The following is a 57671-nucleotide window of genomic DNA, read 5'->3' on the forward strand; positions in this document are numbered from 1 at the left end:
AAAATGAACGAGAAATGGGTAACAGACGTGACAGAGTTCCATCTATTTGGTGAGAAACGCTATTTATCACCCGTCCTTGATCTATGTAATGGCGAAATCATTGCATACTCGGTTATGAAGCGTCCAGTGTATAAACTAGTCCATAATATGTTAGAACAAGCATTGGAGCGCCTTGAATCAAGTGATCAAGTTATTCTTCATTCAGATCAAGGTTGGCATTATCAAATGAAAAAGTATCAACAAACATTAAAGCAACATGGTATTACGCAGAGTATGTCCCGTAAGGGTAATTGTTTGGACAACGCAGTCATCGAAAATTTCTTTGGCTTATTAAAATCTGAACTCCTGTATCTACAAGAATTTGAATCTATGGCACATTTTGAACAGGAGCTCAATGACTATATTCACTACTACAATCACAAACGAATGAAAGAAAAATTAAAAGACCTAAGCCCGGTGGAGTACCGAACTCAGGTCTTAGCAGTTGCTTAACTAAATATGTCTAACTTTTTTGGGTCAGATCACAATTGATGTGTTCGGCTTTTTTTCGTTATATAATAAGGAAAGATAAAAATGATTCATTGAGGGGAATCTTACGTAGGGGGCAGGTAGGTAATGAACGATTTAATCAAGCGTAAACTGGATATTCTACCAGACCAGCCTGGCTGCTATTTGATGAAAGATCGACAGGGGACAATTATATATGTCGGTAAAGCGAAGGTACTGAAAAATCGTGTTCGTTCTTATTTTACAGGAACACATGAAGGTAAAACGCAAAGACTTGTAAGCGAAATAGAAGATTTTGAGTATATCGTGACATCATCGAATATTGAAGCACTCATTTTAGAGCTGAATCTCATCAAACTGCATGATCCAAAATACAATGTCATGTTAACAGATGATAAGACGTATCCATATTTAAAAATTACGAATGAAAAACATCCTCGTCTAATTACGACACGTAAAGTAAAAAAGGATAAGGCTAAATATTTTGGACCGTATCCCAATGCCTATGCGGCAAGTGAAACAAAGAAGCTGTTGGACCGTTTATATCCACTACGAAAATGTGTGCAGCTACCTTCAAAAGTTTGTTTGTATTATCATATGGGTCAATGTATAGCACCTTGTGTGAAACAAATTGATGGTCATGTTTACCAGGAAATGATTGAGGATATGACGAAGTTTCTTAACGGCGGTGTGGAGGCAGTCAAAAAGGAGCTTGAAATAAAAATGCTTGCGGCTGCCCAAAACTTAGAGTTTGAACGAGCTAAGGAGTTTCGTGATCAAATCGCCCATATTGATACAGTTATGCAGAAACAAAAAATAGTATCAAGTGACACTACTAACCGTGATATCTTTGGCTATGCTGTGGAAAAAGGATGGATGTGTGTTCAGGTTTTCTTCGTTCGGCAAGGTAAACTGATCGAGCGAGATGTTTCTATTTTCCCGATCTATCAAGACGCAGAGGAAGAGTTCCTAACATTTGTGGGACGGTTTTATGAAAAACCAGAACATATTAAGCCAAAAGAAGTTTTTATTCCACAAGCAATTGATGGTGCCATTTTAACGGAATTGTTAGGTATCAAAGTTCTTACGCCAAAACGAGGTCAAAAAAAGGAGTTGGTAGATTTAGCGACGAAAAATGCTGAAATTGCAGTGTCCGCTAAATTCCAACTTATTGAACGACAGGAAGAACGTACTATTGGTGCATGCGAGGCACTTGGTGATGCAATGGGCATAACGACACCATTACGAATTGAAGCTTTTGATAATAGTCATATGCATGGAACAGACGCCGTATCTGCAATGGTTGTTTTTATTGATGGCAAACCCGCCAAAAAGGAATATCGCAAATATAAAACCCGTACAGCAGCCAAGCATGATGATTATGGTGCTATGCAAGAGGTAATCCGTCGACGCTATATTCGTGTTTTGAAGGAAGGTCTTCCATTACCAGATTTAGTGCTAATTGATGGTGGTAAAGGTCAAATGGAAGTTGCGCGTGAAGTATTAGAGGATGAATTAGGACTAGTTATACCTATTGCTGGTTTAGCAAAGGATGACAAGCATAATACATCCCAGCTATTGTTTGGTGATCCGCCAGAGGTCATTGCCTTAAAACGTACAAGTGACGGTTTTTATTTATTACAACGAATACAAGATGAAGTCCATCGTTTTGCGATTACCTTCTTGCGTCAACAGCATGAAAAGCATGCTATACAGTCTGTTCTGGATCAAATCGAAGGTGTCGGTCCAAAACGAAAACAGCAGTTACTGAAACACTTTGGTTCCGTGAAGAAAATACGGGAGGCTAGTGAGCTAGCTTTACAGGAAGCTGGGATGCCAGCTAATTTAGCAAATCATATTTATGCCTATTTTCAGCAGGAGACATTGTCAAAGGAATAGACATATGCTAAGGTTGTAAATAACATTGTGATCCAATGTTATTAGCCCACTTGCTATATGAGGGCGGAAAAATTTAATATAATCACTTTTAAGGTGATGATAGAGGTGCAAGATTCAAAAGTAGCGCAAAAGAGGATGAACAAATCCTAAGACATTGCGTGAAAGGGGACCTTGCCGAAGTACAGCATTGTTGTTTCCGCTGTTGTACTGGTTTTGCATTTAAAAAATGTAAGACTGTCGATTCTAAACGTTTCGGAGAGCTATCACACATGCGCAAGTTTCGTTATTGTACATGTTATAGGCAGCTTTCACGTTTTGTGAAGGCTGCCTTTTTAGTTTTCTAGAGGCTGTTTTACACCTCATTTTAGGTGAATTACATGACTGGAAAGGAGAACAAAAGAAATGTCTAGAATAGTAATGAAATTTGGAGGGGCTGCTTTAGCATCGCCCGAACAAATTCAAGAGGCTGCACGAAAAGCAATTGCTGAAAGAGATAGAGGATTCGATGTGGTAGTAGTAGTTGGTGCGATGAGACAAACGATACAGGATGTGAAAATGAGCGTACTTCATTTCACGGATGATGTGTCAAAACGTGAATTAGATGCAGTTGTATCTTCATGCTCTCAGTTATCAAGCTCCGTATTTGCCATTGCAATACAAGAAGCTGGCTATAATGCGGTGTCACTAACAGGCTGGCAGGCTGGCATTTCCACGGATCATATGCATAGTCATGCAAGGATCAATCATATCGATGTTAGCCGTATTGATGAACATTTGCTGCAAGGACAAATCGTCGTTATTGCTGGAGATCAAGGCATTGACAATGACCAAAATATAACAACGCTTGGGAAAGGTGGAACCGAAACGACAGCCGTTGCACTTGCTGTTGCATTAGATGCTGAACGGATAGACATTTACACGAATGTTGATGGTGTGTATACAGCAGATCCACGCTTTGTTGTAAAAGCACAAAAACTACAGGAAATTTCCTATGATGAAATGTTAGAGATAGCACATTTAGGATCACACATCATTCATCCACGTGCAGTGGAGTTAGCTAAAAAGTTCCAAATGCCAGTGATCATACGCTCTAGTTTAGTGGAGTCAGTAGGTACTTTATTGAAGGAGGAAGTAGAGATGGAGAAAAATTTAGTTGTGCGTGGTGTTGCCTTTGAATCAGATGTTATTCGTTTAACAATTGGGTATGATGCTTATTCACATGCTTCATTAGCGGATATATTTTCAACTCTTGCTGAAAATCGCATCAACGTGGATATCATTGTTCAAGCAATCATTGATGGATTAAAACCAACTGTGTCCTTTTCGATTTTGAAAGAAGAATTTGCAGAAGCTTTACGTGTTTTAGAGGATAGTAAAGTATCACTTGGCTTTAGCTTTGCTGATTTCGAAATTGGATTGGCGAAAGTTTCGATAGTTGGCTCCGGTATGGTCTCGAATCCAGGTGTCGCTGCTCGCATGTTCGATCGTTTACGTCGTGAGAATATCCCTGTGAAGATGGTGAGCACCTCAGAAATTAAAGTGTCTGTTGTAGTACCACAGGATGAAATGATTCGTGCAGCAAATGCATTGCATGATGAATTTAATTTAGAGCAGGCTCTTTACATATAATAATAGAAGAAACAGCATTTTCTGTAATTGTCCGAAATAAAAGGAAGGATTGTCACCCCGTTTATGGAATGGGGAGACAATCCTTTTTTGTTACTCTGTTGGAATCGTATGCATAATTCGTTCCTTCACGTCCCATTTGACTGTAAACATAACGTAATGTTGCTTTTCACGTTTTTCATCATAACATTCTGTTAAATAGCCTTTAGCTAGCTGAATCTGTTCAGCTATAAATCCTGCTTCAAGTCTGAAGCTGCGTTGTTTGATTTGCAAGATTTCAGGGTCGTTTGTCAACTGGAAAATACGTCCGTCCTTCGATTCTTTCATTAGCTCTAATGTACCCCAACAGGCATCTGCGAAAAATGCGATTAGTTCGTCTTGACTTTTACATGGAAACTTGCGCGCAAGCTCTTTACCTGCCCAATAAAGGACATCATCCTCATGTTTACCGAGTATAGAAGATAGAATATGATCGCGAATGATCTCATAACCAAAGGATGAGATTGTAGGAGATGGAGTGTTTAACATTGTTATCCTTCTTTCTTAGAATTTTCTTATAATTTAACGTTAATAAAGTAATGGTAGATTTTTCGAGAAAAAACGACGCATTATGCACTAGATTAGTTCTTTAATAAGCTCTATGAAAAACTCCGAGTTGCCTTGACGCTCGTAGCTCTTGAGAGTACAATAAACATGTCATAATATTGTACCATGATGAAATACACAGTCAATGAAGTATCATTTACAAAATGATGACTTCTTTTGTTGTGCTATTTTAAGTACTAAGGGGGGTAACAGTCTTGTCGAAAGATCGAGAGTTTTTATGGCGTCGCTTACATTCTCTACTTGGGATCATTCCAGTAGGTCTGTTTTTAACGATGCACCTGTTCATTAACTTTACAGCAACAGGCGGGGCAGATAGTTATAACGATGCTACCGCAGTAATGGAAAAGATTCCATTCCTTATCCTAGTTGAATGGATTGTCATCTATATTCCATTGATGTTCCATGCATTTTATGGAGTGTTCATTGCATTCACTGCTTCACCAAACACAGGACGTTTCAGCACATACCGTAACTGGATGTTCTCATTACAACGTTTCACTGGTGTATTCCTAGTGATTTTCATTGCATGGCATATTTTCCAAACTCGTATTCAAAAAGCACTTGGAACACACGTTGATTACGACATGATGGCGAATATTGTTGCTAATCCATTCATGCTTGGGTTCTACATTGTTGGTATTTTATCAGCAACTTTCCACTTATCTAACGGTTTATGGGCATTCCTAGTAAGCTGGGGTATTGTACAATCTCCTCAGTCTCAAAAGATTGCTACTTACGTAACAAACATCATTTTCGTAATTCTAAGTGTAGTTGGTGTGGCTGCTATTTTAGCTTTCGTATAATTCAATAGAGCTACGATAGAGCACATGCAATCATTGCAATTTTTTAAGAGGAGTGAGAAATAATCATGGCGAAAAGCAAAGTAATTGTTGTCGGCGGTGGTCTTGCCGGTCTGATGGCAACGATTAAAGCAGCTGAAGTTGGTACTGAAGTTGATTTATTCTCATTAGTTCCTGTAAAACGCTCACACTCTGTTTGTGCGCAGGGCGGAATTAATGGTGCAGTAAATACAAAAGGTGAAGGGGATTCTCCATGGATCCACTTTGATGATACAGTATATGGTGGGGACTTCTTAGCGAACCAACCACCAGTTAAGGGTATGTGTGATGCAGCACCTGGCATTATCCATTTAATGGACCGTATGGGTGTTATGTTCAACCGTACACCAGAAGGATTATTAGATTTCCGTCGTTTTGGCGGTACTTTAATGCACCGTACAGCTTTCTCTGGTGCAACAACTGGTCAACAATTACTATATGCGCTTGATGAGCAAGTTCGTTCTCATGAAGTAGCTGGTTTAGTAAATAAATATGAGCACTGGGAATTCCTTGGTGTTATTATCGATGAAGACGGCGTGTGCCGTGGTATCGTAGCGCAAGATATGCGTACAGAAGAAATTAAATCATTCCGTGCAGACGCTGTTATTATGGCGACTGGTGGCCCTGGTATTATTTTCGGTAAAACAACAAACTCTGTTATTAACACAGGTTCTGCTGCTTCTATCGTTTACCAACAAGGTGCTTCATATGCGAATGGTGAGTTCATCCAAATTCACCCTACAGCGATTCCTGGAGATGACAAAAACCGTCTAATGTCAGAATCAGCTCGTGGTGAAGGTGGTCGTATTTGGACTTATAAAGACGGTAAACCTTGGTACTTCTTAGAAGAAAAATACCCAGCTTACGGTAACTTAGTGCCACGTGATATTGCAACACGTGAAATTTTCGACGTTTGTGTAAACCAAAAACTTGGTATCAATGGCGAGAACATGGTATACCTAGATCTTTCTCATAAAGATCCACATGAGTTGGACGTTAAACTTGGTGGAATCATCGAAATCTACGAAAAATTCGTAGGAGATGACCCACGTAAATTACCTATGAAAATTTTCCCAGCAGTTCACTATTCAATGGGTGGATTATGGGTTGACTACAACCAAATGACTGAAATTCCTGGTCTATTTGCAGCAGGTGAATGTGATTACTCTCAACACGGCGCAAACCGTCTTGGTGCGAACTCATTATTATCTGCTATCTATGGCGGTATGGTTGCAGGACCAAACGCAGTAGATTATGTAAAACATCTTAAAAAGCATGCAGAAGATATTCCACAAGAGATTTACGATGCTCGCGTAACAGAAGAACAAGCAAAATGGGATGCTATCATGAAAATGGAAGGCACAGAAAACGCTTACTTACTGCATAAAGAGCTTGGTGAAATGATGACTGCTACAATGACTGTAGTACGTTACAATGATCAGCTTGAAGATACATTGAAAAAACTTGATGACCTTACTGAGCGTTGGAACAACATCAACATCAACGATACGCAAAAATGGAGTAATCAAGGCGCTCACTTTACACGTCAGCTTAAAAATATGTTAGTACTTGCGAAAGTAATGACAAAAGGTGCATTATTACGTAATGAATCTCGTGGTGCGCACTATAAACCTGATTTCCCTAACCGTGATGACGAGCAATTCTTGAAAACAACAATGGCGAAGTTTGACCCAACTACTGGTAATCCAATCATCACGTACCAAGAAGTCGACGTTTCTTTAATCCCACCACGTAAACGCGACTACTCTGCGAAAGGAGACTAAAAGTAATGCAAATCGCAGCTAATACTGGAAGAATGGTTAAAGTTGAAATCTTACGTCAAGATACACAGGGCGGAAATAGCTACTGGCAAAAATTCCAAGTGCCTTACCGTCATGGTATGAACGTAATTTCTATTTTAATGGAAATTCAAAAAAATCCTGTTACAGAAAATGGTGAAAATACTTCGCCAGTATCATGGGATATGAACTGTTTAGAAGAAGTTTGTGGTGCATGTTCAATGGTTATTAATGGCCGTCCACGTCAATCATGTTCAACACTTGTTGACCAATTGACTGAGCCAATTAAATTAGAGCCAATGAAAACATTCCCTGTTATTCGTGACTTACAAGTTGACCGTGAACGTATGTTCAACGCGCTTAAAAAAGTGAAAGCATGGGTACCGATCGATGGTACTTATGATTTAGGTGAAGGTCCACGTATGCCAGAAGGTAAACGTCAATGGGCTTATGAATTATCTAAATGTATGACTTGTGGTGTATGTATGGAAGCATGTCCAAACGTGTCTGAAAAAGCTTCATTCATCGGGCCAGCTCCATTATCACAAGTACGTCTTTTCAACACTCACCCAACTGGTGCAATGATTAAAGATGAACGTTTAAATGCTATTATGGGCGATGGTGGCCTTGCAAACTGTGGTAACTCTCAAAACTGTGTTGCTGCATGTCCAAAAGGTATTCCTTTAACAACATCAATCGCTTCATTAAACCGTGCTACTACAGTGCAAATGTTCCGTAACTTCTTCGGTTCCGACCACTTCGTAGACTAATCGGACAAGCTGACTCCCTTACACTTAGTGTGAGGGAGTTTTTTATTGTGATATAAACATAGTTAGCATAGTTCAAGGAAAAACCATACTATAGAAAGAAAAGAGATGTAGCAATAAAATAAGGGAATTTTGGTTTTTCCTATGATAATATAGCATTTTCTTTTATAATGAATATGTATTCATTATTTATGGGCTGTCTGAACCAAACTAAAAAAGATGGCCAATTAATTAAAGGGGGATGGTGCTAATATGAAAGCAAGTTATATTGAAGACTTCCAAGAGTGGGAAAAGGGTTTTTCCTTTTATAGTGAGGCACGAGTACGATTTTCAGAAACAGATATGTATGGACATATGAATAATACGGTAAGCTTTACATATTTTGAACAGGCAAGAATTGATTATTTCCGACATGTAGGTATTTTAATGCCATCTGTAGCTGATGAGAATGTAAAGAGTATACCGATTGTAGCAGATTTACAATGTGATTATGTAAAGCAGGTTTTCTTTGATGACGTGCTACGAATTTACACTAAAATAGCGAAAGTTGGAAGTTCATCAATGGATATTCATTATTTAGCAAAAAATCAAAGGGATGAAGTGTGCTTCACAGGTCGAGGAACAATTGTGCAAATGGACCCTCGAACAGGTAAAAGTGTACCGATTTCTAAAGAAGAAAGAGCACACTTGATTAGTTTGGAAATTATCCCTCATTAAGTGAGTAGGGCTATTGCATAAATAATTATGAGAATAGTAGGAATTATGTTTTACATAAAATTTATGAAAATGTCGAAGCAATTTCCGAAATTTTTAAGGAAACATGTAATAATCATGCAAATAGCCGTCACCGCTTCAAGCCCCTTAACATAAGTTACAATACGTGCGGGGGAGGAGGGTGTAACTGAATGAATGGCTCTCATCATCGTTCTCTATTAACGAACCGAGAACGTGAAATATTTGCGCTTTTATTAGCTGAAAAAACAACGAGAGATATTGCAGAGCAGCTTGGTATTAGTGAAAAAACAGTGCGAAATCACATTTCCAATACAATTCAAAAGCTAGGTGTAACAAATCGATCTCAGGCGTTAATTGAGCTGTTACGCTTAGAAGAATTTAAATTAGACTAATGGACACTTGCTATTTCGTGAAAAAAACGACAAAATAGAACTATTCAACGTATTTTTAGGAGTGAAATAGTTATATGTCGGATGAAGTAACAAAACACTCACCTGAAACCGTTGCAACGGTTGAAAAGGAATTACGCTATATAGCGGCCATCGTGAAGCAAAAGGGAAGAGAAATTGTTTCCGACTATGCGATTACGCCGCCACAATTTGTTGCATTACAGTGGTTAGAAGAGCTTGGTGATATTACAATTGGCGAATTATCAAACCGTTTATATTTAGCTTTTAGCACGACAACAGATTTAGTGGACCGGATGGAGAAAAATGAATTAGTCAAGCGTATGCGTGATGAAAATGACCGCCGTGTCGTTGTTGTTCATCTTCTCGAAAAGGGCGAACGTATTATTCAAGAGGTTATAGAAAAAAGACAGCAATATTTGCAAGAGATGCTTGTAGGTTTTGATGAGCAAGAAGTCGCGCAATTATCAAGCTACCTAGAAAAACTACATGTACACATGAAACAGGATTGAGGCGGAAAGTATGAATGCCCCGATAGGCGTTATTGATTCAGGAGTAGGCGGGTTAACCGTAGCAAAAGAAATTATGAAGCGATTGCCAAACGAAACGATTTATTATATTGGCGATACAGCAAGATGTCCATATGGTCCAAGAAGCCGTCAGGAAGTACGGAACTTCACTTGGCAAATGGCGAAAGCGCTAGAAAAAATGAATGTTAAGATGCTCGTTATTGCTTGTAATACAGCGACTGCAGTAGCACTCGAAAGTTTACAAAGAAATATGCCTTTTCCGGTACTAGGCGTTATAAATGCTGGCGCACGTGCAGCTGTAAAGAAAACGAAGCGACATGAAGTCGTTGTGCTTGCAACAGAAGGAACAATTAAAAGTGGTGCATATGAAGAGGCCTTACTGTCACTTAATACGTCAACACATATTATTCCACTAGCCTGTCCAACTTTCGTTCCACTTGTAGAAAGTGGCGAATATAAAGGTGAATTTGCGACGAAGTTAATAGCAGAAGGCTTAAAGCCGTTGAAAAATCAACAATTTGATACGGTTATTTTAGGGTGTACACATTACCCTATTCTACAAAAACAAATTGAAGCTGTCGTAGGAGATGAAGTGAATGTTTTATCTTCTGCGGAAGAAACAGCAAAGGATGTTCAAGAAATGCTAGCTTATAATGGCACTTTAGCAAATGCAAATACAGTGCCTGCTCATAAATTTTTTGCAACTGGTTCTGTTCCAATTTTCCGTTCAATCGCTGAAAATTGGTTGGAGCAAGGTACTCTCGACATAAAACGCATTACATTAAAATAAAAAATCAGCTTAGCAATGGGCTAGGCTGATTTTTGCCGTTTTCAGCATTTTACATAATCATTGAGTACTTTTTTGAAGAAATAAATTATGATAAGATGAGGGCGCGAAAGTTTTTAGGAGGAACAATAAATATGACAAGATTTGATGGAAGAATGGCAGATGAACTGCGACCTGTAAAAATGGATGGGGAGTATTTATTACACCCAGAGGGCTCGGTCTTAATTCAAGTAGGAAATACAAAAGTAATTTGTACAGCAACAATCGAAGACAAAGTGCCTGGCTTTTTACGCGGGCAAGGGAAAGGCTGGATCACAGCTGAATATTCGATGCTACCTCGTGCAACAGCTCAACGTACACCGCGTGAATCATCTCGTGGGAAGGTCAATGGACGTACAATGGAGATTCAACGCCTAATTGGGCGTGCATTACGTGCTGTGGTCGATTTAGAGGCTCTTGGAGAGCGTACGGTATGGATCGATTGTGATGTGATTCAAGCAGATGGTGGCACTCGTACAGCCTCTATTACGGGAGCATTTGTTGCGATGACACAGGCAATTGCTAAATTTGCGGAAGAAAAGCCGTTCGTCAAGTTTCCTGTAACCGATTTTTTAGCGGCAACTAGTGTAGGGATTGTGGAAGAACAGGGTGCTGTTTTAGATTTAAATTATGTAGAAGATGTGGCTGCTGCTGTTGATATGAATATTGTTATGACAGGTGCAGGTCGCTTTGTGGAATTACAAGGTACTGGCGAGGAAGCAACATTCTCTCGTGAAGAATTGAATGATTTATTAGCACTAGGTGAAAAAGGCATCCAGCAATTAGTTGAGCTCCAAAAAACAGCGCTTGCCGAACAAGCAAACATGGTCGGAGGGAAATAATATGAAACAGGTAGTGATCGCAACAAAAAATAAAGGAAAAGCCAAAGATTTCGAAGCATTATTTGGCCCACTTGGTTATGAAGTTGTCACAATGTTTGAAGTAGCACCAGACATGGAAATAGAAGAAACAGGTACAACATTTGAAGAAAATGCAATCTTAAAGGCAGAAGCCCTAGCGAAAAATCTTGGTACCATTGTGATTGCTGATGATAGTGGTTTAGCAGTAGATGCATTAAATGGTGAGCCAGGGGTCTACTCTGCACGTTATGCTGGTGATCATGATGATGAAGCTAATATGGTGAAGCTGCTAGAAAACCTACAAGGTGTTGAAGATGGCAAACGTACCGCTCGATTCTGCTGCTGTATTGCTATTGCAGGTCCAGATTTTGAAACGACGACTGTATTTGGTACTTGTGAGGGCGTGATTGCACATGAGAAACGTGGTACGAATGGCTTTGGCTATGATCCAATCTTCTTTGTTCCAAGTCTAAATCGTATGATGGCTGAGCTTTCGCCAGAAGAAAAAGGTGCTATTTCTCACCGAGGTAATGCTATTCGTAAGTTGAAGGAGCAATTGCCGAATCTTATTAAATAAGAGGTGGTATTCATGAAAATACTTATCATGAGCGATACACATGGCGACAGTCAGGTGATCGACAAGGTTAGAAATTTTTATCCTGAAATAGATGTTTGCATACATTGTGGTGATAGTGAGCTTCCTTATGTACATGATGCATTAAAAGGAATGAAAAAAGTACGAGGGAACTGTGATCGGGAGGAAGCTTTTCCTGAGGAAGAAATTTTTACAGTCGATGGCGTAAGAATCTTGGTGACTCATGGTCATTTATTTAATGTGAAAAGTTCCATGCTGTCCTTAACCTATCGGGCAAAAGAATTGAATGCCCAAATTGTTTGTTTTGGTCACTCTCATATTCTCGGGGCTGAAATGATGGATCATGTTTTATTTATCAATCCAGGAAGCTTATTAAAGCCACGGGGTCGCAAAGAAAAAAGCTTTGCCGTGCTAGAAATAGAAGATTCGACTTTTACAGTGGAATTTTGGACGGATGATCAACAATGTATGTCAAGTCATACTTTCCAACGAAATTAATACGACTTAAAAATCCGCATTACTCTTCAAGTAAGCGGATTTTTATATGGGGTGGTAAAATTGACTAGGAATGAATGATGTTGAAATAGAAAAAATAAATAGAAAAGGTAACAAAGGAGAAAATATGGAAAAGACAATTGGCTGGCAAATGGACAATAGCTATGTTCAACTACCAAGTATTTTTTATTCCGGTATGACGTTAAACCCTGTTCGTTCACCCGAATTAGTCCTGTTAAATGAAGCGGTAGTTGCGTCACTAGGATTAAATAGTCAAGCTTTAAAAAGTGAAGAGGGCATAGCCGAATTAGCTGGTAATAAAGCCCCTGATGGTAGTATTCCTATTGCGCAGGCTTATGCAGGACACCAGTTTGGACATTTTAATATGTTAGGTGATGGACGGGCTCTTTTATATGGCGAGCAAATAACACCCTTAAATGAACGCATGGATATCGCACTAAAAGGGTCTGGCAGAACACCTTATTCTCGTGGTGGAGACGGAAGAGCCGCATTGGGGCCTATGCTTAGGGAGTACATCATTAGTGAAGCGATGTTTGCGTTGGGGATTCCCACTTCCCGAAGTTTAGCGGTAGTGAGTACAGGTGAAACGATTATCCGTGAAACTGATCTACCTGGCGCTATCCTTACGAGAGTTGCCAGCAGTCATTTACGGGTAGGGACCTTTCAATATGCCGCACAATGGGGTACAGATGAGGAACTCCAGATTTTAGCACATTATGCCATAGAACGGCATTACCCAAATCAACACGGTGACACGAATCGCTATCTTTATTTATTGCAGGAAGTCATTAAAAAACAAGCATCACTTATAGCAAAGTGGCAGTTAGTGGGCTTCATTCATGGGGTCATGAATACTGATAATATGACCATCAGTGGGGAAACCATTGATTATGGACCGTGTGCCTTTATGGATGCCTATGACCCAGCGACAGTGTTCAGTTCAATTGATCGACAAGGGCGTTATGCGTATGGTAACCAGCCAAACATTGGTGGTTGGAACTTAACACGCTTGGCAGAGGCGTTACTTCCCTTAATTCATGAAAATCAAGAGCAAGCCATTGAACTTGCTCAAGCTACCTTAGAACAATATCCTAAGCTGTACGCTCAAAACTGGCTGAAAGGAATGCGAGCAAAATTAGGGTTATTCGATGAAGAGCAAGAGGATATGAAGCTTATAGAAGAACTTTTACAGCTCATGCAACAGGACAGAGCGGATTATACTAATACGTTCATCGCCCTAAGCTTTGACCAAATCGATAAAACCTCGTTATGGAAGTCGTCAGCATTTAAAGACTGGCATCAAAAATGGCTTGCACGATTAGCAAGACAGTCACAAACAAAAGACACGTCACAACAATTGATGCGTCAGCATAATCCCGCCATTATTCCACGTAATCACAGGGTGGAGGAGGCATTGGAAGCGGCTGTAGAGCGGGGAGACTATAGTGTGATGAATAAATTAGTGACAGCTCTGGCACAGCCCTTTGCCCACACGCATGAACAACAGGAATATGCTTCATTACCAGAACCGTCTAATCAACCTTATCGAACTTTTTGTGGCACATAAGTAGACAACGAGAGGAATGGCTCCTCTCGTTTTTTTATTGTGCAATGGCACCCTACACAAACCAAACGCATACCCTATGTATGAATAAAGGTAAAGGAGAATGGATTCGGTGCATAAATATTCAAAAGGTTGGTTTGTAAAAGAGCTACGAACACATGGCATTTTAGTACATCCACAACTTAAAAGTCATCTAGGGTTATTTAAAGAATCTGAATTACGAAATTTATATTATCGCTATGTAGAAATAGAAGCGGCTGAGCAGATTCAAAAATAGCTATATTGTTTGAATAACTCCTTTCTAGGAAAAAATGGGCATAGAAAGGAGTTTTACTATGTGGATGATAGCACAGACATGGCAGGATGTCCTATTTTTACATTGGCCAGTATCACCCCCAGAATTAGAAAAACATATACCTCCAGAACTGACGCTAGATCTATTCGCAGAAGATGCCTGGGTAAGTGCGGTACTTTTTAAAGTCCATAGGCATCGCATGCGATTTCTACCACCCATTCCTGGCTTGAATACTTCCTTACAATTGAATGTACGAACATATGTAGAATTTGAGGGCAAGAAAGGAATCTATTTTTTTCATTTAGATGTGACTAATTATGTCTTCTCAAAAATAACGGCATTAGTCAGCTTACCCTATCGATACTCAAAAATTGAAGGAAAGCAAAGGGATAATGACAACACCTATACGAGCTATTATAAAACATTGGATGAAAGATTGAGGGTGTCCTATACAATAGGGAACAACACTCAAACTAATTTTGACCAATGGCTTGTAGAACGTTACCATTCATGGGCAAAATGGAACGATACATTATTTCGTATTGATATTCAACATACACCGTGGGACTTACAACAAGCCGAAGTAAAGATTCAAAGCAATACGTTAGCTTCTTTTATGAAGGGAACCTTTCAAGGGACACGACCCATTGCACATTATGCAAAGACAAAAGAGGCAAAAGTTTTTCCTCCAGTGATTGAGCAACGGAAAACAAGATCTATACAAAAATAGACCTTGTTTTTTGTAAGTGAGAGAAAAAAACTGTTTTTATTTTAAAAGAGATAACAAAATTGCATGACAATAGCGCCGGCAATCATATCTGACATGGCAAGTGCCTCAGCCTCAATTTCATCAAATATGTCCACGTCAGCTTGATAATCTTTTTGAATCATGGTCACAGCTTCATTCTTTGTTAAAGCCAAATGCATATAAAACATCTTTTGTACGGCCTCCATACTTAAATAAGGATTGATCGTATGCAAAAATTGTGCAATATCGTCAGCATTACGATACCAATCTCTCTCTTTTGCCTCAGCCGTCGCTGTATCTCCTTTAGTAGCAGCAGTCACTAACTGAGCTGCAATCACAAGATGCTCTTTAATTAAAGCTGCATATCGATCTGCTATAGAGTCACCATAAAAGGGACGGAGGCAATTCCCTAAATCGGTTGCATTTCGTAACAAACGCTGCTGTACAAAGGGTAAATCGGGCAAATTGAAAACGATGCTAATAATCGTCATCCGTGTCCAATTTACATGCTCCATCCACAGTAGCCGATTCATCGCCATATAATCCGCCTCTGCTTTACTAATACAGCGTCGATTATCAGCTGAACGTAAAAAATGACGAATCGGTGCTGTGTATTGCGTAGAGGGGGATTGATACAATTGGCTTAATGAAAACCCATTTGAATAAGGGTGCAAAACCTCACTCCTTTTCATTCTTTTTCCTACACTAGCATACTCCCAGGTAGCTCTATGTATGAAAGCAAAGAAGGCCAAGGGAAGAGATCTAGCATCAATCCTCGTACATCATTTTCTTCGTCATCCCACCGTCGACCGTTAAGTTAATGCCCGTAACAAAATCATTCAACGGATTTGTTAAATAAAGACATGCTTGAGCAATATCCTCTGGCACACCCACTCTCCCTGATAAATGCTGCGCATGGTCAATCGGACGAAGTTCCTCATAATTGCCAGTCTCAATCCACCCAGGCGAAATACAATTCACAGTGATCTGATCAGGACCAAACGATCGTGCTAAAGCATGAGTCAATGCCACAATCCCACCTTTTGTAGCGGTATAGGCTTCAGTAAAAGGTTCAGACATTTCAGCCCGTGTAGAGGCTAGACATACAATCGAGCCTCCTTTGGCATTGTGCCTCATCACTTTCGCAGCCTCCCTTGCACAGAAAAAGGCACTTGTTAAATTCGTTTGCAAGAGATCGTTCCACTCCTCCCACGTAATATCATAAGGGGATGTATGTTGAAACTTTCCAGCATTATTAATGAATATATGAATCGACCCATATTGTGCGACCGCTCGTCGCATCAATGAAACAATATCCTGTTCCTTCGCCACATCCGTATGAACAAAGATGACAGAGAAGCCCTGATCGACCAAATCCGTCTCTAATTGCTGACCTAATCCCTTATTGATATCAGCAATAACCACCTTCGCACCCTGTCGTGCATACGCTAACACAATGCCCTTGCCTATTCCTTGTGCACCACCAGTAACAACTACAACAGCATCCTTAAACATCTACATACCTCCCATTGATTTCTAGCCAATATTTTAACAAAAATTTTCATGTTCGACCTATCGATAAGGCAAAAAAATGGTATAATCTATATGGTGAAAACATATGATAAAACATAGATGAGGGAAACCTTGCCTACATAGTAAAATTAATGTTGACATTACGCCATATAATACATATAATAAGTATTGTCCTTCCTATGGAATACATAAGAAACGACATCATGTCTCAGTAGCTCAGCAGGATAGAGCAACGGCCTTCTAAGCCGTCGGTCGGGGGTTCGAATCCCTCCTGGGACGTCATACAAAGCCTTACAGCCACAACGGTTGTAAGGCTTTTTGTTTTAATTCAAATTGTTTAGTTTATAAATGGTGCCCAAAGTGTGAACAAGGTCCGTGATATGTTTCATATAAATGCCATAGATATTCATTGTTGTCCTAATTTTAACATCCCAAGTGAGTTTGAACTTTCAGGTGCTCACCTTCATAAGTAGCAGAATTCTAGGTAAATCGGTTTTTTTTCTTCTAACGCTCCCATCATTGATTTATTGAAGTTGGTCGATCATTGAAGGTATTTGTTATTGTGGATTTAAACAAATGTATAAATATGAAAATAGTATTAGAAATTCCTTCATTATCCATGTATATTTGTGAAGAAGGGAGATTGAAAAAAATGAAAAAAATTCTTATTATACCACTTACATTGCTACTAAGTATTTTATTAATAGCTTGTAACCAGAGTGATGAAAGTGGTAAGAAAACAGATGGTGCTGATAAAGCATCCGAAGAGCCATTAAAAGTTGATAAAGGTCTTTTAAATGTTGAAGTCACAATACCAGCTACATTATACATGGGGCAAGACGTAGATACTATTATTTCTGAGGCAAAAAATAGTGGAATTAAGGACGTCATTAAGAATGATGATGGTTCTTTAACTTATAAAATGTCAAAATCCAAGCACAAAGAAATGATGAAGGATTTAAAAGAAAGAATTGTAAAAAGTGTAGAAGAACTTAAAACAAGCGAAGATTTTGCTTCTATAAATGATGTAGCTTATAACAAATCATTTTCTGAGTTTACACTCACAGTAAATAAAGAAAAGTATGAGGGGAGTTTCGATGCAATAGCGTCTTTTGGGCTAGCTTTAGCAGGTATGTACTATCAATTATTTAACGGTGCGGACGTAGAAGATTATAATGTCACAATAAATTTTAAAGATGAATCAAATGGAAAAGTATATGATACTATGGTTTATCCAGAGGCTTTAAATGAAAATGCCAACAAGTAAGTTGAAGAGCACCTAATGGGTGTTTATTCTATTTTAAACTTAAGAGTATAGTGAAATCTCACTATATTATGTATATTTATGTATAGGAGCGATTTTAATGAAAAGAACATTTATTTATCTATTTATGTTCTGTCTGTTTTTAGCTGGGTGTGGAAGTAATCCTACAAGTAACTCATTAGCAAATGAAACAAGTAAAGATAAAATAGACGAAAAGATTGAAGAAGAATCAAAGGAAGAACAAAAAAATGAAGAATTCGAACTTAAACAAATTGGTGAAACTTTTAAATTAGAAGATTGGGAAGTTACTTTGGAGTCGTTTGAATTTAACAAGACTATTATAAGAGAATCGGTTTCAACTGAAGCTAATGAAGGAAACAAGTTTTTAATACTGAATTTTAACGTTATTAACAATGGAACAGAAGCTGATCAGTTAATGAAACCAAGGGATGGAGCGTCTATAAAAGCTGTTTTTAACGACAAATATGATTATGAAATTTCTTTAACTTTAATGGATGGTGATTTACATCACGAAAATGTGCGCCCTTTATCAACTGCTAAAGGGTTTGTTGCTATCGAAATGCCGGATAATGTAGTGGAGGCTTCAGAAAGTATAAGTATCTTCATGGAGAAAGAAGAAGATAAAGTCCAAATAAATATACGATAATTTATTAAAGCATCCTTTAATTAAAAATAGGATGCTTTTTATTATCTCGAAAAGATGTGGGATAATGGCAACAATTAGAATAGCAATTCAATGCGGATACACCAGCTGTGGATAGGGCCAGGGTCACCTTACTTATAAACCCAAATTTAGTAAAACTTGTTATAAAAGTGTAAGGCGGTTACTTTACAATAAAGATATATTATTTCTATTTATGGAATATTATAAGTAGTCAAGTATGGGAGAATTGATTTAGATGAATAACGATAATGTTTTTACTTGGGGAAGTGCTGAGAATCCTACGATAGTTTTTTTACATGGTTTAGGGAGTGCAGCATTAGCCTTTAAAGAAATGAGTAAGTAGTTTGATGGGTGTTGTAAATCTATTCGTGAAAATAAAGTAGTTATTTTTAACAACTACAATTTTGATTCTCTGATAAGCTGTAGTAACGATCATTCTTTCTTTTGTATTGCTTTAAACATTAATATAATTCCTAAAATACATAAACTCCCTGATAATAGAGTAAGGACTATTTTCCATCCTTCACTGACAATTTGGAAATATTTTAGATATAAAGCGACTCCATATATGCACAATAATATACCCCAAATCGTTCTTAACATTTTCATAGAATTCTCATTCCTTCTTCTACAAGGTTTTAAATATTTCTGTATAGCGATTGTAACACAATATATGTTAATCTGGTGTGGAAATGGAAATTTAGTGACATTGAGACCCCATAAGATAGAAGAAAAAGCTTGAAATAGAAGTCCTATATTACTGGTTTTCTAGAATTCATTATTATTTGATAAATAAGATATTGTGTCAGAAGTAAGTTTCAATAGTAGGCGAATCCTTTAAAGAGGCTACCTCCATGAAGTTTGTGTAAAATATCAAAAAATTGTAAAATAATACATAATTAAATATACAAAATATTCAATTATTAGGAGGTGGAGTGTGTGGATGAAAAGAAGTACGGGAAATGGCAAGTTTTAGCTATCATATTGATGATAGCATTATTAGTTGCAGCGTTTGTTTTATTTTTCTCAGGTCATTATATGGTCGGATTTGTACTATTTGGAGTTTTCATGCTGCTTTTGAATTTTGTGAGTAGTTGGAAAGCCCTTAATAATTCAGAATATGTTTATTTAAAAAATCATAAAAACAATGTGAAATGGTAATTTAAATGGGGTCCCTCATAAGATATTGTTCAGCCAGAATTTTCTGGCTGAACTTTTTTATGGTTAATCTATCAGTAACTAAGGTAAAACCTTGAGCCAATGTAAGACAGAAATCCCCTATACCAAAAGGACTGGCGTGTATGAACTTCATCATACACGTTAGTCGAATAAGGAATCTATGTTAAAATACTGCGTTAATGGCAATTTCCTACCTTCCTTATCCCATTTATGGTATTCATCAAAAACTACCATCACATTATGATTTGCACGTACCTCTATTAAATACTTGACAGCCATAAAACTAAGCCAATAATCAAACATTATACTCGTTAAACCTCCCTGATAACTAAATTTTCCAAACTCATCCAAGGAATGATTGCCGTATTTGGTTTTAAATATTTCTATCATTTTTGATTCTATTTCAGTAATTTTATTAAATTCAACGCTATTCAATAAATATTTCCTTGCTAAATAATCACACATTCCTTCTTCGAACCATATGCTGTCCTTTCTCTCATCATCGAACTCATCAACGAATAAATTTGAATGATGAGTTAATTGATGCCCTAATATCGTTAATAATTGATTTTCCGACATATTTTCATAAAACTCTTTTAGACTTGGGTGATCATTCTCATGACCTTCTAACTGGCTAACTAATAATTTCCTCCAACCTGATAAGTCAGGAGAAATATAAATCGTATCCTTGTTTGTAAAGGCAGGTATAGGTATTTGAGAAAATATAGCTGTAGCTAATTCTTCGGATGTCCAACCTATACCTTTTGGTAAATCCCTCAAAGCATGATTTTGTTATAATGCGTGTTGGAATTTTAATAAATTTTGCGTAAGTCTCTCGATGATCCCCTAAAATATGGAGAAATCCTCTTTACTTTCAAAAGCATATATATGTTTCATTAAATCTACCCTCTTTTCTAATTTTTTTATTAACCATTAAATGGTTCTAGTATACCATTTTTACAAATGTTGGAGTTTGGTAAAAATTCATCTAGCGAGAATGGTTGACTGTTATCTCCTATAGAATGGAAAAAAACGCTTGAGAAAAATGCTTAAGCGGTTCTTTTTCATTCAAATCAATCATGTTTATATTGCCATCAATCAGGAAAATAACAAATTTTATTGACAGTTAAGATAGAAAATTGCACACCTAATTTAGCTAACAAGGACACCTAAGTATAGAGGAGCAGTTTGTATGAAAGGAATGAATAACCGTAGAATTCTCGAGTTATAGTGTGTATGTAAATAAATGAAAGGAGAAAAGAAAAATGGAAAAAGACTTAAGAAAAAAAGAACTGAGTGCAAATGAATTCGATTTAGAAGTAGAATTATTAGATTTGGATGAAGTGTCAGCGATTCCAGAAACAACAGCAAGCAGTGGCTCAACAAGTTGTTCAGCTTCATCAACATGTGGTTCAACATCATGCTGTGGTTCTTGTTAATAATTCACTTGGACAAATTTAAGTTTTTATTGTAGAAACCAAATAATCATTATTTATAGGAGGAACTAAAGATGAAAAAAGAGATGACTACTCAAACAGTAAATGCAAAAGAATTTGATTTAGAAGTGGAATTATTAGATTTGGATGAAGTGTCAGCGATCCCAGAAACTACAGCAAGCAGTGGCTCAACAAGTTGTTCGGCATCATCAACATGTGGTTCAACATCATGCTGTGGTTCTTGTTAATAAATGTTTGGAAGAGGTAGAGTCGGTTTCGAAAAATAGTATAAACAATTAATTACTATTAATGGGGAGGAACAAGGGATGAAAAAAGAGATGCATACGCAGGAAGTAACTACAAAAGAATTTGATTTAGAAGTGGAATTACTAGATTTAGACGAGGTGTCTGCGATTCCAGAAACAACTGCAAGCAGTGGCTCTACAAGTTGTTCAGCATCATCTACATGCGGCTCAACATCATGCTGTGGTTCTTGTTAATGACTTAAAAAATGGAGCGGTTGAAACAACATATTGTGACAACCGCCCAATTCTCTTTATTTGAAGATGCTAAACCATGAAGAATTGAACAAATGAATTTTTAGAATCAAACATTGTCTTGTTAAAGAAAAAATACATAAGGGTGTGTTGCCATGTATCAAACCTGTATTTATAACTATGACAGTTCATTAGAACAATCATTGCTATTACTTATTGATGAGTTGTGGGATAAACATCAATATTTTGTGTCAAAAGGCTGGGAGGGGGGACCTCATATTCAGTTGATTACAAAAAATAAAATTTCACAATCTGAATATGACACTTTGAAAAAAAGAGTGCGCCAGCTAATCGAAGAACAGCCATTGGATAAATCATATATTGATCAAGTGAAGAAAAAATATGAGCAAAGCTTCCGATTGCTATCAAATTTAGAAAATAAGAAAAATGAACGAGCTATTCGAGAACACGGGGAAATGGACATATATCCTTATAATTTGCCTGTTCATAATGAACGATTAACGAATTTATATATGAACGAACGATTCAGACATTACCCATTGCTATTGGATACTCGAAACTATATAGAAGCACAGAACATTAGCGTTGAGGAGCTGTTTCCCCTTATTTTTTCGAGAATTTCAGATGTCTATCATGAAAAGAATAATAATAAAGGTTATTTTTCGTTTGTCTCGCATGTTCAGGGCTTCTTTGAGCTTTCTGCCAAGCAAGAGAAACCATATACCGAAAAGTTATTTGAGACATTTTATTTAGAAAAACAATCAGGTTTAGAAGCTGCAGAGAAAGCACATTCTCCAATAATCAATAGATGGTTTAACTATTTTACAGAGTTCTATGGAAGTTGTTTAAGTCAGGTGGATGAATTGTTAGACGATCACTATAAAGCGGAATTGACTCGTACTATTGAGGAATTAGAGAAGAATTTTAAAAATGAATTTCATAGGAATTTTGTTGCCTATTCAAAGGAAAATAACTTTATGGAAAATCCTGAGGCAACGGCTTATAGATTTACCGTAAATCTGCTGTATTTACTATTACCTTACTTTAATATAAGTGCTTTGAAGAAGCAAAAGTATATTTATATGGCTTACAGAATTGTGGAAAGTAAAAAAGGGATGACTTGGAGGGAGGAGTTAGGACTTGACTATAATCGTTACTCAAAATCCATTTAGTATTTATCGAGGAACCAATACTTCTGATCAGTGGTACTTTGAAATGAGAGAAAAAGCGAAGGAAATTCAGTCTGCTAAAGAAGCGATTGACAATGTTCATGCAAAAGTTGAAAGAGAGAAAGAAATGGTAGTCAGTCAAATTGAAGAAGAGTTCTCTCTACAAAAGGATCCGAAGCTATTGAATCTGAAACGGGATGTTCATAATTTGCGTAGCATTCGTTTAAGGAAATACTCAGGGCCAATTTTATTGAATCGACTAGTAGAGCTTTTAGATCAATTAGAGTTGTATCAAGAAGCACTGCAACAAAGGTATGAGGAAGCTGTATTGAAGTCAAGAGAGATTCTGCAACGAGAAATAGCAGATGAGCAGCTGCAAAAGACCGTTTTATTTTTTAATCAAACTATTTATAAGAACATTGAAAAATATTTATCCAAACCTGTCCAAACACATAATAAAAAAGAAAAAAAGTTGGACAATTTTATTATCAACTTGTTAATGCGCAGCTCTATGAAGACTAGTCCGTTTTCTTATCTTACGCAAACAGGCTCTTCTGGTAATCGATTTTTAATCAAAAAGAAGGCAAATATCGAATTAAACCATGCGCTACTTTTTAGAATATTTTTGGAAGTTATTCGTACGAACAATGATACATTAGAAAAAATTCCAGTCCATGTTTCTAAATTTGGGCAAAGGAATTCTAAAATCTTTTTTGTCACGCAAGAGAATGTACCGCAATCTAAGAAAATATATGAAACAAGAGATAAGCTGGTTGAGATGGGGATTGCGGAAGAAGTAATTCAATTTCTAAAGAAAAAACAAGGGCAAACTATGTATTATAAAGAATTTGCTCAATTTCTAAGTGAACATGATCTTTATTCGGGGCATGAGTTGGATGTATTTAAAAAGCTTGTTACCACGAAAATCGTAGTACAAAAAATTTCAGTAAATGCTAAAAGAAATCTTGTAGAAGAAATGATTTCCTATTTAAAAGACCATGATATTTGCGAAGAGCTATCACGCCAGCTGCAATTCATTAATGAATTGCAAAAGGAATTCGAGCAGGCAGATACAAATGGGCGGTTAGTTCTTTGGAAAAAGATTGAGGATATTATTAAAAATTTGAGTGAAACTATTCCGAATTTTGGTACGGAGATTCTATATGAAGATATCTTGTTTGATGCTCAAAGTAATAAGAGCAGCCTTAAAGATATTGACAATAAATTTTCTAATCATTTTTTTGAAGAAATTACGGCATTTTTACTGTTGTTTGATGTGAATATTCGTGTGCAATACGAAGTTGCTGCGCTTTATAAAAAAATATATGGGCACTCGGAGATAAGTTTATCTGACAGCAATTTATTAAACAATGTATTCTTCGAAAAATTGAGATACTTCTTCCCTTATTTCCAAGACATGGATTACCGCTATGATGACGCGATTGCACCTGAAGTAAAGATTTTGGATGATCTTAGAGACGAATTTAAAGCATTCTTTTCCCAATACTTAGATGAAAATCAAGATGTAGAAATAGATTTTCAGGAACTAATCAAGCCCTTCTCTAAAAAAATTCCTACGTATATTAAATACGGCAATGAATTTAGTATGACATTCTTTTATCAGCTTTTTCAGGAGAAAGTAATTTTAAACGATATTTATGACGGTCAGGAGAAATTTTTATCCAGGTTTAAAGACTTCTTTGAGGATTTGAATAATGATTCACAGTATCAAGAATATATAGGGAAAAATTATTATGATAAAAATTATTATGAAGTGACAGAGCTGTTTGGATTTAATGGCGGTATTCATGATAGAAATTATAAACAAAAATTAAATTTAGAGTTTGGAAATCAGAGATTCCATGATGTTGGGTATCCTCATATATCAGATTTTTCGGTTAAATACGATGAGAAAACGAAAAAATTGAAAGTGCTCGACCATCAGAAAAATGAAGCAAGGGTCGCCTATAAATCGTCATTAGTGCCAGTGTTTCTACCAGGTGTTTTATCTGTATTGCTACTTCTGTTTCAAAGCGGAAGAATTAACTTTGATATAAATTACTTTTTGAAAAAAAGAAGTGATATGCCAAGAATTAGTTTTGAAAATATTGTGATGTACAGAAAGAAGTGGAATATCAAACACGAGGATATTGAGCGTATAAGCAAGGATGCGGCAAATGAAGTAGAGCTGTATTCATTAATAAATAACTATTTTCAAGACAGGGATTTACCTGAAACTTTCTTTTTAAAGAAATACCGTATGGGTGAAGAAATTTCTGCGATGAAGCCATTGTTTATTGATATTACAGTACCCATACTATTCAAACATTTTATGAATGAAATTACTAATGAAGAAAGTGAAGATCCTACGTTCTTTATCGAAGAGGTGTTACCTGAATTTAATAATGAGCTTAGGGAATATGTTGTGGAATATACGATTGACAATTAGGAGGGTGAACGATGCAGAATTTTAATGTAAAGGTAGAAAAACTAACAAAGAATTATGGAAAAAAGGCTGTTCTAAAAGGAATAGATTTTATTGCTGAAAAAGGTGAGATTATTGGTGTTATCGGTAAAAATGGAGCTGGGAAATCAACATTCTTAGAAATTTTAATGACCATTAAAGATTTTAATGACGGGAAGGTTGTTGTCTTTGGTAATAATTTAAAAGAAATTGATCAAGCTCAGCTTGGAAAAATTAAAAGCAATATATCCGCAGTATTGCAACCTACACAGTTTTATAAAAAATTAAAAGTAAAAGAATTACTAGATCTTTTTAGATCCTATTATGGTAGCAAAGTAGATCTGAATGAAATTATTGAGGAGTTTGAATTGCAGGAGCATTTAAATACATTCTTCGATAATTTATCTGGGGGCTGGAAGCAAAAGGTGAGTCTAGCAATCGCTTTTTCTTCTAAACCACGTTTGATTATTTTGGATGAACCGACTACCGGACTGGACCCTCATATGCGAAATATATTATGGGAAAGTATTACAGGATATATTAAGAAAAATGACAGTACAGTCATTTTATCGACTCATTATATGGATGAAATCGAACTCTATTGTGATAAAGTTCTTTTCATTAATGAGGGTGTAACCGAAGTATTCGATACACCAGAAAATATTCTGAAATCCGGTCATAAATCTATTAATAGCTTTTATCTCGATAAAATTGCCAAATAAGGGGGAGCAAATATGTTATTAACACAAATTAAATATGACTTAAAAATGTTCTTTAGAGAGTTATTTTATTTAGTCTTTACGGTTGTTGTACCGCCTGTCACATATATTTTAATGGGACAAATGTTCAGTAATGCAACCTATAGCGGAGGAATGAACTATGTTCAAATGTATACACCTTCGTTTATTGTCCTCATTAGTTTTTCAGTCGTATTTTTTGCCTTTGGTTTTGATCAGGTAATGAATCGTGCAGCTGGTATTGAAAAAAGACTTTTCATTACGCCGATCACTGATAAAATTCTTCTCATGTCCAGTATTGCTAAGTCATTTATTATAGCTACAGCAGGATTTTTCTTAATCACTTTGATTGGCTTACTAGTTTATGATTTGCAGCTTTCAATTGTTAATTTTTTGATGTCATATGTAAGCTTATTACTAATTAATGCGGTGATGTTGGTTTATTCTCACGCAATTTATTCAAACTTTAAGGAAGTAAAAACAGCACTTATTTTGTCTATTGTATTGTTCCAAATTGTTATGTTTACTGGGGGCTTCTCTGTTCCGGTGGAAAGTCTTCCGAATTTTGTGAAGTATGTATCTTATGTAAACCCATTCTATCATTTAAATAATATTTATATCTCAATTTGGAATCAGACATTTGAACTCAATCAAGATATGCTGATTTCCATCGGGTACACATCGGCCCTTCTGATTATTTCATTAGTTGTCATTAAGTTCAACAATAAGAAGGAGTGAGTAATATGCTAATAAAGGCTCGAAGAAATATTCGATATCACTATAATGAACCCGACCTATTTATATATGGATCAAACGAATTAATAAAATTAAAACTAAGTATTTCAGAATATGATGAAATCACTTCCCTGATTAGTAAGGCCTATCAGGGAAGTGAAGAAACAGCACTTTTTGAAGAGTTTAACCGCTACACAAAACTCATTCAATTTCTTATAGAAAAACATGTTTTTTATTTAATTGATCCAAAAGTTTATGATCTTCACAAAAACAGTCTCTATTTGCCGTGGGTTGAAGAGCAATGTCTATCAGTAGAAAAAGGTCTGAGAGACATTGAGGGAATTTGTGTGAACATTCCCGCATCTTATTTTGGTGCAATTTATCTCAGTGAATTATTGGCAGAAAATCATATTCAACATGAAATTGTAGAAGTAGAAAATATTGAAGTTTTGGCAGACGGGAAAATCGCTTCACATTATTATATTGGGAAAAAAGAAGATAAAATATGGGTTTCCACAAGAAATCATCCGAATTTTGAGGCTGTGTCAGCTGAGGATATTTCAGAGAAGCTTCTAGCAGGTTTCCTTTATTATGGCGCCATTATATCTATCATTGGGAAAGAGGCCCCTGTATTCAGTATTAATTCCCTCATGGAAGTTGAAAGGAAATTGGCATTTGATGGAATTGAAAAGGTGGATTATCAAATTTCAGGAAGAACGCCTCAAGATGCTATCAAGAATTATAATTCACTCGAAACTTTTGTAAAAAAATATGATTCAAAGATAGTATCTTTTAATAAAAATAGAGCGTATTTTACTTACAACCAATCACCGTTACAGATTATTACTGTACAAACAGAAGACGATGAAAATTACTTCTTTGCAGATATTTCTTATGAAAGGCTCGCACAGTTTCTCTCAGAGGCAGCATTTATCGAAATATTAAAAAATAGTTATTCAAAGGATCTTCTATTGAAGCAGCAGGGAAAAGTCATCTATAGTACCCAACATCATAAAACAGGGAAACTGTACAGATTAGATCTGAATGAGCTGGAGGAATCAGAACTTATTAGTAGTTTAATGAATCAAGAAAAGTTATCTACCAATTTCTACCTCCAGGCATGTAGTAGAGGGGGGTATTACTTGTATGCTGTAAATGATAAATCGGAGGCATTCATTTTTCAGCTCCCTGTAAAAACAGCAGCTCAGTTGATAACAGTTTTACTGACTTGGATTAGTATGCATATGAATGATGTATCTATTAAGGAATCATTCTTCCAATCCGTAGATTTAAATGAGCTCCATCTAAAAGAAGTCAGTTCTGTAAATTGGGACAACTCTAATCAAGAAAATTTAGTAAATGGTCAGCAGACTACTGTAGGGAAAATACTCAATGATCATGGTTTTGAATATGAACTTTTGGAGGTGGAGTGATGACCATACAAACAAACATTGCTACGATTCTGACAAACCAAAAGTATATTTTTATTCATTCATCAAAGAATGATTCATTCTTTTGCCTAGATTGCTTTAAGGAGCGAACAAAAGAACTGAAAAGCTATCAACAATATTTTGGTTGGCAAGAAGACCAGCCAAATCGATTAGAATCAGAAATAATTGATACACTTGTGCAAAAGCTCCAAACAAATAGCGAACCGTTCCTCTATGAAATAAACCGAGATACATTGGAAATCCAAGCGAAAGCAACCTTCAAGCGAGGAGATTGTCAGTGTAATGTAGATACGGGTTCAAATCGACCTCAGGAATTGGATACTCTATTCAATGCAAAAGATAATCGACAATTGAGCTTTGAACAAGTAAGAGAAAAGATTGAAAGAAATAAAAAATTAATCTATGCGCATCCATCGTCGATTGTAAATGCATTGGCTCGCTCCGGCGATTCTTATGGAACACCAATGGTTCAGACAGAAGTATTGTATAAGGGAATATCAATGCTTTCCTATGGTCGGACAGGGACGTATGAAAAGTCAAAATATATTTCTATTTTGGAATCATTGGAGCGCTATGCCACAGCGTTTCCTTATAAAAAGCAACAAAGGGCAATGCGGGAAAAAGATTCTGAAGTGATTGATCTCACACTGAGTGAAGTGATGGCACAATGCAATTATGGCAATCCAGAAAATTACTCGGAAGATCAGCCACTGAATTATGAAAAAGTTTGGGCATTGCATAGTGAAAGAGATGTTCTAATTCCCGAGCAGCTAATTTATTACAACTCTCATGTTGTTTCTAATGAAAAAAGATATATTTACGAAAGCTCTAATGGCAGTGCTCTCGGTTCAACAGAAGCAGAGGCCAGCCTACACGCGATGCTAGAGCTGATTGAACGCGATGCTTTTTTAGCTACTTGGTATGGACAGATTCCACCTGTCAGAATTGATGAATCTAGCATTCAATCTAAAAAAATTCAGGCTTATTTGGACTCTTTAAAGCAAAAAAACATCCGTGTACATTTGTTTGATATATCGATGGAAGTGAAAATTCCGACAATCTGGGTTTTATTAGAAAAAGAGGAGCCTAAGGAAAATGAAATGGCCTTCTACACGGCTGCGGCGGCTTCCTTTGACTTGGAAGAGTCAATCGAGCGAGCGTTGATTGAAGCTACAACTGCGATTACTGTTTTTACAAATGTCTTCAATAATAAGGAATATCAGACAAGGAAACGACAATTGTTGGACAATCCTCAATCGGTGCACAAGTTGGAAGACCACTTGCTACTTTACTCAAACAAGGAGATGAAATATGCATTTTCGTTTGCATTGAATACCGAAATGGTGTCTTCCTACGAGCAATTGGAGGCAGGGTATACAATATATCAAGGGAAATTTTCCGAGGTTGTTCGAACGCTTGAAGGCCAATTGGTCGATATATCTGGTAAAGCGTATCGGGCTATGACAGAAAATCCGAATTTATTTTCTGCAGGATTTGTAAATGTGAAATATATAGTGCCTGGCATGCTGACGATGACTTTTGGGCATCAAAATAGACGAGTTGTCAGTCAACGAATTGAAAAGGCTATTCAGTTTAAGAAGACAGGGAAGCTAGATAAAGACTGGATAGAGAAAACACCCCATCCATTTCCATAATTGAACGGGAGGGAATAAGGATGATTGATCAACAATATTTAGATCGATTCGGAGAGGATCGCTATAAGCAATCATTGTCTGTTGCACATGTTGATGAAGAACCACTGTTTAATAATCATTTAGATGTGATTGACATGAAATTTTTGAAGGAGCTTGGTAAAAGTGATGGCTGGAGTTCCATTATTTACGATCTCTATTATTATTTAGAGATGATTCAGCGGATAGATTTTTTCAGCAAATACTATTTCCATTCTTTTTCTCCCAAAGCTAGAAATATAGATAGTCTTAAATTGGTATTTGTTCATAAAACGCATATGTTTGTATACAAAGCATTAACAGACAAAGTTTATGTATATCACCAAGAATATTTTAAAGGATTGAATGCTGAAAGAGACTATCTCGTCATCGTAAATGACAATCGTCAGCTCCAAAAATATTATGGTGAGTTTTCTTTAATGCTAAGTTTATTGAATACAGGTCATTATCTTTATAATCTTGACTATGTTTTAAATGGTCATCAAATTCGTCACCGTAAACTAACAACAGCATCGCTTGAAAAGCCTGTTGAATTTGTCACAATTCCGCTTGTATTGGAAATAGCTTTAGACCAAGAATATCATTTGAGTACAACAGATATAAAAGCGCAACCGGAGACAGAATTTTTCAGGAGAAGAGTATCGGAGCAAAATATTAAAGGCGATGCAGTAGTTAAAAAGTTGATGTCAGTTAATACACACCATCGAATACTGCAGGAGTTCCAAGTAGCTGTGCAGGACTATCCTGGAATAGGCTTGTGGACGTTTATAGATAATATTACTGATGTCAAAAGTGGTTTTTATCGGATTGGAGAAACGTGTGAATTTATTCAACCGAAAGGTAAACTTATGTATACGAAGATGTTGCAAGAATATCAAGATTTCACTAATTTGGAAGGCATGTATTATTGGCTATTTTTTACCTTTGAGAAATCAGGTCAGGATTATGATGATATTTTTTTAAGGATGGGTCATTTTGCACAGCATTTATCTATTATTGCTGCGAAGTATGGATTGGCTGCTCGAGGGATTAAAAATTATAATGACAAAATAATAAAAGAAAAATTCAAACTAGAGAACAATGAACAACTTGGCTACTCGTTAAATCTTTTTAAGAGCTGGAACACAAGTCACAGTATATTTCTAAAATAAAGGAGGACCTTATGTGGGTATCTAAACATTTATTCATTCATGATTATGTCTTAATTGAAGAATTTTTAAAAGAGTGTTTGTTGCCATATTTAGATAGAGAAAAAGTTCGATATTTTTTCATTCGTTATTGGGATGGTGGTCCCCATATCCGATTGAGATACCAAACAGCACAAGACGCAGCAGAAAAAATTGAAAAAGAATTGGAGCACTTATTGGAGAGCTTTCATCTAAAGCATAGTAGTCACTCATTTCAAGCTATTTCCTATGATGAGGCGATCATTCAGACAGAAGGCATTGTACCAACTGCTCCGTATCCGAACTTTTCAATTCAGGCGATCGAGTATGTACCAGAGCTAAACCGTTATGGGGGGGAGGCAGCAATGGCGTTGTCTGAAGAACTATTTGTCCACTCTTCAAAATTTGCTGGACAAATTATTCAAAAGCTTAATCGAACTCAGCGTTATGTGTTAGCCATTGACCTCATGTATAACTGTACAAAAATTGCTCAAGAATTAGGATATATTGAGAAGCATGAGACAATGTTTCATGCGTATCGTGAAATATGGACTCAATTTTCTCAAAATAAGACCCCAGAGCAAATATATAAAGTGATTAACAACAGAATCGATCAATTGAAAAATGGAGAACTTGCCATTGAATTCTATCAGCCCTATCTTAAGGTTTTTAAATCTATGCTTGCTCAAATAAAGTTATGTCAAACGACAATGGAGCCAAAGTACGCCTTTTATATTGTCATTTCTCATCTTCATATGTTGAATAATCGATTAGGGGTATCTCCGGAATATGAATTCATTTTTTCAGATGCTTTTCTTAAAGCTGGGTGATTTCTTAAAAAGGAGGAAATGAATGTGTGGAACTTTAAAGGAGAGAGGAATATAGAGAAAAAATTCATTGATTATCATATGATGTCAATCAATGAACCTGAATTCACCAATACTCAAGTATATGCGCATAGACCGAGAGAGTTGCAGGGAAATGGCAATTATCCGTTAATTGATTTAGATTATACGATTGACGATAATAATATATTTGAAAAAACATTAGGGACGAGATATTCGGCAAGGGAACCATTCAAGACGAATGTGAAGGTCGATAAAAAGGTAATGGCACAATTTACTCAATTGGCCATGATTGGTGGTGAAAAAGAAAACCGTACATACCCTTCTGGGGGGGCACAGTACTATGTTAATATTTATTTTTTATTCAACGAGCAATTGGTAGACGTTGATTTGATAGAGCAGGGGAATATTATGCTGCTGAATAGTGATACTCAAAAATTATTAGTTAAACAATACGTGCCGTGGGATGAAATGAGTAAAGCGTTTATCCAAAAGTATTTGGCAAATACCGCTCAGTTCGCAGTTGCTTTGAGCTGTGATATGTCAGGAATCTCAGGAAAGTATACAGATATCTCCTATAAATTGGTTCAACAGGAGGCCGGACATATTGGACAAAATATTCAGTTGGTAGCGAATTACTTAGGGTTGGAAAGTGTACCATTGGGCGGTTTTTATGATATTGAGTTATCAAAACTTTTGAGTGATAACCAAACATCCTTGTATGCATTTCTTATAGGATAGAAAGGAGTGGAGGTTGAATATGTATTGCTTAAAATTGAAATATCAAGTAAAAAAAATGAACGATTTCTTTATGATCCAGGATTGTATAACATTAGAAACAGTCATGGCCTTTAAAGTTAAAGATATCGAGTTTAATAGATTAAAAGAGATTATTTATCATGGAATCGATGAAACAATGGACTGCTCAGAAAATAAGCTTGGAAATCAGCTTTTGGAAAAGGACCCTACATTGTTTATCTCCTATGAAAAACAAAAATCCAGAGATCTATTGAATCTAGTGAGAAGCTATACAGAATTTTTTACCCCTTATTTCATTTCTACAGAAGCTATTGTAGAGTACTTGATTTTTGCAGAAAAAATTATTGATACAGGGAAAATCTTTAACATTCAAGTCATGTTAGAAGATAAATTCCCAAATGTTCAAGAGTTTCTGGAAAAATCACCGTTTGTACAAACGATCTATGATGAAAACCCACAGGACAATATTGATTTGCTAATTGGAACACAAAAGAAAATCGCAGAAATCAATCAAGTTGAATCTTTTGCAAAGTATATACTGGCATTGAGCTGTCAGGAAAATAGTTTAGAGATTGGTCCATTAATCAATACAACGAAGTTTGAAATTCCTAAGTTTTCAACAGAAGGTGAGCTGAATGCAGCCATCATGCATCATGAAGAGTTGTTGATGTGTTTCTTCTTGGAAAGAATTCTATTTATTCAGTTATTTAATTTATATAATAAAATGCGACAAAATGAGTTTTTCCCCACTAGAAACAAAGTCTGTATTAATCGAATGGACCTTCAAGGATATAGTGAAGCGGTTACGCTGTATCCCAAATATTTGGTTGAGTTTGTCGTATGAAAAATTTCATAATTGTAAGGAAAATACTCGTAACTGTGTATTTTCCTCTTTTTTTTTTGCATATATGTAATCAGAGTAGTAAGTTACTAAATATTAAAAAAAATGATAGAAGAGCAAGATATACTATTATTGTAAAGAAAAACAAGGAGGGGATAAAAATGGAAATACTGCTAAAGGGATTTAGGGAAGACGTGTTGGCAGAATATATGGTTAGGAAATTAAAAGAAAGACAAGAACTGACCAGAATTCAAGAATTGAAGTGTAAATTGGGTATTGAAGTCTGCCTCATTAATCTTGGGAAGGCCGTTCCTGTATACTTGACAGCATTTTTACTGCATTCAGTTTGGCTAACATTTATTTTTCACAGTGCTTATTTATTAGTACGGGTCTATGCTAGAGGTATTCATGCTCAAAAAAGCAGTACCTGCACGTTGATAAGCATTTTCCTTTTCGGAATACTACCGATCATCATACGAGATATTTCAATATCAGAATCGATGTTTTGGATAGGTATTCTAGCTGTATATATCTGTCTTTATAAATATGCCCCTCAAGATACAGAAAAGAACCGTGTTAATGATAAAGCGTTGAGAGTAAAACTGAGAAACAGAGCCATTATTGGCTATTCGATTTGTGTAGCAGTAATGGTTAGTACAAGCTCACAACTAGTCATCAATCAAGTATTTTTTGGAAGTCTACTAGCTGTATGCTGTATTCTTCCATTAACATATAAATTATTGAAAAAATAAGGGAGGAAGAAGAAAATGAAGAAAATTCAAAATATGTTTGCAGAAGGTCTAACAAAACTGTTTGTTGCAGTAGGCGGGTTAAGTGTTCATAATTTCTGTGTATTGTATTCATTTGAACCAACAATTCCAGAAGAACTCAAAAAGTAAATTATATGTGAAATACTAGGTTTTCGCTAAAAATTCTAAATTTTGCTAATTTGGTTTTCTATAGTATAATATTCATACTAGATTCCTATAGAGAGATGAGGATTAGCGTGTGATTCTATTAGCTATAGTTCAAGTCGCCATTCAGTGTATTTTAGTAGCTTTTGTCATAGGGAAACGTTTTATTCGAAAGGAAAATATTATTGCAGTTATACTGTTTAGTCTAATAATGGGCGGGCTATATCCGTATCTAGATATTTTTGGTTCGCTCTTAATATTTGCGTTTGTTCTTGGTATGTTTAAGTATACATATCTAAAGTGGATACCTGCACTGTACTACGCATCAACAATAATGATCGGTATGATCCTCATTGATCATATAACAACTTTCATTTTGGGAAAAGTTTTAGATATTGATACAATCTCCTCAGCAACAAACGAACTCATTTTTTCAGCCGTATTACTACATCAATTTATCACACTCATCATTGGTATTATATTTATAAATCTTTGGAAAAAAATTACTTTCAGAGTTTTTGAGAAGGATGCAGAAGATAGGATTACAAAACGAATTTTAGCTTTCTTGGGTCTTTTTACATATACAATTTATTTTACAATGATTGTTTATGTACGATTAACAGGAAATCAAAATACGCTAGTATTGATGAATACGCTGTACTTATTTATTTATTTCGTCATTTTTGCTGTCAGTTTGTCGTTCCTAGTATATACCTTCAGAAAGCAGTTAGAGATGAGGGAGAAGGAAATAGAGCTAAACAGTATACAAATGTACACGGAACAGCTGGAAAAAAACTATTATGAAATGCGAACTTTTCGCCATGATTACATCAATATCCTATCTTCTATGTCCGAATATATTAACAATCGTGATATGAATGCTTTAGAGAGCTATTTTAATGATAATATTATGCGTGTCAGTCAAGAGATTCGTGATAATGATTTTAAAATGAGAGGATTGTCTGAAATTAAAATTCCAGAAGTAAAAGGTTTGGTTTCCTCCAAACTGATTACAGCACAAGAAAAGGGGATAGATGTGGTTTTTGAATGCCCTAACGAAATTCATTATTTGAATATGGACAGTGTACTATTGTGCCGCTGTATTGGAATTATTTTAGACAATGCCATTGAAGCAGCTGAAGAGGTGGAGAAGGGTATCATACGAGTGGGGTTTGTTGAGCTCGAACAATCCGTGTCCTTTGTAGTTTGGAATACGTTTAGTGATACCGGACATAAACTTTTTCAATATTTCGAAAAAGGATTCTCGACAAAAGGTGAAAATCGAGGGCTGGGGCTGAACAGCCTGAAGAAGATGGTTGATCAAGAAAATATGACACAGTTGGATACAGTTATCGAGGATGGTTTTTTTAAGCAGGAAATTGTAATTTTAAAGTGAGGGATTGAGATGATTGATGTTTTTATCTGCGAAGATCAAAAGGAACAAAGAGAGAAGATAGCCAGATATGTTTCAAATTATATAATGATTGAAAATCTGGATATGCAACTGGTCCTAACGACCGCGGATCCAGAAGAATTATTACACTATATAAATGAGAGTAAACGATCTGGTTTATATTTTCTTGATATTGACCTGAATCATGAGATGAATGGTATCACACTTGGCGCGGAAATCAGAAAAGTGGATCCAATAGGCGATATTGTTTTTGTCACAACGCACTCAGAACTTACTTATTTAAATTTCATTTATAAAGTAGCAGCGATGGATTTTATTATTAAAGATGATGTTGATTCAATACAAAGTAAGGTTATTAGCTGTTTAAAGGTGACAAATGAAAGAAAGCAAGTGACGAATAAGACATCCAATAAAAAATTCGTTCAAAGAATTGCAGATAAAATTATTAGTGTTAATTTTGATGAAATTATGTTTTTTGAATCCTCTCCATTACATAAAGTTGTTTTACATTTGGATAATCGTCAAGTGGAGTTTTACGGGAAACTGAAAGACGTAGAAAAAGAGTATGAAAGTTTCATTCGTTGCCATAATTCCTTTGTAGTAAATATCGACAATATTCAGGAAGTGGATTTTAAAAAGAAAGAAATATTAATGAAAAACGGAGAAATTTGTTATGGGTCGGCACGAATGATTAAGGCTGTACAGAAAAAATTAGAAATGAATGTTATCGAATAAAAGTATGTTTATTAAAAATGGATGAATTTAACGGAAATAGAAAAGGTAGAATCATTACTTAAAATATCCGGTAAATGCTAGTTAATAAACTAACATTTACCGGATGTTTTTATGCCAACATTTGTGTTAATTAGTAATGATTATACGAATTGTCTATTATGATGCCTAACAACTTGACAGAAGTCTAAATGGGGAGTACTATACATTGGTCGCGAAAAAAGCTATCGTGGCGTAACATTATTTTAAATGCAATGCAATACTTATAATATAAGTTAATAGACATCAAGATTAAATTCAATAAGTACAAGGTAGGTGCAAGAAATGAGAAATTTATTAAGTAAAAAAGACGACCTATTGAATAACTTTTTTGGAATATATGTAGTAGCTGTTTTAATGTTATGGATTAAAACATACATCTCTCAACAAACACAATTTGACCTAGGTGTAGAAGGAGTAATTCAACAATTCCTTTTACTATTAAATCCACTTGGCTCAGCCATGCTATTTTTAGGATTTTCATTTATCTTTAGAGGAAAACGAAAATATACATCACTTGTTGTAGTGTACACGCTGATGTCCATTCTTTTGTATGCTAATATTGTTTATTACCGATTTTTTAGTGATTTCATTACATTGCCAACACTTTCTCAAACGCAGAACTTTGGTGATTTAGGTGGTAGTGTTCTTTCTTTATTAAAACCATATGATATCTTGTTCTTCGTTGATGTATTCGTAATGTTCTACCTACGATTCTCAAAAAGAATTCAAAAAGATACAAAACGTTTTGGCTATAAAAAGGCAATGGCGATCATTACATGTGCATTAGCTATTTCAATTCTTAATTTAGGGTTAGCTGAGGCTAATCGTCCACAGCTATTAACAAGAGGTTTTGATAGAAACTATATTGTGAAATATTTAGGAATGTATAACTATACGATCTATGATTCAGTAGAAACGATGAAAGCATCTTCACAAAGAGCTTTAGCGGATAGTAGTGATATTACAGAAGTGATTAACTATACTAAAGCCAACTACGCAAAGCCTAATGCTGATTATTTTGGTAAAGCAAAAGGAATGAACGTGATCTATTTACATTTAGAATCATTCCAAAACTTTCTTATCGACTATCAATTAAACGGTGAAGAAGTTACACCATTTCTAAACTCATTAGCAAAAGATAAAAATACATTGTATTTTGATAATTTCTTCCATCAAACTGGACAAGGTAAAACGTCCGATGCAGAATTTATGCTAGAAAATTCTTTATTTGGGTTACCGCAAGGTTCTGCTTATATTACAAAAGCACAAAATACGTACCAGGCAGCTCCTAGTATTTTAAAAGATTATGGTTATACATCGGCTGTATTCCATGGCAATAACGGAAGCTTCTGGAACAGAAACGTGATTTATAAATCCTTTGGTTTTGATAAGTTCTATGATGCTAGTTATTATAATACGGGGACTTCAGGTGACATGGCTGAGTATGGATTATTAGATAAACCCTTCTTTGAACAATCGCAAAATCTTTTAAGTTCTTTACCACAACCGTTTTATACAAAATTAATTACGGTTGGGAATCACTACCCATATAAAATGAATCAAGACTTAGTAACAATCGATAAAGCAAATACAGGCGATGCAAGTGTTGATAATTATTTCCAAACTGCTCGTTATGCAGATGAAGCAATCGAACAAGTTTTCCAACAATTAAAAGAATCAGGTTTATATGATCATTCGATGATTGTTCTATATGGCGACCATTATGGTATTTCAGATAATCATAACGCAGCCATGAGTCAAGTAATTGGAAAAGATATTACACCATATGAAAGTGCTAATTTACAACGCGTTCCATTATTCATCCATGTTCCGGGTATGGAGGGTGGTACTAACCATACGTATGGTGGGCAAACAGACCTTCTTCCAACGTTATTACATTTACTAGGAATTGATACGCAACAATTTGTTCAATTTGGATCTGACCTATTGTCAGAAGAGCACCATGAAATTGTGCCATTTAGAAATGGCGATTTTGTCAGCCCAAAAATCTATTCAGTGAATGAAAAATTTTATGATAATGAAACAGGTTTACCACTAGATGATAGTCAATTAGAGTCTGCGAAAACAATTAAGAATGAAGTAGATCTTAAATTGCAACTATCTGATAAAGTCGTGAATGGTGACTTATTGAGATTCTATAAGCCAACAGGGTATACGCCAGTTGATCCATCTCAATATAATTACTCCAAAGAAGACGATGTAGAATCGAATTAATGGTAATCCTTTGCTAGGCAGGTTAAGAAAATGAGTAAGGTATCAAGGAGAGTATGTTTGAGTGCTCAGGATACCTTACCATTAGCTTGACCTGTTTTTTTATACCTGATGATTCAGCACGAAGTAAAATAATTAAGGTAAACCTTACAGCCACTAAGGTTGTAAGGCTTTTTATTTTTTTGTAGGAAAGATTCTGTAAGTTTAATGCAAATAGCGAGTATTTGCAATAATAACGCGAAAATTGTGAGAAAATGGAGGAAAACTATTCATATATGAAGAAGTAATAAAGGGCTATTATTTTATTTTCAAGAGGGGGATTTTTTTGCAATTATTGTTTAAATATAATTGGGTGGTAAGAGAAGATTGGTTCCGTTGGTGTGAAGAGTTGAGTGAAGAAGAACTTTTAGAAAATAGAACAGGTGGTATGGGTAATATACTACATACACTCTTCCACATAGTGGATGTAGAGTGGAGTTGGATACGTGTGCTACAAGGTAAAGATGATTTTCAGGAGAATTTTGATGACTATAAAAGCCTTGAAAAAGTTCGGAAATTAACAGATGAGTTTCATTTAGAAGTAGCAAGCTTTGTAAACAAATGGGATGCTAGTATGGAAGAGCGTTTACTTCATCTTCCATTAGAGGATGGAACAATCGAGACGCATACATGGGGTGAAATCGTTCGCCATACTATTGCACATGAAATTCACCATATAGGACAATTATCAATTTGGGCTAGGGAGATTGGGAAAAAGCCAGTTTCTGCAAACCTAATTAGACGAGGTCTTCCCTCAGCATTCGTGGATTCGGTAGATGCACTTCAAGCAGACCCAAAATAAAAAGCCACTCAGATGAGAGGCAATTGTCTTTGAATGGCTGAATAGATCAGTGATAAACCTCTCTCTTTAGGGTGAGGTTTATTTTTATGCAATTCGTTCCGTATTCTTTACAGAATGGGTGCCAAAATATAATCTAATAAATACTATCTTTTCATCTTACGAATATATGCTAATTGTCCAATATGGTAGGCATTATGAGTGGTGGCATTGGAGATGATAGCCCACCATTCGGCCTTCACTGGAAAACCATTTACATCAGATAGTAGTTGCTCCTCTTCAAGAAGTTCCTGCCACTGAAGTAGCGTTTTTAACAATTTATCCTTTAGCTCCAAGAAAGTGACCTCATCTCTAAGAAGAAAGGTATCATCATTGCTTTTAACTTGTGGAATGGCTTGGACATGATTTTCCTTATATCTGATTTGCCAAGTTTCATTCCAATAAATGAGATGTTGGACAATTTCAGCGATACTATGACTGGATTCATCGGGTTTCCAAAATGCAACTTCCTCAGAAAGTCCTTCAACTACTTCATGAAATGACATATACCAGCTACGATCATTTGCATTTGCTAGAAGTTGATCTAACAAAATAGTCTTAGCATCCATCATTCACGTTCCATCTCCTTCCTAGTATACTTCTTACTAGTTTATCATGTTAATGACTGGCCTGAAAACAATACATCAATACGAGCTATATCTGTACAAAACATTCGCATAAAAGACTTTTGATTACGATAGGCGAATTGTTATAATAAAAAATGCACCTATGACACAGATAAAAAAGGATTTGGAGGAAAAAATGGATAAAGAGCAAATTATAGTGAAAGCTATTTGTGTATTTAGAAAAGCAGATGCAATACTTGTCTGTGAAGGCTTTGATGAAGTAAAGGGGACATTTTATTATCGACCAATAGGCGGAAAAATTGAATTTGGTGAAACGAGTTCGAAAGCGGTAAGGCGAGAAATATTGGAAGAAATCGAAGCGAATATTACTAACTTAAAGCATGTAGGTACAATCGAGAATATATTTACATATAATGGTGATAATGGGCATGAAATAGTGTTTGTCCATGAAGCAGAATTTATTGACATGTCCTTTTATGAAAAAGCTTCTTTTTGGGGGCTAGAAGATAATGGCATACGCTTTAAATTGCTGTGGAAGCCCATTAGTGACTTTTCAAATAATAAATGTAATTTAGTTCCGGATGGATTATTTGAATTGCTCTAGGTTTTACGTAATGACTATAAGTATCGTATGAAAACTAAGTTTAATGGGGTGAGGACATGAGTAAAACTAGGCTATTTGTGATATTTTTATTATTTGCATTTGTAGGCTTATTTGTAGCCGGTTTTTATTCTATTAATCATGTACAAGTTGAAAGCACCTATCTACTTGAAGAACAAAATATTGTCGAAAAGAACGGCCAATATTATTTGTTAATTGATGACCGAGAGCTGATTTTATCAAAGAACTTTTACGAAAAAATACAATTAGAAAAGTATAATGAATATAAAATTAATTATGTATATAATCGTTTAATCAATAACGATGGTGAAGTGGTGAAGCTTAAAAGATATGGTGAACAGCCATGGGGAAAATAACAAAGCGCTATGAATGTTCAGCGTTAATTTTCATTGATAGTGGTTCACGACATTAAGATAGATCTGCAATTAATCTACCGACACCTCTAAACAACCAAAAAATTAATCTGAATGGCAATAAAATCAGCTCTGGTATCCAACAAAGCACATCTAGAAGTAATTCTAATAGGGAGTACTTATTATGTTCTTTGCTTTTTCTCGTTTTTCTTTTCTTACTTTGCCACCATTCAATCATAAAACAAACCCCGTTTCCCAAAATTCAGTCGAATCATATAACTTTTATTAAATAAATTTACGTTCAAGATTGGATTTAGTTTCATTTTTTGTAGCGTTTCATTATTTTAAAATAGCCAGTTACTCATGACTATTCGAGTAACTGGCTATTTATTTAATCCATGGGATTAAGGAGATTATAATGGTATATAAAGTTTAATAATATGATTATGATTGTTCATAGCTGCTAGATCATCCCATTGTTCGATATCAAATGGTCGCGGGGTTACATAGTTATGGTCTTCCAACCAATCATTCATAGCCATATAGGTATTATCGATATTTTCCTCAGGTCCTTGGTGCTTAAATACTAAAAATCCACCGTTAGGAATGGTATGTGTAATCATAGCGTTTGGTACAAATGAAAAATCACTTACTTCCACTGCTACGATATGTGTATAAGGGGTGTCAGGTGTCCATTCTTCTTCATCATATACTTGGATAAGAAAAATGCTATTATCTATCCTATTTTTGATGAAAGGAAGTTGAATTAAAACTTGTTCTCGTAGATTTTTTACAATGTTTAATTGAATGTCCTCGTTTAGACTGGCCTTCGTAGAAAATCCTATGAAATTCATCCTTTGTTTATGGACCTTTTCAACATCTTTTAATAACATTTACTCACTAACCTTTCTGTTTTAGAATATCCTAGCAAAAGCTTGTGGTATATAGTCCAACATTCCATAGACAATTAATCTAGCACTTTCCTTTTTGTCATAATGAGTATAATCCCCCATGTTAAATATAGAATACAAGCCATTATAATGCTATCAAATAATACCAATATAGAGGTCGGTGCCCACACCTTAATAAAGGTCCAATTTAAACCGCCAAGTAATACTTCTGGTGCCATAAAAATCGCTGTTATCAGGATGGCAACGAGTAATGAATGGACCATTAATAAAATTATTTTCTTGTTAGTTAGCTTAGTCAATTGGCGTCTTTTTTTATAAATATTGTTGGCCGTTTTGATTAAAAGATAGCAAAGGATTAGGCAGATTCCTATTATAATGATACTTATTATCGTGACGATTTTATCTAGCTTTTGATAGCTATTAGCATGTTGGGGAGCTGTTGTTTTACCTTCCCACAAATCCATGATTCCTTGGCCGATAGCAGTTGTCGAGCTTGTATTCATATTGGCTAAAATTGCAACCCCTATTTGCTCATCAGGCTGCATCATGAAATACGATGTAAACGTCGGATTTTCTCCAGCATGGTAAATGTAGGGCTTGTTTTCATTGTCAACCACTGCCCAACCAGTAGCATAAAAAGTATTTGTATCAAAAGGTTCTACAGAGTGGTCAGGGGTATGGGATTCTTTAATGGTGTTAGCGTCAATCGAATAAATGTCACTATTGCCTAACTGTAATTTCAACCATTTTGCAATATCATTTGCGTTACTGATGATATAGCCAGCAGGGATATTTCCTCGGTAGATAGGGGCTGTAAAAGGTCGCTCTTTCATAAGCCCTATTTTATAACCCGAAGCCATATGAGGGGATTCTACTTGATGAATTCCTACAAACGATTCATACATACCGATAGGTTCTAAAATTTTATGTTTGACGTATTGATCATAGGGCATTTTGGATACTTGTTCAATGAGTAGTCCTAACACATCGTAATTAATCGTTGCATATTCAAAAGAGCTTCCTGGTTTTCGATTTAATGTTTGATGTAGTAATGTTTTGACCGTTTGTTCAAGGGCGTTTTTGTCAGTGCTTTCTGGAATTTGAACTATGGAATTAGAAGGAATCCCACTTGTATGCGACAGTAATTGCTGAATCGTTATAACTTCTTTTTTTCCATTATAGGTTAACGTTAGCCATGGGATATATGTTTGAATATCATCTGAACGTTTCAGTACTCCCTTTTTTTCCAATTGGAGAATGGCAAGGCCAGTAAAGGCTTTAGATGTCGAGCCTAGCTCAAAAAGAGTATCTGAAGTGACGGGTGTCTTTGACTTCGTATCTGCATACCCAAATCCTTTTTGATAAACGGTTACCCCCTTATCAACAATAATTACTGAAAGGCCAGGGATTTTACTAAGAGCTTGTTGTTCCTCAATAAAGTGTTCAATTTTACGGATTTTTTCTTTGGATGTTGCATGTGCGAATTGTGGTAACATCGTACAAAATACTAGCATTACAGCAATCATCACAGATTTTTTAATAAATAGTGTCATGCTCATTTCTCCTTAACATATAAATTGCTTGTTACAACAAGGATTACTATATCAAGCAATTTATGGTCAAACTATCGATTAACATGACTATTCCATAGAATACATGACAATTTTGTCATATAAGAGAAAAGGGCTACTCCTATAGTAAATAGGAGAGCCCTAATAATATTATTTTGTTTGTTCTGGAAGTAAGTCATTCCCGTGAATGATTAATTTCGATGCCGAAATCAGAATGTCTCTATTTGCCAAATAATAGGGATCTAAAATTTTATAAAAGGCTTCCCATTGGGCAGCAGCCTTTTCATCTTCACCTTTTTGATCTAAGGCATTTGCTTCCTCATAGAGCTGTTTTAATTTTGTGTAATCCGATTCGCTAATGTCAAATTCGATATCTGACATATATTCTTCAAAGGAAACTGGCTTATAATATGAATTAATGACTTCGTAGAATTGATCCCATAGCTTGATGGAAAGCTCTTCGTTTTTATCTTTATCAGCTTTTTGAGCCTCCTCATAAATCGCCTTTAGCTTTACGAGATCCTCTTTTGTTATGTCTAAATCCATATCAGTCATATACTGCTCAAACGTTAGTGGAGGATATAGCTCTTGGAAGTATGCCTCTAAAATAGTAAAGATTTTATCTATTTTTTCTTGTGCCTCATCTGATTTATCTTCTTTAGTGAATTTTACCCAATCATCATAAAGTGCTTTAAGCTGTTCTTTATCTTGTTTTTTGATGACGATGTTTTGCTCAGCAAAAGCAGCTTCATTAATGAATTCTTCAAAAGGCTCAGGCTGCCAATTTGCCAATTCATAAAGTCTTGTAATTTTATTCATGGCCTCATAAACTCGGTCCATTTCTTCATAATTCTCTTCTTTTTCTGCTTTTTTCATGTCAGTGAAGAGCTTTTCTAATTGAACTAATTCTTCTTTTGTGACTTCTTTAGGTAAGCTTTTTTTATACACATCAAAAGTATAGAAATCTGAGTAATCTTCTACAATACTTCCTTCAACAGCGATTTCCTGTCCTTCTACTAGCTTCAATTGTTCGATTTGCTTGTCAGAGAATTTGTGTAAGCCAATAAAATAATTTTTGCCGTCAGCTCCTTTAATAGAAAGGCCATCGCCATCAAAGTACTTAATGGTACCTTTTATCTTTTGTTCTACTTGTATAGTGACTTGTTTAGTTGTATCCACTGATGTTGCACCAGCTTGAAGCGGGGTCATTACGGCCATTCCTAGTGTTAATGCGGAAGCTAAAATCCAAGTTTTCTTAAAAGGTTTTTTCATTTTTATCCATTCTCCTTTAGGTTAACTTCTGTTACCAATTATTAGACGTTTTACCAAAGGAAAAAGTTTTATCTTCTTTAAGAAAAATTTAAAAAGAATATGGCGGTGGTTTCTAAGGCAAAAAAGGCATCCCTTTTTAAGGGAATGCCTTTTTTATAATGAAATAAGGGTAAGCCATTGATTCTCATTACTCGGTCAAGCGATAGCACTACAACCATCGTGTGTGAACTTCTCGAAAGGCATCCCTTATTTATATTTCATCCTGGAAATAAATTTTATAAAATTTTCGATTTGTTGCCTCATCATAGCCAACTTCAATCAGCTCGTCTATTTGATCGATATGCTGAATATTGACTTGAATTTCAATATTGGAATCAAGCTTTATTTTGCGTTTATATTTCTTTTCAGCTTTTTCTAGTGCGCTGTCAGAAATAACGGTTTCATAAGGTTTGACTGAATTGACGAGGATATCCTTTTGGGTAGCATCCGCTTGCTCAAATACAGTGTCAATATAATGGTCAACTTGAAATTCCTCTTCATTTCTAAAATAATCTAACGTTTTATTTAAAAAGCCTAGCTTCTCTGTGTTCGAGTAATTCTCTTCTTTTAAAATATACTTCTTGCATTCATTAAGCGCTAAATCAGTTTTATGGTAATGCTCATCTGCTGCTTTAATTTTTAAAAATCGTTCCTGCCAATAGACAATATCCTCTTTTCGCTTCGTCTTTATAAATACAGCAGGGGGTTGCTCTTGTCCCATATCTACGATGATCGCCATATTATTAATTTTTTTCACATTAATGCCATCCACACCGTGAATGATCATTTTATTATTGTCATTTTTGACATCTAAAAACATTTCTTTTTCATCAATTTTAACAATGGCAATGACCTTTTTAACCTCATTTAATAGAAAACAATTTTCAAACAAGCCGATAAATAGCTCTCCGCTTTTAATATTTGGGTGCTGGGATACACTATGTAAGTGCTTCGCCATATTTTGAGATTGTTCAAGAAAGCTACTGTCCTGCTCAAATATTTTTTGGGAATAGGCAAAAACTTCATTCAGCGCTATATCTGTTTCATGGAAAAATTCATATTGCTGCTCCAGCTCTATTTTACTAAATGCAAGCTGTGTAAAGGCAGCCTCTAGCATGAGCTCCGGCTGTGTAAATTCCTCTTCTCCTAAAAGAAGTGTCGACTCGCTCAAAAAATGGATACTATAGTGTGCTAATTTACTTTCATTAACTTCTAGCATATATGTCACCTTCTAATTTTTCATAGTAGCTAGTATACCATATCTTATTTTATAGATTTCAATGATTCGGATAAATAAAAGGGGATATAAAGGGCTGAGGAAAGCCCATGAATTTAATCATTAAGCTAAAAACACGCCTCAATGCGAGCACTTTGTCATGGAAAGATGTTGACGTTTAGAAGTTTAAAATAGGACTGCTTAGATAATGATAAAAACATGTAGTAATTCTATGTTCGATTGTATTAAAGAGGGTGATCATTATGTGGGAGGAAAGGATAATATCCTACATACCACATTGGCAAGTTTTTATGCAGGGTTTTTTAGCATTCATTATTCCATTTTTGATTTTCAAATTATTTAATGGTTTAATACTTGAAAAAAAGAAGAATGGCAAGATCGATATGAAGGAATACACGAACCAAAAGGAAGCAGATCAGCCATTTAGTCAAGAAACAGTCGACCCGCTAACAGGTGATTTTAACAAAGATTTTGAACGAATAAAAAAAGAAATTGGGCATAATTGGGATGCCCACTTTAGAGAGTTTCACATAGGAAATACTGATATTCGTGCGGCCATCGTTTTTCTGGAAGGACTGGCAGATAAAATGCAAATCGAAGAGCATATTTTGACTTCGATTATGGAGCGTTTTTCGGACATATCCACCTCTGATTTAACAGAAAAAGGAAATATACAGAACCTCATGAAAAATAATATACCTATCGGTGATGTCCTAGAAGAATCAACGATGCAAGGAACAATAAGTAAAGTACTAACAGGATATACAGCTTTATTTGTAGATGGTATGCCTAATGCTTTATTACTTTGTACGATAAATGGCAAGACGCGAAATATTGAAGAGCCTATTTCAGAAGCGGTAGTTAGAGGGCCAAGAGTAGGCTTTACAGAAAGATTAAGTGACAATACAGCTCTTCTAAGACAGCAAGGTGAAAATCAGCAATTATCTATCATTCAGATGGCGGTAGGGGAGAGGGTAAAAAAGGAGCTAGTCATTGCCTATATGGATGAGATAGTAGATCCAGAGTTGGTGGAGGAGGTAAAAAAACGGATACAAACAATCGATCTTGATAACCTATTAGAATCGGGCTATATAGAGCAATTAATTGAAGATAATTTTCTGAGCCCCTTTACACAAGTGCAGAACACAGAGCGTCCTGATCGAGTGTATGGGGCATTAATGGAGGGGCGAGTTGCCATTATATTAGATGGCACACCATTTGCTTTAATTGTACCAGTTACCATTAATATGCTACTACAATCGCCGGAAGATTATTATGAACGATGGTTTGCTAGTTCGCTTATCCGTCTTCTACGATACTTAGCAGCTGGGATTACTCTTTTTGGTCCATCCATGTATATTGCTTTTGTGTCGTTCCATCAGGGATTAATCCCAACTAAGCTAGCACTGTCCATGATGTCCACAAGGGAAGGAGTTCCATTTCCTGCGTTAATCGAGGCGCTTATTATGGAGGTAGCAATCGAAATTTTACGAGAAGCTGGACTTCGCTTGCCCAAACCGATAGGTCCTACAATGGGGATCGTCGGAGGTCTTGTTATTGGAGAAGCCGCCGTCCAAGCTGGAATTGTAAGTCCGATTATGGTGATCGTCGTTGCTTTAACCGCTATTTCATCCTTTGCCATCCCTCAATATAACGCTGGGATTACATTACGAATGCTCCGATTTGTGGCCATGTTTTTCGCTGCAATATTTGGTCTTTACGGGGTCATTTTATTTTTCCTGTTCCTGTGCAGTCATTTAGTGAAGCTGAAGAGTTTTGGTGTTCCTTATGTTAGTCCGACTGTCCCATATAGAGCAGGGGATTGGAAAGATTTTATGGTACGTATGCCATTAATGATGATGAAACGCCGACCAAAATTATTACAGCCAAAAGATTCTGTTCGTAAAGGGGAAATACGAGGAAAGGAAAATAGTAGCCATGATCACCAGTCCAAAAGATAAAATTACGACGTCCCAAACAATAGTCATAATTATTAATTATATTCTTGCAACTGGCATTCTCACCTTGCCTCGTGCCTCGGTAGAGAAGGTGAAAACACCAGATGTATGGATTAGTGTTTTTTTAGGCGGTCTTGTCGCCATGATTGCAGGTGTGATTATCGTCAAGCTAAGTCAACAATATCCAGATAAGACATTTTATCAATACAATCAAGATATTGTTGGGAAATGGCTAGGCTGGTTGATTAGCGCGCTTGTCATTACTTATTTCTTTACGATTTCTGCATTTGAGGTTCGAATCATGGCTGAAGTAACCTCCCTCTTTTTATTGGAGGGAACACCCACATGGGCTATTATTTTGCCTTTCTTATGGGTGGGGCTCTATTTGGTGAGTGGTGGGATTAATTCAATCGGTCGTTTATTCGAAATTATATTTCCCATTACCTTTGTGATCTTTTTACTTGTCGCTTTTTTAAGCTTAGGAATCTTTGAAATCGATCATCTTCGACCTGTTTTAGGGATGGGAGTCGTTCCGATATTGAAAGGAATCAAAACGGCGACTTTAGCGTTTCTAGGCCCAGAGATTATGCTGCTCTTAGTGGCATTTATGTACCCATCTGATAAAAAGAAAGCAGTCAAAGTCGTCTTAGTGGGCATAGCGATTCCATTACTTTTTTATGTTATTACAGTTGTAATGGTGATAGGCGCTCTTTCCATCGAAGGGGTCATGACAAGAACATGGCCAACAATCGAACTCATGCGGAGTTTTGAAATTCCAGGATTAATTTTTGAGCGCTTTGAATCATTTTTACTTGTTATATGGATTATGCAAATCTTTGCTACCTTCACCATTACCTATTATGCTGCCGCTCTAGGATTATCTCAGCTTTTTAAGAAAAGCATGCACCCTTTTCTATATGGGTTATTGCCGATTATTTATATTATCGCGATGACACCTAAAAATATTAATGACTTGTTTAAGTTTGGCGATAAAATTGGTCATGCTGCGTTATTTTTATTTGGTGTACTACCCATAACCTTACTCCTTATATCAAAACTGAAAGGCGATAAAACATGATGAGACTCTATCAATATTTGCGTATTTCTCTTATGGTAATGGTATCTCTCCTACTTACTGGCTGCTGGAGTAGTAAAGAGATTGAGGATTTAGGATTGATTGTTGGTACCTCATTAGATTTAGCAACAGGAGAGGCTACCACTGAGGAACAAACAGAGGCTAAATATGCTAATAGAACATTGCTTACCGTTACGAATCAATTGGTCACTTCTGAGACAACTGTTACTGGAATGAAAGATGGAACATTACGAGAAAAGGCATATAAAAATGTTTCTGAAACAGGGGATGTTGTTTTACCTACTTTACGAAATATGCTATTAAAGTCAGACAAACATTCATTTGCGGAGCATTCCAAGGTCACCATTATTGGCGATGAACTTGCTAGCACCATTAACCTGCAACAATTGTTGGACTTTTTTCTAAGAGAGCTCGAAATACGACCAAGCGGACTTCTTCTTATTGCTCAGGGGCGGGCAAGTGATACACTTGAAACGAATGAGCCAACGAAAATCCCTGCCTTTCAATTAGTTGAGATGATGGAGGGGCATGAAAGAACAACTAAAATTTTGCCACCTATGACCATTGCGAAATTAGAAGGAAAATTATATTCGGATTCAAGCTTTTTATTACAAAACGTTATTTCAGAAGATGGAGAAGTAAAATTTGTAGGCGCTGCTGTCATTGATGGGAAAACTAAAAAGCTTCGAGGTTTTCTGAATGAAAGTGACTTAGAGGGTATTTCATGGATCACAGGGAAAGGTGAAGGAGGTTTAGTAAAGAGTTTTGATGAAGACTCGAGCTCACCTATCGTTTATGAAATCATGTCTATGAAAAGTAAGATTGTACCAAAAGTAGAGGGTGACCATATTTCTTTTACAGTAAAAATTCAATCTGAAGGAAGAATTGCTGAACATTGGGTACTGTCAGATAAAGCATTTAATAATAAATTTTTAAAAAAAGCAGAGAAAACAATCGAGCAAGAAATTGAACGATTAGTCATGAAAACGTCGGAAAAGCTTCAACAGGAATATCAAACAGATGTTTCAGGATTCGGCAATAAATTAAGAATTAAGTATCCGAAAGAATGGGACAAGATAAAAAAAGATTGGGATGAGATATTTAGTGAGGTACCTATAAAATGTGAAGTGAACGTAACCATCAAGGATTATGGAACGTCGGGTGATTAATACGTTAATCACCTTTTTTTTATTTATTCCTATATACTGGAATTAGGGAATGGGGATGATGGAATGCAATATATGATTCAACCAGTTGCTACAGTTAGCAATAGCCGGAAAACAATAAAAGATGATCATTGGGGAGAAATTATTTCAACCATTGAACTCTCAGAAAATTTGCATGAAGAGTCGTTGAAAGGATTAGAAGATTTTTCTCATATAGAGATCATTTTTTATTTTGATCAGGTTTCAGACGAACAAATTCAGTATGAAGCAAGGCATCCAAGAAATAATCAAAACTATCCAAAGGTCGGCATTTTCGCACAAAGAGGGAAAAATAGACCTAATAAAATAGGCATTACGATGGTTGAATTGGTAGAGGTCAAACAGAGGGCTTTGATTGTAAAAGGACTTGATGCCATTGATGGGACGCCTATTATAGACATGAAGCCAGTGATGAAAGAATTCCTACCGAAAGGAATTATTAAACAGCCAGCATGGTCAACGGATTTAATGAAAGCATATTGGGAATGAATGTAACTAATGTGATATTAGCTTATTTTCGATTCAGATGCCTAATTCGATAGGCTAAAGGGGGAGTGGTCTGTTCCCCCTATTAAATAACTCCCTCTTGATATAAAATACTGATGGCATGAGTGCGATTTTTGGCCTGTAACTTTTTGATGGCGGATTTTACGTATTGATTGATCGTTAATTCACTTAAATTCATAAAATCGGCCATTTCCTTCGTACTATCTCCTAAAGCAATTTGTCTCATGACCTCTAATTCTCTCTTACTAAGTATACTTCCCTTTTTATGGTCTCTAGCTTGAATGATGAGCTGACCAATCACATTGCCAAAGGCTGTAAAGTCATCTAGTAGCTTTTCAGTTATTTTATCCATATCTATTTGTGTACTGCAAATATAACCAAACACATAATGTCCAATAAAGATAGGAACAATTAAAAAAGCGTTGTTTTGAGAGGAGATGGAATATTTAATACTAATGTTTTTTAAATAGTCCATACCCGTACAAAATTTAGCTTTTTTCTCAACGATAGCTGAATAAATAATAGGGAAGCTTCGTATTTCCTCACGAATTTCTCCGATATGACTGCCACCTTCTTCATTTAAAAAAATAATACCTTCAGCGACAAAGCCTATCGGTGAATACCTTAATAAATAAGCATCCTTAATCGGAAAAGAATCTAGATATACCTGCAAAATGTGAATCAACAACTCTTCGTGATTGGAATAGTTTTGCACAGTGTCGAAACGTTTTTGAATGGTATAGAGATTGGACATGACCTATCCCCTTTTTTAAGTATATACTACGCTTAAAATAAGGAATTTTCAATATTTTCTGTAAGTTGTAGCATTTATGTTAAGAAAAGCTATTTTTTTCTTAATGTTCACTTGAGAATTTATTAGATGAGGGGGAATGATGTGAAAAATCAACCAATTAAAGAGGTAGATGCAGTTATTCTAGGCGCAGGATTTGCAGGCTTATATATGTTACATCAATTAAAGAGTAAAGGATTTTCAACGATCGTCTATGAAACTGGTGATGGTGTAGGAGGCGTTTGGTATTGGAATCGATATCCTGGTGCTAGATGTGACATTGAAAGTATTTATTATAATTATACTTTCTCTAAAGAATTATATGAAGAATGGACGTGGACATCTAGATTTCCTGAGCAAGAAGAAATATTACGGTATTTAAACTATGTGGCAGATCGTTTAAAATTACGATCCAATATTCAATTCAACACACGCGTCAAGGCTGCACATTTTGATGAGGAACAGCATAAATGGCTGGTTCATCTAAATGATGGGCATCAAGTTTTAGCGAAGTATTTTATTACAGGGATAGGCTGCCTTTCTGCAGCGAATGTTCCTAAGTTTCAAGGGTTAGATCAGTTTAGTGGAAAATGGTACCATACCGGGCATTGGCCACATGAAAAGGTAGATTTCACAGGCAAAAGAGTAGGGATTATTGGAACGGGCTCCAGTGGTATTCAAGCCATTCCGGTAATTGCTAAAGAAGCCAAGCATTTAACCGTCTTTCAACGAACACCACAGTATACAATTCCTGCTCGTAATCATCTGTATGATGAAGACTTTATACGAGAGACTAAGGGGAATTTCAAAAATCTAAAGCATGCAATGAGGAATTCTGTTTCAGGCACCCCTTTTGCCTATAACCACCCATCTGCCATTGAGGATAGTGATCATCATAGACAGGAAGTTTTTGAGGAAGCATGGGCACAGGGTGGTTTTGCCTTTGCATCGACTTACAAGGATTTATTAACAAATGAACAGTCGAATGAAAAGGCGGCAGCATTTATTCGTTCTAAAATACGCGAAACTGTTCAAGATCCGACCGTTGCAGAGAAGTTATGTCCCAAGTATATGTATGGTACAAAAAGACAAGTTTTAGATAGCGATTATTTTGAAACCTATAACAGAGATAATGTTTTATTGGTGGATGTAAAGGAATCGCCCATCTTAGAGATTACTGAAACAGGGGTCCAAACAGCTAGCGATCATTTCGAGTTAGATATTATCATATTTGCAACGGGCTATGACGGCATGACGGGTCCCTTATTTAAAATAGATATTCGCGGAAGGAATGGCGTGACATTAAAAGACAAATGGGAAAATGGTGCATCTGTTCAAACCTATCTTGGACTAGCTACAGCCAGCTTTCCAAATCTATTTATGATTACAGGTCCAGAAAGTCCTTCTGTCCTTGTAAATATGCCAATCGCTATAGAGCAACATGTAGAATGGATAGCACAATGCATCGATTATTTACGTGAACATGATATCGATGTCATGGAGACAAATGCGGAGGCAGAGCAGGCATGGAGTAAACATTGTCGAGAGATTGCGAATGAAACATTATATGTAAAAGGCGATTCGTGGTATACAGGCGCAAATATTGCAGGGAAACCACGTAGCTTCTTAATCTATCTAGGTGGCTTCGATTATTACACAAAACGCTGTCAGGAAGTTGCCCAAAATAATTATGAAGGCTTTCAGCTATTAAAATTAAAATCTATATCATAGTGTCTGAGGAAGGAGCATAAATAATATGGAGCAGCAAGTAGTGATTATTACTGGTGCGGGAAGCGGAATAGGTAGAGAAACAGCTAAACTACTAGCGACAAAAAACAAGGCATTAATATTAGTAGATTTTGATGAAAGGAGTGGTCAGGACACTTTAAAAGCTGTGAAAGAGCATCAGCAGCAGGCCATTTTTGTCCAAGCAGATGTTTCCAACAGTCAAGATGTAAGGAAGTATGTGGATGCTGCCAAGCAGGCTTTTGGTCGAATTGATGCTTTCATTAACAATGCGGGCATTTTAAGTCCACCCACATTGTTAGGTGATTTAGATGAGGAGATGTTTGATCGTGTAATCTCGGTCAATCTGAAAGGGGCATTTTTAGGTTTAAAGTATGTGCTAAAAGAGATGGAACAACAACAATCAGGTGTCATCGTGAATACCGCCTCAGCTGCTGGAATACAAGGGCAGCCCTATATGGGAGGCTATTCGGCAAGCAAGCATGGTGTCATCGGGCTAACTAAAACGGCTGCTATAGAATATGGACCTAGCGGCGTCCGCGTAAATGCTATATGCCCCGGTGGTGTTAGGACCAACATGACAAAGGGACTTGAAACAGGCCCTGAGGAGAATGGCCCTCTAAGAAGATTAGCAAACCCTACTGAAATCGCAAATGTAATCGCTTTCTTAATTTCGCAGGAGTCTTCCTATATGAATGGTGCAGTTGTGACGATTGATGGCGGACTTACATCGTAAAGAATCGATTAAAGAGAGGATGAAGCTTAATGGAACATCGTATTGATCCGGAACTAAAAGAATTATTAGCTGTTTTTCCACCTTTAAACTTAGACAATGTACAAGCTACAAGAGATGGGATGGCAGCTGTAGCTGTACCAGCAACAATAGACGAGCAGATTATAGTTACTAATAAAATGATTCAAGGACCTGAAGAGGGTGTTGCACTGCGCATTAGAATCTACCAGCCAAAAGACCAAAGTGAAATTTACCCAGCATTGGTGTGGATTCATGGAGGTGGCTATGTTTTAGGAGCTCCAGAGGGCGATGATTTGCTTTGTCAGCGCTTCGTTACAGATGCAAAGTGCGTCGTTGTATCAGTAGACTACAGACTTGCACCTGAGTATCCTTACCCAGTACCACTCGAAGATTGTTATACTGCGTTAAAATGGGTGGCAGATCATGCAGATGCACTAAGGATTGATAATCAACGTATAGGGATAGCCGGGGCAAGTGCTGGGGGTGGGCTAACCGCTGCTCTTGCATTGCTAGCACGTGATCGCAATTATCCAAAGCTTAGCTTCCAAATGCCTTTATATCCAATGATAGATGATCGGAATAATACACCATCCGCCTTAGAAATTACTGGTCATATGATCTGGAACCATTCCCTTAATCAAAAGGGATGGGAAATGTATTTAAATGGAGAAAACGGTAGTGACAATGTGCCACCATACGCTGCTGCTGCAAGAGCCGATGACTTAACGGGGCTTCCCTTTACTTACACATGTGTAGGTCAGCTAGATCCGTTCCGTGATGAAACGTTACAATATGTAACGAAGCTCTGTCAGGCAGGTGTTGATGTTGAGTTTCATTTATATCCAGGATGCTATCATGGCTTTGAAAGCTTAGTGCCAACTGCCACGGTTAGCCTAAGAACTGTTACAGAATATGTAGAAGCCGCTAAATATGTTTTAAATCGAACAGTGTCAGTTCCTTTATAAATATTGACGAAAATCTCGATACCTTGTTAGTTTAGGGCTTCGGGATTTTTTTGCTGAATGCGAGAAATAGTTTGTAATTCCTCTTTTTAGGATAGACTTTTATTAAGTGAAAGGAGGAGGTTTCAAATTGCTACAGTTTGATTCAAAAATAGTTGGAAAAGAGATAGGCTATGGTTATTTGCGAGATCATATTATTGATCGCGGTTTTACAATTGGTGGGAATTGGGAGTATCATAAAGGGAGCTTTGACGCGGTACTATGGAGAGGTGGCGGCGAAACGATCTATTTGCGCGTGCCCTTTATCGTAACAGTTGGGGAATTAGATAATGAAGATGCCCAAATTCGATTTCAAAAGCCGTTTGTTATTAAACATGTTGCTAACGTTGGTTTAGATTATGATGAAGGCTCTTTACTGGATGCTACAGGAGCTAGTCAGTTCCAGACGCCGCTTGATAAGGATGGGCATATTCATGATAAAAGTAGATGGATACAGGCGGGTGAACAAGTTGTAGAAGAAAAAGTATTTCCTTTTTTTATCAACTAATTAGATAAATATGTATATTCTTTCGAGAAATCGTATGTCTTTTATCCTTGGATTTTTGGGAACTTATAATCAAAAATAGAAAATAGAATTGTCGTAAGAATTTACCAACCTTATAATAGTGTTAGCATACACTACTATAAGAGGTGAGTTTATGGATAAAATAACAATAGATGATTTTTATTATTCCTATCAAAAATTACGACAAGAACGACTCATCCATCGAAAAGAAGCTTATCTTAAAGTACTAGAGCACACAAAAACATTTGGTGAAATAATTATGTTTGAAAGTATAAAAATAAGTAAAAGAGACGTCTAGGGCCGACGTCTTTTTCTATTTTCAAAAAAGGAGGAGACAAGATGAAGCGAATGATTCCCATTTTGCTGCTAGCCATTTTTATGTGTGCGGCTTGTACTTCTACCAAGGAGAAGAATGAGAGGATGGTAAAACAAGAAGAACCCTCAAAAGTCATTCCAAACGTTGAAATAATAGCGAAGCAATTACGAACACCTTGGTCGATTGAAAAAAGCGATACAGCATTATATGTAACAGAAAGACCAGGCAATATTGTGAAGATCATGGAAGGTGAAGTTGCAAGACAACAGGTCCTATTAAAGAAGGAATTATCGACAGCTCCTGAAGCTGGCCTCCTAGGATTTGTGTTATCTCCTGATTTTACGACAACCCATATTGCTTATGCTTACTATACGTATGAAGAGGGATCAGCACAATTTAATCGGGTTGTAACATTAACGCTAATCGATAATAAGTGGCAGGAAACAGATCTCTTAATTGATCGAATACAGAGCGGTACATATCATCATGGCGGACGTTTAAAAATAGGTCCCGATAGGAAATTGTATGTTACTGTCGGAGATGCCACTCAGCCATCTTTAGCACAGGATTTAGATGCATTGGAAGGAAAGATTTTACGACTCAATTTGGACGGTTCCATACCGAATGATAATCCTTTTCCTCGTTCTTATGTGTATAGCTATGGGCATCGAAATCCGCAGGGATTAGCATGGGCAACGGATGGTACGATGTACGCAAGCGAACATGGCAATGCGGCCAATGACGAAATCAACATGATTGAAAAAGGGAAGAATTATGGTTGGCCACTTATGGAGGGAACAGACAAACAGCAACATATGGTCACGCCACTATTTACCTCAGGCTCGACGAAAACGTGGGCGCCATCTGGTATTACTGTAGTAGATGATCATTTATATGCTGCAGCACTAAGGGGGACTGCGGTGCTAACATTTGATGTAAACATGAAAAAACAAGATATGCTACTATCGGAATTTGGAAGAATACGAGATGTTTTTATGGATGGTAGCTACTTATACTTTATTAGTAATAATACGGATGGACGCGGCAATCCTCAACCCGATGACGATAAACTATACAGAATACCGTTATGATATAATATTTGTGAAAACATGGAATGGCATGATGAATGGAGAGGACTAAATATGGCTAATTATTTTAAAATCGCAGTAGCAATTGATTTCTCAGAACAATCATTGAAGGCTTTAGAAAGAGCGAGTCAAGTAGCAATGCAACACAATGCTACTTTGCAATTAGTGAATGTGATTGATACAAAATCTTTTGGAGCGGTGTCAGCATATGATTTAAAATATGCGGAAGAATTGAAGAAAGAAAACAAGAGCAAAATGGAAAGCTTAGAAAAGCAAGTGGTTCAGACAG

61 protein-coding genes, 1 tRNA gene and 1 riboswitch (1 of these 63 running past the window's edge) are annotated in these 57671 nt (G+C 36.2%); of the genes, 52 read left to right on the plus strand and 10 right to left on the minus strand.

Annotated elements, in window-relative coordinates; all coding sequences use genetic code 11:
* From C9J29_RS08845 to C9J29_RS08855, 3 genes are all read left to right on the plus strand, one after another.
* Positions 1–492, plus strand: a 492-nt coding sequence (locus C9J29_RS08845; protein WP_107922020.1) for an IS3 family transposase, incomplete at its 5' end; no start/stop codon positions are given.
* Between the two features lie 123 nt (positions 493–615).
* A complete protein-coding gene (gene uvrC, locus C9J29_RS08850; RefSeq protein ID WP_107922021.1) occupies positions 616–2406 on the plus strand; it encodes an excinuclease ABC subunit UvrC in 1791 nt (596 codons plus the stop codon).
* A 92-nt stretch (positions 2407–2498) separates the two neighbouring features.
* Positions 2499–2677: riboswitch (Lysine riboswitch) on the plus strand.
* A 131-nt stretch (positions 2678–2808) separates the two neighbouring features.
* Positions 2809–4035 (plus strand): aspartate kinase, encoded by a 1227-nt coding sequence (locus tag C9J29_RS08855; RefSeq protein WP_107922022.1) that lies wholly within the window; start codon positions 2809–2811, stop codon positions 4033–4035.
* Between the two features lie 90 nt (positions 4036–4125).
* Here the strand turns inward: C9J29_RS08855 and C9J29_RS08860 are convergent, their stop codons facing one another.
* Positions 4126–4560, minus strand: coding sequence for a YslB family protein (locus tag C9J29_RS08860; protein WP_008179166.1), 435 nt, complete (start codon positions 4558–4560; stop codon positions 4126–4128).
* A 272-nt stretch (positions 4561–4832) separates the two neighbouring features.
* Here C9J29_RS08860 and C9J29_RS08865 point away from each other — a divergent pair, with 272 nt between their 5' ends.
* The 13 genes from C9J29_RS08865 (at position 4833) to C9J29_RS08925 (ending at position 15101) form a co-directional block, all read left to right on the plus strand.
* Entirely contained in the window at positions 4833–5441 is a 609-nt protein-coding gene (locus tag C9J29_RS08865; RefSeq protein WP_008179164.1) for a succinate dehydrogenase cytochrome b558 subunit, read from the plus strand.
* Between the two features lie 65 nt (positions 5442–5506).
* Positions 5507–7261, plus strand: a complete 1755-nt coding sequence (sdhA, locus tag C9J29_RS08870) for a succinate dehydrogenase flavoprotein subunit (protein ID WP_008179162.1) — start codon at positions 5507–5509, stop codon at positions 7259–7261.
* Between the two features lie 5 nt (positions 7262–7266).
* Positions 7267–8046 carry a succinate dehydrogenase iron-sulfur subunit gene (gene sdhB / locus C9J29_RS08875; RefSeq protein ID WP_008179159.1) on the plus strand — a complete coding sequence of 260 codons (780 nt, stop codon included), beginning with the start codon at positions 7267–7269 and terminating at the stop codon, positions 8044–8046.
* 249 nt (positions 8047–8295) lie between these two features.
* Positions 8296–8760 carry an acyl-CoA thioesterase gene (locus C9J29_RS08880; protein WP_008179157.1) on the plus strand — a complete coding sequence of 155 codons (465 nt, stop codon included), beginning with the start codon at positions 8296–8298 and terminating at the stop codon, positions 8758–8760.
* A 188-nt stretch (positions 8761–8948) separates the two neighbouring features.
* Complete coding sequence (locus C9J29_RS08885; protein ID WP_004226437.1) at positions 8949–9170, plus strand: helix-turn-helix domain-containing protein; 222 nt, start codon at positions 8949–8951, stop codon at positions 9168–9170.
* Positions 9171–9244: 74 nt separating this feature from the next.
* Entirely contained in the window at positions 9245–9697 is a 453-nt protein-coding gene (locus C9J29_RS08890; RefSeq protein ID WP_008179154.1) for a MarR family winged helix-turn-helix transcriptional regulator, read from the plus strand.
* Between the two features lie 10 nt (positions 9698–9707).
* Entirely contained in the window at positions 9708–10505 is a 798-nt protein-coding gene (racE, locus tag C9J29_RS08895; RefSeq protein ID WP_008179152.1) for a glutamate racemase, read from the plus strand.
* Between the two features lie 131 nt (positions 10506–10636).
* The gene (gene rph, locus C9J29_RS08900) at positions 10637–11383 is read left to right on the plus strand and encodes a ribonuclease PH (protein WP_025114540.1); all 747 of its coding nucleotides are present in this window, start codon (positions 10637–10639) and stop codon (positions 11381–11383) included.
* A gap of 1 nt (position 11384) precedes the next feature.
* Complete coding sequence (locus C9J29_RS08905) at positions 11385–11978, plus strand: XTP/dITP diphosphatase (RefSeq protein ID WP_089985737.1); 594 nt, start codon at positions 11385–11387, stop codon at positions 11976–11978.
* Positions 11979–11990: 12 nt separating this feature from the next.
* Positions 11991–12494 (plus strand): metallophosphoesterase, encoded by a 504-nt coding sequence (locus C9J29_RS08910; protein WP_025114542.1) that lies wholly within the window; start codon positions 11991–11993, stop codon positions 12492–12494.
* Positions 12495–12618: 124 nt separating this feature from the next.
* The gene (locus C9J29_RS08915; RefSeq protein ID WP_107922159.1) at positions 12619–14079 is read left to right on the plus strand and encodes a protein adenylyltransferase SelO; all 1461 of its coding nucleotides are present in this window, start codon (positions 12619–12621) and stop codon (positions 14077–14079) included.
* Positions 14080–14179: 100 nt separating this feature from the next.
* Positions 14180–14353 carry a DUF2639 domain-containing protein gene (locus tag C9J29_RS08920; RefSeq protein ID WP_008179143.1) on the plus strand — a complete coding sequence of 58 codons (174 nt, stop codon included), beginning with the start codon at positions 14180–14182 and terminating at the stop codon, positions 14351–14353.
* A 58-nt stretch (positions 14354–14411) separates the two neighbouring features.
* On the plus strand, positions 14412–15101 hold the full coding sequence (locus C9J29_RS08925) for a YqjF family protein (protein WP_008179141.1): 690 nt from the start codon (positions 14412–14414) through the stop codon (positions 15099–15101).
* Positions 15102–15142: 41 nt separating this feature from the next.
* On the opposite strand, the gene C9J29_RS08930 is transcribed toward C9J29_RS08925, so the two are convergent.
* Positions 15143–15811 (minus strand): hypothetical protein, encoded by a 669-nt coding sequence (locus tag C9J29_RS08930; RefSeq protein ID WP_237068791.1) that lies wholly within the window; start codon positions 15809–15811, stop codon positions 15143–15145.
* Positions 15812–15887: 76 nt separating this feature from the next.
* Positions 15888–16634: an SDR family NAD(P)-dependent oxidoreductase gene (locus C9J29_RS08935; protein ID WP_090002285.1), complete on the minus strand. Its 747-nt coding sequence runs from the start codon at positions 16632–16634 to the stop codon at positions 15888–15890.
* A gap of 223 nt (positions 16635–16857) precedes the next feature.
* Between C9J29_RS08935 and C9J29_RS08940 the strand changes: the two genes are divergently transcribed.
* The 4 genes from C9J29_RS08940 (at position 16858) to C9J29_RS08955 (ending at position 19762) form a co-directional block, all read left to right on the plus strand.
* Positions 16858–16931 (plus strand) — tRNA-Arg (locus C9J29_RS08940).
* A gap of 373 nt (positions 16932–17304) precedes the next feature.
* On the plus strand, positions 17305–17919 hold the full coding sequence (locus C9J29_RS08945) for a hypothetical protein (RefSeq protein WP_107922024.1): 615 nt from the start codon (positions 17305–17307) through the stop codon (positions 17917–17919).
* Between the two features lie 97 nt (positions 17920–18016).
* Complete coding sequence (locus C9J29_RS08950) at positions 18017–18583, plus strand: DUF4352 domain-containing protein (protein WP_090002186.1); 567 nt, start codon at positions 18017–18019, stop codon at positions 18581–18583.
* 957 nt (positions 18584–19540) lie between these two features.
* Entirely contained in the window at positions 19541–19762 is a 222-nt protein-coding gene (locus tag C9J29_RS08955; RefSeq protein WP_089987122.1) for a hypothetical protein, read from the plus strand.
* Between the two features lie 159 nt (positions 19763–19921).
* On the opposite strand, the gene C9J29_RS08960 is transcribed toward C9J29_RS08955, so the two are convergent.
* Positions 19922–20560, minus strand: coding sequence for a hypothetical protein (locus tag C9J29_RS08960; protein ID WP_107922025.1), 639 nt, complete (start codon positions 20558–20560; stop codon positions 19922–19924).
* Between the two features lie 485 nt (positions 20561–21045).
* Here C9J29_RS08960 and C9J29_RS08965 point away from each other — a divergent pair, with 485 nt between their 5' ends.
* The 19 genes from C9J29_RS08965 (at position 21046) to C9J29_RS09055 (ending at position 39767) form a co-directional block, all read left to right on the plus strand.
* Positions 21046–21219 carry a thiazolylpeptide-type bacteriocin gene (locus tag C9J29_RS08965; RefSeq protein WP_008179393.1) on the plus strand — a complete coding sequence of 58 codons (174 nt, stop codon included), beginning with the start codon at positions 21046–21048 and terminating at the stop codon, positions 21217–21219.
* A gap of 71 nt (positions 21220–21290) precedes the next feature.
* Complete coding sequence (locus C9J29_RS08970; RefSeq protein ID WP_008179395.1) at positions 21291–21464, plus strand: thiazolylpeptide-type bacteriocin; 174 nt, start codon at positions 21291–21293, stop codon at positions 21462–21464.
* A gap of 78 nt (positions 21465–21542) precedes the next feature.
* Complete coding sequence (locus C9J29_RS08975; protein WP_008179397.1) at positions 21543–21716, plus strand: thiazolylpeptide-type bacteriocin; 174 nt, start codon at positions 21543–21545, stop codon at positions 21714–21716.
* 152 nt (positions 21717–21868) lie between these two features.
* The gene (locus C9J29_RS08980; RefSeq protein WP_107922026.1) at positions 21869–22906 is read left to right on the plus strand and encodes a hypothetical protein; all 1038 of its coding nucleotides are present in this window, start codon (positions 21869–21871) and stop codon (positions 22904–22906) included.
* Positions 22875–25352 (plus strand): lanthionine biosynthesis protein, encoded by a 2478-nt coding sequence (locus tag C9J29_RS08985; protein WP_089987126.1) that lies wholly within the window; start codon positions 22875–22877, stop codon positions 25350–25352. The genes C9J29_RS08980 and C9J29_RS08985 overlap by 32 nt, the downstream gene beginning before the upstream one ends.
* An 11-nt stretch (positions 25353–25363) precedes the next feature.
* Complete coding sequence (locus C9J29_RS08990) at positions 25364–26089, plus strand: ABC transporter ATP-binding protein (RefSeq protein ID WP_008179401.1); 726 nt, start codon at positions 25364–25366, stop codon at positions 26087–26089.
* A gap of 12 nt (positions 26090–26101) precedes the next feature.
* On the plus strand, positions 26102–26842 hold the full coding sequence (locus tag C9J29_RS08995) for an ABC transporter permease (protein WP_008179402.1): 741 nt from the start codon (positions 26102–26104) through the stop codon (positions 26840–26842).
* A 5-nt stretch (positions 26843–26847) separates the two neighbouring features.
* Positions 26848–28272, plus strand: a complete 1425-nt coding sequence (locus C9J29_RS09000; RefSeq protein WP_090002178.1) for a hypothetical protein — start codon at positions 26848–26850, stop codon at positions 28270–28272.
* Complete coding sequence (locus C9J29_RS09005; RefSeq protein ID WP_090002176.1) at positions 28272–29945, plus strand: YcaO-like family protein; 1674 nt, start codon at positions 28272–28274, stop codon at positions 29943–29945. The genes C9J29_RS09000 and C9J29_RS09005 overlap by 1 nt, the downstream gene beginning before the upstream one ends.
* A gap of 20 nt (positions 29946–29965) precedes the next feature.
* Positions 29966–31132, plus strand: coding sequence for a nitroreductase family protein (locus C9J29_RS09010; RefSeq protein ID WP_107922027.1), 1167 nt, complete (start codon positions 29966–29968; stop codon positions 31130–31132).
* Between the two features lie 11 nt (positions 31133–31143).
* Positions 31144–31977, plus strand: coding sequence for a thiopeptide-type bacteriocin biosynthesis protein (locus tag C9J29_RS09015; RefSeq protein ID WP_008179409.1), 834 nt, complete (start codon positions 31144–31146; stop codon positions 31975–31977).
* An 18-nt stretch (positions 31978–31995) separates the two neighbouring features.
* A complete protein-coding gene (locus C9J29_RS09020) occupies positions 31996–32733 on the plus strand; it encodes a SagB/ThcOx family dehydrogenase (RefSeq protein WP_090002174.1) in 738 nt (245 codons plus the stop codon).
* A gap of 19 nt (positions 32734–32752) precedes the next feature.
* A complete protein-coding gene (locus C9J29_RS09025; protein ID WP_089987131.1) occupies positions 32753–33595 on the plus strand; it encodes an ABC transporter permease in 843 nt (280 codons plus the stop codon).
* A gap of 158 nt (positions 33596–33753) precedes the next feature.
* On the plus strand, positions 33754–34344 hold the full coding sequence (locus C9J29_RS09030) for an accessory gene regulator AgrB (protein WP_043990601.1): 591 nt from the start codon (positions 33754–33756) through the stop codon (positions 34342–34344).
* A 15-nt stretch (positions 34345–34359) separates the two neighbouring features.
* On the plus strand, positions 34360–34491 hold the full coding sequence (locus C9J29_RS09035; RefSeq protein WP_008179416.1) for a cyclic lactone autoinducer peptide: 132 nt from the start codon (positions 34360–34362) through the stop codon (positions 34489–34491).
* A 109-nt stretch (positions 34492–34600) separates the two neighbouring features.
* Positions 34601–35902 (plus strand): sensor histidine kinase, encoded by a 1302-nt coding sequence (locus C9J29_RS09040; protein ID WP_008179417.1) that lies wholly within the window; start codon positions 34601–34603, stop codon positions 35900–35902.
* Between the two features lie 9 nt (positions 35903–35911).
* The gene (locus C9J29_RS09045) at positions 35912–36655 is read left to right on the plus strand and encodes a LytR/AlgR family response regulator transcription factor (protein ID WP_036119362.1); all 744 of its coding nucleotides are present in this window, start codon (positions 35912–35914) and stop codon (positions 36653–36655) included.
* Positions 36656–36976: 321 nt separating this feature from the next.
* On the plus strand, positions 36977–38929 hold the full coding sequence (gene ltaS, locus C9J29_RS09050; protein ID WP_096365153.1) for a lipoteichoic acid synthase: 1953 nt from the start codon (positions 36977–36979) through the stop codon (positions 38927–38929).
* 322 nt (positions 38930–39251) lie between these two features.
* Positions 39252–39767: a DinB family protein gene (locus C9J29_RS09055; protein ID WP_043990758.1), complete on the plus strand. Its 516-nt coding sequence runs from the start codon at positions 39252–39254 to the stop codon at positions 39765–39767.
* Between the two features lie 143 nt (positions 39768–39910).
* Here the strand turns inward: C9J29_RS09055 and C9J29_RS09060 are convergent, their stop codons facing one another.
* Positions 39911–40375, minus strand: coding sequence for a DinB family protein (locus tag C9J29_RS09060; RefSeq protein ID WP_107922028.1), 465 nt, complete (start codon positions 40373–40375; stop codon positions 39911–39913).
* 190 nt (positions 40376–40565) lie between these two features.
* On the opposite strand from C9J29_RS09060, the gene C9J29_RS09065 reads away from it, so the two are divergent.
* Positions 40566–40994, plus strand: coding sequence for an NUDIX hydrolase (locus tag C9J29_RS09065; RefSeq protein ID WP_008180806.1), 429 nt, complete (start codon positions 40566–40568; stop codon positions 40992–40994).
* 56 nt (positions 40995–41050) lie between these two features.
* Positions 41051–41368, plus strand: coding sequence for a hypothetical protein (locus tag C9J29_RS09070; RefSeq protein ID WP_008180809.1), 318 nt, complete (start codon positions 41051–41053; stop codon positions 41366–41368).
* 410 nt (positions 41369–41778) lie between these two features.
* On the opposite strand, the gene C9J29_RS09080 is transcribed toward C9J29_RS09070, so the two are convergent.
* From C9J29_RS09080 to C9J29_RS09095, 4 genes are all read right to left on the minus strand, one after another.
* The gene (locus tag C9J29_RS09080; RefSeq protein ID WP_107922029.1) at positions 41779–42258 is read right to left on the minus strand and encodes a GyrI-like domain-containing protein; all 480 of its coding nucleotides are present in this window, start codon (positions 42256–42258) and stop codon (positions 41779–41781) included.
* Between the two features lie 74 nt (positions 42259–42332).
* Positions 42333–43829 (minus strand): serine hydrolase domain-containing protein, encoded by a 1497-nt coding sequence (locus tag C9J29_RS09085; RefSeq protein WP_107922030.1) that lies wholly within the window; start codon positions 43827–43829, stop codon positions 42333–42335.
* 168 nt (positions 43830–43997) lie between these two features.
* Entirely contained in the window at positions 43998–45119 is a 1122-nt protein-coding gene (locus tag C9J29_RS09090) for a hypothetical protein (RefSeq protein WP_107922031.1), read from the minus strand.
* 250 nt (positions 45120–45369) lie between these two features.
* The gene (locus C9J29_RS09095; protein WP_107922032.1) at positions 45370–46377 is read right to left on the minus strand and encodes a nucleoid-associated protein; all 1008 of its coding nucleotides are present in this window, start codon (positions 46375–46377) and stop codon (positions 45370–45372) included.
* A gap of 308 nt (positions 46378–46685) precedes the next feature.
* Here C9J29_RS09095 and C9J29_RS09100 point away from each other — a divergent pair, with 308 nt between their 5' ends.
* From C9J29_RS09100 to tsaA, 4 genes are all read left to right on the plus strand, one after another.
* The gene (locus C9J29_RS09100; protein ID WP_107922161.1) at positions 46686–48356 is read left to right on the plus strand and encodes a spore germination protein; all 1671 of its coding nucleotides are present in this window, start codon (positions 46686–46688) and stop codon (positions 48354–48356) included.
* Positions 48334–49431: a spore germination protein gene (locus C9J29_RS09105; protein ID WP_008180822.1), complete on the plus strand. Its 1098-nt coding sequence runs from the start codon at positions 48334–48336 to the stop codon at positions 49429–49431. The genes C9J29_RS09100 and C9J29_RS09105 overlap by 23 nt, the downstream gene beginning before the upstream one ends.
* Positions 49431–50618 carry a Ger(x)C family spore germination protein gene (locus C9J29_RS09110; RefSeq protein ID WP_107922162.1) on the plus strand — a complete coding sequence of 396 codons (1188 nt, stop codon included), beginning with the start codon at positions 49431–49433 and terminating at the stop codon, positions 50616–50618. Before C9J29_RS09105 ends, C9J29_RS09110 begins: the two co-directional genes overlap by 1 nt.
* A 63-nt stretch (positions 50619–50681) precedes the next feature.
* On the plus strand, positions 50682–51143 hold the full coding sequence (gene tsaA / locus C9J29_RS09115) for a tRNA (N6-threonylcarbamoyladenosine(37)-N6)-methyltransferase TrmO (protein ID WP_089986706.1): 462 nt from the start codon (positions 50682–50684) through the stop codon (positions 51141–51143).
* Between the two features lie 82 nt (positions 51144–51225).
* Here the strand turns inward: tsaA and C9J29_RS09120 are convergent, their stop codons facing one another.
* Complete coding sequence (locus tag C9J29_RS09120; protein ID WP_008180826.1) at positions 51226–51915, minus strand: response regulator transcription factor; 690 nt, start codon at positions 51913–51915, stop codon at positions 51226–51228.
* Between the two features lie 141 nt (positions 51916–52056).
* Between C9J29_RS09120 and C9J29_RS09125 the strand changes: the two genes are divergently transcribed.
* From C9J29_RS09125 to C9J29_RS09150, 7 genes are all read left to right on the plus strand, one after another.
* On the plus strand, positions 52057–53682 hold the full coding sequence (locus C9J29_RS09125) for a flavin-containing monooxygenase (RefSeq protein WP_272898255.1): 1626 nt from the start codon (positions 52057–52059) through the stop codon (positions 53680–53682).
* 25 nt (positions 53683–53707) lie between these two features.
* On the plus strand, positions 53708–54433 hold the full coding sequence (locus C9J29_RS09130) for an SDR family NAD(P)-dependent oxidoreductase (RefSeq protein ID WP_107922034.1): 726 nt from the start codon (positions 53708–53710) through the stop codon (positions 54431–54433).
* A gap of 29 nt (positions 54434–54462) precedes the next feature.
* Complete coding sequence (locus tag C9J29_RS09135) at positions 54463–55416, plus strand: alpha/beta hydrolase (RefSeq protein ID WP_107922035.1); 954 nt, start codon at positions 54463–54465, stop codon at positions 55414–55416.
* 127 nt (positions 55417–55543) lie between these two features.
* Positions 55544–55960, plus strand: coding sequence for a YugN family protein (locus C9J29_RS09140; RefSeq protein ID WP_107922036.1), 417 nt, complete (start codon positions 55544–55546; stop codon positions 55958–55960).
* Positions 55961–56111: 151 nt separating this feature from the next.
* On the plus strand, positions 56112–56276 hold the full coding sequence (locus tag C9J29_RS24290) for a hypothetical protein (protein WP_008180835.1): 165 nt from the start codon (positions 56112–56114) through the stop codon (positions 56274–56276).
* A gap of 41 nt (positions 56277–56317) precedes the next feature.
* On the plus strand, positions 56318–57385 hold the full coding sequence (locus C9J29_RS09145) for a PQQ-dependent sugar dehydrogenase (RefSeq protein WP_107922037.1): 1068 nt from the start codon (positions 56318–56320) through the stop codon (positions 57383–57385).
* Between the two features lie 51 nt (positions 57386–57436).
* Positions 57437–57671: the 5' portion of a universal stress protein gene (locus C9J29_RS09150; protein ID WP_090002889.1), read on the plus strand. Its footprint extends 185 nt past the window's final position; only the first 235 of its 420 coding nucleotides appear in the window; the start codon lies at positions 57437–57439; the stop codon falls past the right edge of the window.

It is taken from the genome of Lysinibacillus fusiformis, assembly GCF_003049525.1.
Classification (GTDB): Bacteria; Bacillota; Bacilli; order Bacillales_A; family Planococcaceae; genus Lysinibacillus; species Lysinibacillus fusiformis.

Bases quoted from the DNA above. Each gene is read 5' to 3' on its own strand.
- C9J29_RS08930 (WP_237068791.1), bottom strand. From the start codon at position 15,811: ATGAAAAGGAGTGAGGTTTTGCACCCTTATTCAAATGGGTTTTCATTA.
- C9J29_RS08880 (WP_008179157.1), top strand. From the start codon at position 8,296: ATGAAAGCAAGTTATATTGAAGACTTCCAAGAGTGGGAAAAGGGTTTT.
- C9J29_RS08920 (WP_008179143.1), top strand. From the start codon at position 14,180: ATGGATTCGGTGCATAAATATTCAAAAGGTTGGTTTGTAAAAGAGCTA.
- C9J29_RS08910 (WP_025114542.1), top strand. From the start codon at position 11,991: ATGAAAATACTTATCATGAGCGATACACATGGCGACAGTCAGGTGATC.
- C9J29_RS09130 (WP_107922034.1), top strand. From the start codon at position 53,708: ATGGAGCAGCAAGTAGTGATTATTACTGGTGCGGGAAGCGGAATAGGT.
- ltaS (WP_096365153.1), top strand. From the start codon at position 36,977: ATGAGAAATTTATTAAGTAAAAAAGACGACCTATTGAATAACTTTTTT.
- C9J29_RS09060 (WP_107922028.1), bottom strand. From the start codon at position 40,375: ATGATGGATGCTAAGACTATTTTGTTAGATCAACTTCTAGCAAATGCA.
- C9J29_RS08885 (WP_004226437.1), top strand. From the start codon at position 8,949: ATGAATGGCTCTCATCATCGTTCTCTATTAACGAACCGAGAACGTGAA.
- C9J29_RS09105 (WP_008180822.1), top strand. From the start codon at position 48,334: ATGATCACCAGTCCAAAAGATAAAATTACGACGTCCCAAACAATAGTC.
- C9J29_RS09120 (WP_008180826.1), bottom strand. From the start codon at position 51,915: ATGTCCAATCTCTATACCATTCAAAAACGTTTCGACACTGTGCAAAAC.
- C9J29_RS08890 (WP_008179154.1), top strand. From the start codon at position 9,245: ATGTCGGATGAAGTAACAAAACACTCACCTGAAACCGTTGCAACGGTT.
- C9J29_RS08935 (WP_090002285.1), bottom strand. From the start codon at position 16,634: ATGTTTAAGGATGCTGTTGTAGTTGTTACTGGTGGTGCACAAGGAATA.
- C9J29_RS08905 (WP_089985737.1), top strand. From the start codon at position 11,385: ATGAAACAGGTAGTGATCGCAACAAAAAATAAAGGAAAAGCCAAAGAT.
- C9J29_RS08980 (WP_107922026.1), top strand. From the start codon at position 21,869: ATGTATCAAACCTGTATTTATAACTATGACAGTTCATTAGAACAATCA.
- C9J29_RS09100 (WP_107922161.1), top strand. From the start codon at position 46,686: ATGCAGGGTTTTTTAGCATTCATTATTCCATTTTTGATTTTCAAATTA.
- C9J29_RS08855 (WP_107922022.1), top strand. From the start codon at position 2,809: ATGTCTAGAATAGTAATGAAATTTGGAGGGGCTGCTTTAGCATCGCCC.
- C9J29_RS24290 (WP_008180835.1), top strand. From the start codon at position 56,112: ATGGATAAAATAACAATAGATGATTTTTATTATTCCTATCAAAAATTA.
- C9J29_RS08970 (WP_008179395.1), top strand. From the start codon at position 21,291: ATGAAAAAAGAGATGACTACTCAAACAGTAAATGCAAAAGAATTTGAT.
- sdhA (WP_008179162.1), top strand. From the start codon at position 5,507: ATGGCGAAAAGCAAAGTAATTGTTGTCGGCGGTGGTCTTGCCGGTCTG.
- C9J29_RS08915 (WP_107922159.1), top strand. From the start codon at position 12,619: ATGGAAAAGACAATTGGCTGGCAAATGGACAATAGCTATGTTCAACTA.
- C9J29_RS08990 (WP_008179401.1), top strand. From the start codon at position 25,364: ATGCAGAATTTTAATGTAAAGGTAGAAAAACTAACAAAGAATTATGGA.
- sdhB (WP_008179159.1), top strand. From the start codon at position 7,267: ATGCAAATCGCAGCTAATACTGGAAGAATGGTTAAAGTTGAAATCTTA.
- C9J29_RS09015 (WP_008179409.1), top strand. From the start codon at position 31,144: ATGTGGGTATCTAAACATTTATTCATTCATGATTATGTCTTAATTGAA.
- C9J29_RS08860 (WP_008179166.1), bottom strand. From the start codon at position 4,560: ATGTTAAACACTCCATCTCCTACAATCTCATCCTTTGGTTATGAGATC.
- C9J29_RS09045 (WP_036119362.1), top strand. From the start codon at position 35,912: ATGATTGATGTTTTTATCTGCGAAGATCAAAAGGAACAAAGAGAGAAG.
- C9J29_RS09090 (WP_107922031.1), bottom strand. From the start codon at position 45,119: ATGAAAAAACCTTTTAAGAAAACTTGGATTTTAGCTTCCGCATTAACA.
- C9J29_RS09005 (WP_090002176.1), top strand. From the start codon at position 28,272: ATGACCATACAAACAAACATTGCTACGATTCTGACAAACCAAAAGTAT.
- racE (WP_008179152.1), top strand. From the start codon at position 9,708: ATGAATGCCCCGATAGGCGTTATTGATTCAGGAGTAGGCGGGTTAACC.
- C9J29_RS09095 (WP_107922032.1), bottom strand. From the start codon at position 46,377: ATGCTAGAAGTTAATGAAAGTAAATTAGCACACTATAGTATCCATTTT.
- C9J29_RS08965 (WP_008179393.1), top strand. From the start codon at position 21,046: ATGGAAAAAGACTTAAGAAAAAAAGAACTGAGTGCAAATGAATTCGAT.
- C9J29_RS08995 (WP_008179402.1), top strand. From the start codon at position 26,102: ATGTTATTAACACAAATTAAATATGACTTAAAAATGTTCTTTAGAGAG.
- C9J29_RS09080 (WP_107922029.1), bottom strand. From the start codon at position 42,258: ATGTTATTAAAAGATGTTGAAAAGGTCCATAAACAAAGGATGAATTTC.
- C9J29_RS08925 (WP_008179141.1), top strand. From the start codon at position 14,412: ATGTGGATGATAGCACAGACATGGCAGGATGTCCTATTTTTACATTGG.
- C9J29_RS09000 (WP_090002178.1), top strand. From the start codon at position 26,848: ATGCTAATAAAGGCTCGAAGAAATATTCGATATCACTATAATGAACCC.
- C9J29_RS09025 (WP_089987131.1), top strand. From the start codon at position 32,753: ATGTATTGCTTAAAATTGAAATATCAAGTAAAAAAAATGAACGATTTC.
- tsaA (WP_089986706.1), top strand. From the start codon at position 50,682: ATGCAATATATGATTCAACCAGTTGCTACAGTTAGCAATAGCCGGAAA.
- C9J29_RS09145 (WP_107922037.1), top strand. From the start codon at position 56,318: ATGAAGCGAATGATTCCCATTTTGCTGCTAGCCATTTTTATGTGTGCG.
- C9J29_RS09065 (WP_008180806.1), top strand. From the start codon at position 40,566: ATGGATAAAGAGCAAATTATAGTGAAAGCTATTTGTGTATTTAGAAAA.
- C9J29_RS09135 (WP_107922035.1), top strand. From the start codon at position 54,463: ATGGAACATCGTATTGATCCGGAACTAAAAGAATTATTAGCTGTTTTT.
- C9J29_RS09010 (WP_107922027.1), top strand. From the start codon at position 29,966: ATGATTGATCAACAATATTTAGATCGATTCGGAGAGGATCGCTATAAG.
- C9J29_RS08945 (WP_107922024.1), top strand. From the start codon at position 17,305: ATGAAAAAAATTCTTATTATACCACTTACATTGCTACTAAGTATTTTA.
- C9J29_RS09085 (WP_107922030.1), bottom strand. From the start codon at position 43,829: ATGACACTATTTATTAAAAAATCTGTGATGATTGCTGTAATGCTAGTA.
- C9J29_RS09070 (WP_008180809.1), top strand. From the start codon at position 41,051: ATGAGTAAAACTAGGCTATTTGTGATATTTTTATTATTTGCATTTGTA.
- C9J29_RS09020 (WP_090002174.1), top strand. From the start codon at position 31,996: ATGAATGTGTGGAACTTTAAAGGAGAGAGGAATATAGAGAAAAAATTC.
- C9J29_RS09035 (WP_008179416.1), top strand. From the start codon at position 34,360: ATGAAGAAAATTCAAAATATGTTTGCAGAAGGTCTAACAAAACTGTTT.
- rph (WP_025114540.1), top strand. From the start codon at position 10,637: ATGACAAGATTTGATGGAAGAATGGCAGATGAACTGCGACCTGTAAAA.
- uvrC (WP_107922021.1), top strand. From the start codon at position 616: ATGAACGATTTAATCAAGCGTAAACTGGATATTCTACCAGACCAGCCT.
- C9J29_RS09030 (WP_043990601.1), top strand. From the start codon at position 33,754: ATGGAAATACTGCTAAAGGGATTTAGGGAAGACGTGTTGGCAGAATAT.
- C9J29_RS09110 (WP_107922162.1), top strand. From the start codon at position 49,431: ATGAGACTCTATCAATATTTGCGTATTTCTCTTATGGTAATGGTATCT.
- C9J29_RS08975 (WP_008179397.1), top strand. From the start codon at position 21,543: ATGAAAAAAGAGATGCATACGCAGGAAGTAACTACAAAAGAATTTGAT.
- C9J29_RS08950 (WP_090002186.1), top strand. From the start codon at position 18,017: ATGAAAAGAACATTTATTTATCTATTTATGTTCTGTCTGTTTTTAGCT.